50 protein-coding genes and 2 pseudogenes (2 of these 52 running past the window's edge) are annotated in these 56475 nt (G+C 70.1%); 19 read left to right on the forward strand and 33 right to left on the reverse strand.

Annotated features, from left to right (window positions below):
• Together ACSUPV_RS28220 and ACSUPV_RS28225 are read right to left on the reverse strand one after the other, a co-directional pair.
• Window positions 1-375, reverse strand: the start of a protein-coding gene (locus tag ACSUPV_RS28220; protein ID WP_436948803.1) for an MAB_1171c family putative transporter. Its footprint begins 930 nt before the window's first position; 375 of the gene's 1305 nt are visible here — the first part of the coding sequence; the start codon lies at window positions 373-375; its stop codon lies off the left edge, out of view.
• Complete coding sequence (locus tag ACSUPV_RS28225; protein ID WP_031111890.1) at window positions 372-983, reverse strand: hypothetical protein; 612 nt, start codon at window positions 981-983, stop codon at window positions 372-374. The genes ACSUPV_RS28220 and ACSUPV_RS28225 overlap by 4 nt, the downstream gene beginning before the upstream one ends.
• A gap of 232 nt (window positions 984-1215) precedes the next feature.
• Here ACSUPV_RS28225 and ACSUPV_RS28230 point away from each other — a divergent pair, with 232 nt between their 5' ends.
• The 5 genes from ACSUPV_RS28230 to ACSUPV_RS28250 are packed head-to-tail and all read left to right on the forward strand — an operon-like array spanning window position 1216 to window position 6861.
• On the forward strand, window positions 1216-2574 hold the full coding sequence (locus tag ACSUPV_RS28230; RefSeq protein WP_436948804.1) for an extracellular solute-binding protein: 1359 nt from the start codon (window positions 1216-1218) through the stop codon (window positions 2572-2574).
• The gene (locus tag ACSUPV_RS28235) at window positions 2571-3509 is read left to right on the forward strand and encodes a carbohydrate ABC transporter permease (protein ID WP_031111893.1); all 939 of its coding nucleotides are present in this window, start codon (window positions 2571-2573) and stop codon (window positions 3507-3509) included. The genes ACSUPV_RS28230 and ACSUPV_RS28235 overlap by 4 nt, the downstream gene beginning before the upstream one ends.
• Window positions 3506-4354 carry a carbohydrate ABC transporter permease gene (locus tag ACSUPV_RS28240; protein ID WP_037767841.1) on the forward strand — a complete coding sequence of 283 codons (849 nt, stop codon included), beginning with the start codon at window positions 3506-3508 and terminating at the stop codon, window positions 4352-4354. Before ACSUPV_RS28235 ends, ACSUPV_RS28240 begins: the two co-directional genes overlap by 4 nt.
• Entirely contained in the window at window positions 4351-5319 is a 969-nt protein-coding gene (locus tag ACSUPV_RS28245; protein WP_037767838.1) for an arabinan endo-1,5-alpha-L-arabinosidase, read from the forward strand. The genes ACSUPV_RS28240 and ACSUPV_RS28245 overlap by 4 nt, the downstream gene beginning before the upstream one ends.
• Window positions 5320-5340: 21 nt before the next feature.
• Window positions 5341-6861 carry an alpha-N-arabinofuranosidase gene (locus ACSUPV_RS28250; RefSeq protein WP_031111898.1) on the forward strand — a complete coding sequence of 507 codons (1521 nt, stop codon included), beginning with the start codon at window positions 5341-5343 and terminating at the stop codon, window positions 6859-6861.
• Window positions 6862-6871: 10 nt separating this feature from the next.
• Here the strand turns inward: ACSUPV_RS28250 and ACSUPV_RS28255 are convergent, their stop codons facing one another.
• Window positions 6872-7984, reverse strand: a complete 1113-nt coding sequence (locus tag ACSUPV_RS28255; protein WP_037767836.1) for a hypothetical protein — start codon at window positions 7982-7984, stop codon at window positions 6872-6874.
• A gap of 91 nt (window positions 7985-8075) precedes the next feature.
• On the reverse strand, window positions 8076-11057 hold the full coding sequence (locus ACSUPV_RS28260) for a beta-galactosidase (RefSeq protein WP_436948805.1): 2982 nt from the start codon (window positions 11055-11057) through the stop codon (window positions 8076-8078).
• Between the two features lie 283 nt (window positions 11058-11340).
• Between ACSUPV_RS28260 and ACSUPV_RS28265 the strand changes: the two genes are divergently transcribed.
• Together ACSUPV_RS28265 and ACSUPV_RS28270 are read left to right on the forward strand one after the other, a co-directional pair.
• Window positions 11341-11994 carry a DUF4360 domain-containing protein gene (locus ACSUPV_RS28265; protein ID WP_031111905.1) on the forward strand — a complete coding sequence of 218 codons (654 nt, stop codon included), beginning with the start codon at window positions 11341-11343 and terminating at the stop codon, window positions 11992-11994.
• A gap of 602 nt (window positions 11995-12596) precedes the next feature.
• Window positions 12597-12740 (forward strand): annotated as a pseudogene (locus ACSUPV_RS28270) (IS5/IS1182 family transposase); the annotation flags it as partial.
• Between the two features lie 5 nt (window positions 12741-12745).
• On the opposite strand, the gene ACSUPV_RS28275 reads toward ACSUPV_RS28270, so the two are convergent.
• On the reverse strand, window positions 12746-13033 hold the full coding sequence (locus tag ACSUPV_RS28275; protein ID WP_051649289.1) for a hypothetical protein: 288 nt from the start codon (window positions 13031-13033) through the stop codon (window positions 12746-12748).
• A gap of 268 nt (window positions 13034-13301) precedes the next feature.
• On the opposite strand from ACSUPV_RS28275, the gene ACSUPV_RS28280 reads away from it, so the two are divergent.
• Both ACSUPV_RS28280 and ACSUPV_RS28285 read left to right on the forward strand, forming a co-directional pair.
• A complete protein-coding gene (locus ACSUPV_RS28280; protein WP_436948806.1) occupies window positions 13302-13706 on the forward strand; it encodes a hypothetical protein in 405 nt (134 codons plus the stop codon).
• A 151-nt stretch (window positions 13707-13857) separates the two neighbouring features.
• Window positions 13858-14409, forward strand: a complete 552-nt coding sequence (locus ACSUPV_RS28285) for a YciI family protein (RefSeq protein WP_436948807.1) — start codon at window positions 13858-13860, stop codon at window positions 14407-14409.
• A 451-nt stretch (window positions 14410-14860) separates the two neighbouring features.
• On the opposite strand, the gene ACSUPV_RS28290 is transcribed toward ACSUPV_RS28285, so the two are convergent.
• The 4 genes from ACSUPV_RS28290 to ACSUPV_RS28305 all read right to left on the reverse strand — a co-directional run bounded on the left by ACSUPV_RS28290 (window position 14861) and on the right by ACSUPV_RS28305 (window position 18408).
• A complete protein-coding gene (locus tag ACSUPV_RS28290; protein WP_436948808.1) occupies window positions 14861-16744 on the reverse strand; it encodes a caspase, EACC1-associated type in 1884 nt (627 codons plus the stop codon).
• The gene (locus ACSUPV_RS28295) at window positions 16741-17202 is read right to left on the reverse strand and encodes an effector-associated constant component EACC1 (protein ID WP_436948809.1); all 462 of its coding nucleotides are present in this window, start codon (window positions 17200-17202) and stop codon (window positions 16741-16743) included. The genes ACSUPV_RS28290 and ACSUPV_RS28295 overlap by 4 nt, the downstream gene beginning before the upstream one ends.
• Window positions 17203-17386: 184 nt before the next feature.
• Window positions 17387-17569: a DUF397 domain-containing protein gene (locus ACSUPV_RS28300; RefSeq protein ID WP_031111916.1), complete on the reverse strand. Its 183-nt coding sequence runs from the start codon at window positions 17567-17569 to the stop codon at window positions 17387-17389.
• Entirely contained in the window at window positions 17566-18408 is an 843-nt protein-coding gene (locus tag ACSUPV_RS28305) for a helix-turn-helix domain-containing protein (RefSeq protein WP_031111918.1), read from the reverse strand. The genes ACSUPV_RS28300 and ACSUPV_RS28305 overlap by 4 nt, the downstream gene beginning before the upstream one ends.
• A gap of 130 nt (window positions 18409-18538) precedes the next feature.
• On the opposite strand from ACSUPV_RS28305, the gene ACSUPV_RS28310 reads away from it, so the two are divergent.
• From ACSUPV_RS28310 to ACSUPV_RS28320, 3 genes are all read left to right on the forward strand, one after another.
• Entirely contained in the window at window positions 18539-19018 is a 480-nt protein-coding gene (locus ACSUPV_RS28310; RefSeq protein ID WP_359794776.1) for an ATP-binding protein, read from the forward strand.
• 120 nt (window positions 19019-19138) lie between these two features.
• Window positions 19139-20134, forward strand: a complete 996-nt coding sequence (locus ACSUPV_RS28315) for an arabinan endo-1,5-alpha-L-arabinosidase (RefSeq protein ID WP_037767821.1) — start codon at window positions 19139-19141, stop codon at window positions 20132-20134.
• Entirely contained in the window at window positions 20116-21552 is a 1437-nt protein-coding gene (locus ACSUPV_RS28320) for a family 43 glycosylhydrolase (protein ID WP_031111922.1), read from the forward strand. Before ACSUPV_RS28315 ends, ACSUPV_RS28320 begins: the two co-directional genes overlap by 19 nt.
• Before the next feature lie 96 nt (window positions 21553-21648).
• Here the strand turns inward: ACSUPV_RS28320 and ACSUPV_RS28325 are convergent, their stop codons facing one another.
• The 8 genes from ACSUPV_RS28325 to ACSUPV_RS28360 form a co-directional block, all read right to left on the reverse strand.
• Complete coding sequence (locus tag ACSUPV_RS28325) at window positions 21649-23466, reverse strand: pyridoxal phosphate-dependent aminotransferase (RefSeq protein WP_436948810.1); 1818 nt, start codon at window positions 23464-23466, stop codon at window positions 21649-21651.
• A 173-nt stretch (window positions 23467-23639) separates the two neighbouring features.
• Window positions 23640-24788 carry an aldose epimerase family protein gene (locus tag ACSUPV_RS28330; protein ID WP_031111928.1) on the reverse strand — a complete coding sequence of 383 codons (1149 nt, stop codon included), beginning with the start codon at window positions 24786-24788 and terminating at the stop codon, window positions 23640-23642.
• A 73-nt stretch (window positions 24789-24861) separates the two neighbouring features.
• Window positions 24862-26106: a multiple monosaccharide ABC transporter permease gene (gene mmsB, locus ACSUPV_RS28335; protein WP_031111930.1), complete on the reverse strand. Its 1245-nt coding sequence runs from the start codon at window positions 26104-26106 to the stop codon at window positions 24862-24864.
• Window positions 26103-27653 (reverse strand): multiple monosaccharide ABC transporter ATP-binding protein, encoded by a 1551-nt coding sequence (gene mmsA, locus ACSUPV_RS28340; RefSeq protein WP_037762892.1) that lies wholly within the window; start codon window positions 27651-27653, stop codon window positions 26103-26105. Before mmsA ends, mmsB begins: the two co-directional genes overlap by 4 nt.
• Before the next feature lie 47 nt (window positions 27654-27700).
• A complete protein-coding gene (gene chvE, locus ACSUPV_RS28345) occupies window positions 27701-28813 on the reverse strand; it encodes a multiple monosaccharide ABC transporter substrate-binding protein (RefSeq protein WP_382615957.1) in 1113 nt (370 codons plus the stop codon).
• Between the two features lie 141 nt (window positions 28814-28954).
• On the reverse strand, window positions 28955-29923 hold the full coding sequence (locus ACSUPV_RS28350; RefSeq protein WP_436948811.1) for a hypothetical protein: 969 nt from the start codon (window positions 29921-29923) through the stop codon (window positions 28955-28957).
• A 129-nt stretch (window positions 29924-30052) separates the two neighbouring features.
• On the reverse strand, window positions 30053-31057 hold the full coding sequence (locus tag ACSUPV_RS28355; RefSeq protein ID WP_436948812.1) for a zinc-dependent alcohol dehydrogenase: 1005 nt from the start codon (window positions 31055-31057) through the stop codon (window positions 30053-30055).
• 61 nt (window positions 31058-31118) lie between these two features.
• Window positions 31119-32282 carry a mandelate racemase/muconate lactonizing enzyme family protein gene (locus ACSUPV_RS28360; protein ID WP_031111941.1) on the reverse strand — a complete coding sequence of 388 codons (1164 nt, stop codon included), beginning with the start codon at window positions 32280-32282 and terminating at the stop codon, window positions 31119-31121.
• 243 nt (window positions 32283-32525) lie between these two features.
• Between ACSUPV_RS28360 and ACSUPV_RS28365 the strand changes: the two genes are divergently transcribed.
• Window positions 32526-33365, forward strand: a complete 840-nt coding sequence (locus ACSUPV_RS28365) for an SCO2400 family protein (protein ID WP_436948813.1) — start codon at window positions 32526-32528, stop codon at window positions 33363-33365.
• A gap of 20 nt (window positions 33366-33385) precedes the next feature.
• On the opposite strand, the gene ACSUPV_RS28370 is transcribed toward ACSUPV_RS28365, so the two are convergent.
• The 8 genes from ACSUPV_RS28370 to ACSUPV_RS28405 form a co-directional block, all read right to left on the reverse strand.
• Entirely contained in the window at window positions 33386-33973 is a 588-nt protein-coding gene (locus tag ACSUPV_RS28370; RefSeq protein WP_436948814.1) for an O-methyltransferase, read from the reverse strand.
• A gap of 29 nt (window positions 33974-34002) precedes the next feature.
• Window positions 34003-34761 (reverse strand): sulfite exporter TauE/SafE family protein, encoded by a 759-nt coding sequence (locus ACSUPV_RS28375; protein ID WP_359788971.1) that lies wholly within the window; start codon window positions 34759-34761, stop codon window positions 34003-34005.
• A 7-nt stretch (window positions 34762-34768) separates the two neighbouring features.
• Window positions 34769-35296 (reverse strand): cupin domain-containing protein, encoded by a 528-nt coding sequence (locus tag ACSUPV_RS28380; RefSeq protein WP_031111948.1) that lies wholly within the window; start codon window positions 35294-35296, stop codon window positions 34769-34771.
• Window positions 35297-35299: 3 nt separating this feature from the next.
• Window positions 35300-37081, reverse strand: a complete 1782-nt coding sequence (locus ACSUPV_RS28385) for an FAD/NAD(P)-binding protein (protein WP_436948815.1) — start codon at window positions 37079-37081, stop codon at window positions 35300-35302.
• A gap of 13 nt (window positions 37082-37094) precedes the next feature.
• Window positions 37095-38444: a pyridoxal phosphate-dependent aminotransferase gene (locus ACSUPV_RS28390; protein ID WP_436948816.1), complete on the reverse strand. Its 1350-nt coding sequence runs from the start codon at window positions 38442-38444 to the stop codon at window positions 37095-37097.
• Entirely contained in the window at window positions 38411-39169 is a 759-nt protein-coding gene (locus tag ACSUPV_RS28395; RefSeq protein ID WP_031111952.1) for an iron-containing redox enzyme family protein, read from the reverse strand. Before ACSUPV_RS28395 ends, ACSUPV_RS28390 begins: the two co-directional genes overlap by 34 nt.
• A 447-nt stretch (window positions 39170-39616) precedes the next feature.
• On the reverse strand, window positions 39617-40504 hold the full coding sequence (locus tag ACSUPV_RS28400) for a LysR family transcriptional regulator (protein WP_031111955.1): 888 nt from the start codon (window positions 40502-40504) through the stop codon (window positions 39617-39619).
• Window positions 40505-40603: 99 nt separating this feature from the next.
• Entirely contained in the window at window positions 40604-41056 is a 453-nt protein-coding gene (locus tag ACSUPV_RS28405; RefSeq protein WP_359788964.1) for a MarR family winged helix-turn-helix transcriptional regulator, read from the reverse strand.
• Window positions 41057-41155: 99 nt separating this feature from the next.
• Between ACSUPV_RS28405 and ACSUPV_RS28410 the strand changes: the two genes are divergently transcribed.
• Together ACSUPV_RS28410 and ACSUPV_RS28415 are read left to right on the forward strand one after the other, a co-directional pair.
• Window positions 41156-42178, forward strand: a complete 1023-nt coding sequence (locus tag ACSUPV_RS28410; RefSeq protein ID WP_031111957.1) for an NADP-dependent oxidoreductase — start codon at window positions 41156-41158, stop codon at window positions 42176-42178.
• Window positions 42179-42284: 106 nt separating this feature from the next.
• Entirely contained in the window at window positions 42285-42704 is a 420-nt protein-coding gene (locus tag ACSUPV_RS28415; RefSeq protein ID WP_037762921.1) for an organic hydroperoxide resistance protein, read from the forward strand.
• A gap of 68 nt (window positions 42705-42772) precedes the next feature.
• Here the strand turns inward: ACSUPV_RS28415 and ACSUPV_RS28420 are convergent, their stop codons facing one another.
• Both ACSUPV_RS28420 and ACSUPV_RS28425 read right to left on the reverse strand, forming a co-directional pair.
• Window positions 42773-43918 (reverse strand): serine hydrolase domain-containing protein, encoded by a 1146-nt coding sequence (locus tag ACSUPV_RS28420; RefSeq protein WP_436948817.1) that lies wholly within the window; start codon window positions 43916-43918, stop codon window positions 42773-42775.
• Complete coding sequence (locus ACSUPV_RS28425; RefSeq protein WP_436948818.1) at window positions 43915-46488, reverse strand: M14 family zinc carboxypeptidase; 2574 nt, start codon at window positions 46486-46488, stop codon at window positions 43915-43917. The genes ACSUPV_RS28420 and ACSUPV_RS28425 overlap by 4 nt, the downstream gene beginning before the upstream one ends.
• Before the next feature lie 198 nt (window positions 46489-46686).
• Between ACSUPV_RS28425 and ACSUPV_RS28430 the strand changes: the two genes are divergently transcribed.
• Window positions 46687-47502: an EI24 domain-containing protein gene (locus ACSUPV_RS28430; protein WP_031111964.1), complete on the forward strand. Its 816-nt coding sequence runs from the start codon at window positions 46687-46689 to the stop codon at window positions 47500-47502.
• Here the strand turns inward: ACSUPV_RS28430 and ACSUPV_RS28435 are convergent.
• Both ACSUPV_RS28435 and ACSUPV_RS28440 read right to left on the reverse strand, forming a co-directional pair.
• Window positions 47465-48727, reverse strand: coding sequence for a pyroglutamyl peptidase (locus ACSUPV_RS28435; protein ID WP_436948819.1), 1263 nt, complete (start codon window positions 48725-48727; stop codon window positions 47465-47467). The genes ACSUPV_RS28430 and ACSUPV_RS28435 overlap by 38 nt on opposite strands.
• 98 nt (window positions 48728-48825) lie before the next feature.
• Window positions 48826-49764 carry a LysR family transcriptional regulator gene (locus tag ACSUPV_RS28440; RefSeq protein WP_359788956.1) on the reverse strand — a complete coding sequence of 313 codons (939 nt, stop codon included), beginning with the start codon at window positions 49762-49764 and terminating at the stop codon, window positions 48826-48828.
• A gap of 50 nt (window positions 49765-49814) precedes the next feature.
• On the opposite strand from ACSUPV_RS28440, the gene ACSUPV_RS28445 reads away from it, so the two are divergent.
• Entirely contained in the window at window positions 49815-50201 is a 387-nt protein-coding gene (locus tag ACSUPV_RS28445; protein ID WP_436948820.1) for a RidA family protein, read from the forward strand.
• Here ACSUPV_RS28445 and ACSUPV_RS28450 read toward each other — a convergent pair.
• Complete coding sequence (locus ACSUPV_RS28450) at window positions 50198-50788, reverse strand: TetR/AcrR family transcriptional regulator (protein ID WP_436948821.1); 591 nt, start codon at window positions 50786-50788, stop codon at window positions 50198-50200. The two genes, ACSUPV_RS28445 and ACSUPV_RS28450, sit on opposite strands and share 4 nt — an antisense overlap.
• A 64-nt stretch (window positions 50789-50852) precedes the next feature.
• Between ACSUPV_RS28450 and ACSUPV_RS28455 the strand changes: the two genes are divergently transcribed.
• A complete protein-coding gene (locus ACSUPV_RS28455) occupies window positions 50853-53330 on the forward strand; it encodes a beta-glucosidase H (RefSeq protein WP_436948822.1) in 2478 nt (825 codons plus the stop codon).
• Between the two features lie 78 nt (window positions 53331-53408).
• Here the strand turns inward: ACSUPV_RS28455 and ACSUPV_RS28460 are convergent.
• Window positions 53409-54379: pseudogene (locus tag ACSUPV_RS28460) on the reverse strand (aldose epimerase family protein).
• A 15-nt stretch (window positions 54380-54394) separates the two neighbouring features.
• Window positions 54395-55282, reverse strand: a complete 888-nt coding sequence (locus ACSUPV_RS28465; protein WP_037762940.1) for an SGNH/GDSL hydrolase family protein — start codon at window positions 55280-55282, stop codon at window positions 54395-54397.
• A 260-nt stretch (window positions 55283-55542) separates the two neighbouring features.
• Between ACSUPV_RS28465 and ACSUPV_RS28470 the strand changes: the two genes are divergently transcribed.
• On the forward strand, window positions 55543-56037 hold the full coding sequence (locus ACSUPV_RS28470) for a DUF3145 domain-containing protein (protein ID WP_031111976.1): 495 nt from the start codon (window positions 55543-55545) through the stop codon (window positions 56035-56037).
• Between the two features lie 78 nt (window positions 56038-56115).
• Here the strand turns inward: ACSUPV_RS28470 and fabF are convergent, their stop codons facing one another.
• Window positions 56116-56475, reverse strand: partial view of a beta-ketoacyl-ACP synthase II gene (gene fabF, locus ACSUPV_RS28475; RefSeq protein WP_031111977.1) — the final stretch only. The gene runs 912 nt beyond the window's last position; only the last 360 of its 1272 coding nucleotides appear in the window; its start codon lies beyond the right edge, outside the window — the gene reads right to left on this strand; its stop codon occupies window positions 56116-56118.

The following is a 56475-nucleotide window of genomic DNA, read 5'->3' on the forward strand; positions in this document are numbered from 1 at the left end:
CGCCACGACCCCGCGCATCGCGCGCCGGGTGCGGTCCGAGCGGTCGGACGGGCCGTTGCGCCAGGAGATGATCAGCAGCAGGCAGAAGGCGCAGAACGCGGTGAGCAGCGAGTAGACCCAGGGTCCGGAGAAGTTGGCCACCCCGGTGAGCCGGTTGACCCGTGCGATCGTCGACGGCGCCACGAAGACGAAGACCGCGCAGGCGAGCAGCAGCAGCCCGCCGACCGCGCGCAGCATCGGGTCCTTCCAGAGCCGGATGATGCTCGGCAGCTTGATGGCCAGGGCGGCGGCCAGGACCCCCGCGGGGATCCACCAGAAGTTCGGATAGAACTGGTTGACGAACTCGACCGGGGTCAGTGCCACCACCGTCCTCACGGTGCCGCACCTCCTCGCGGCCCCCGGTAGTACAGCGACCGCTGCACGGGGTCGAGGGGCACCTCCGGTCCGCGCCCGCCCGGCAGCAGCGCCCGACACCCTGCCGCCAGCCGATGGCCGAAGGCGTCGGCGTCGGCCTCGTCCCGTTCCCGGGAGCCGTTGCGGGCGGCCACCGCCAGGGCGACGTCGTCCCACCCCGGCCGGTCGGCGAAGGCGTGGGCCGCCGCCGCGCCCAACCCGTGGTGATGCCCGTGCCCGGCGTGCAGATGCCACAGCTCGTGCCCGAGGATGACCAACTGCTGCACGGCCTCGGCCCGTTCTTCGACGATGACGAGGTCGAAGTCCTGGAACTCCACCCACAGTCCGGTCACTTCTATCTCGTCGGGGAAGCGCTCGAAACGCAGCTCGACGGGCCGTCCACCGCGCCGCGCGCTCATCTCCTCGCACAGCGCCCGGCACAACGACCGTACGTCGGTGGGGGGCTGGGGTCTCGCCCGGACCGCCGCGGCCAGTTCGGCGGCCAGGGCGCGCATGGCGGAGCCACGGCGCGAGCGCCTGAGCGCGGCGGTGACTCGGGCGGCCATCGTCCGCGCGCCCGCGATGTCCATCGCTCCCCCTTCTCACCGCCGGCCGACGGCTTGGCAGCGCGTCCGAGACTACGCGCCCGAAAGTGTGCGCGTCATGCGATCCGATGTCCGTAGTTCAACGGGGAACGACCGAAGTCGCCCAAAAGTCCTGCCCGAACTTCGTGCACGACCCATTGACGCGCAAGCGCTTCGACTTTACGGTCCGTTCGAAGTTACGAGCGCTATTCGGTATATCGAACAGTAAGGGCAGGGCATGGGACGACCTGACCTGAATCGCAGGCAGCTTCTCGGTGGGCTCGGCGGGCTCTTCGTCGCGAGCGGCTTCGGCTTCGCCGCACTCGGCACGGGCGCCGACGCACTCGCCACCGACGCCGACACCCGCGTGCGCTACTGGAACCTCTTCAGCGGCGGCGACGGCTACAACATGATCGCGATGCTGAACTCCTTCCGTGAGGACCATCCGGCCGTCGCGGTGAAGGACTCCACCCTGCAGTGGGGCAGCCCCTTCTACACCAAGCTCGCCATGGCCGCCGCGGGCAACCGCGCACCCGACCTCGGCGTCATGCACATGGGCCGGGTCACCGGCTTCTCGCCCGGCCGCCTCCTGGACGCCTGGGACACCGACCTGCTCGCCAAGTACGGCGTACGAAAGCAGGACTTCAACCCGCAGCTGTGGAACCGCGGCGTCATCGACGGCAAGCTCTACGCCGTCCCCCTCGACATCCACGTCCAGCTCTGCTTCTACCGCAAGGACGTGCTGAAGAAGGCGGGGCTGCTCGGTGACGACAGCCGGATCGTGCCCGTGACCTCGACCGAGGAGTGGTTCGACGTCCTCAAGGAGGCCAGGAAGGCCACCAAGAAGGGACTCCAGACCATCGGCCTGTGGAACAGCGACCAGAACTTCCAGTGGTGGTTCTTCGTCGCCTTCTACACCCAGCTCGGCGGCACCTGGTTCAACGACGCCGACACCGATGTCACCTTCGACACCGGCAAGGCCACCCAGGTCCTGGAGTTCCTGCGCCGGCACATCACCGACGGGTACGCCAACCCGGCCTTCGCGGGCCCCGCCGGCGCCGAACAGTTCGTCAACGGCTCCCCCTTCGTCTGGGAGGGCAACTGGTCGGTGCCGGTCTTCGACACCGCGAAGGTCGAGTACGGCGCGACCCCGCTGCCGCCCGTCTTCGGCAGGCCCGCCACCCACGCCGAGTCGCACGCCTTCGTCCTGCCCCACCAGTCCGACCGCGGCGGCCCCGCCAACGAGGGCGCCCACCAACTCGCCGCCTACATCGTCAGACACGCTCAGCAGTGGGCGCTCGGCGGCCACATCCCCGCCTACCGGCCCGTCCTGTCCACGGCCGCGTACAAGAAGATGAGCCCCCAGAACGAGTACGTCTCGGCCATGGACCACCAGGCCACCGAGCCGAAGGTGTGGTTCGCCGGATCCACCGGCATCCTCGCCCAGCGCGTCGGCCCCATCGTCGTCTCCTCCACGATGGGCTCCGCCAGGCCGGAGACCGCCGCCCGTCGGATGAAGAGCGAGCTCATCAGGCTGCTCGCGACGAAGAACCCGATGGACGGCAGGACCGCCGCGCAGGGAGGTGCGGTCGCATGACCACCAGCGCCCAGACCGTCATCGCACCGGTGCGCGCGGGGACCGCCGCCGACAGCGTCACCGCACGCCGCAAGCAGGGCTTCCAGCACGGCGGCTGGTTCGTCGCCCCGTTCCTCGTCCTGTTCGCGCTCTTCGTGATCTGGCCGCTGCTGCGCGGCGTCTGGCTCAGCTTCACGGACGCCAACATCTCCGGCGACAGCGCGAGCTTCGTCGGCCTCGACAACTACCGCGAGGCCCTCCAGGACCCCCTGGTGTGGGACACGCTCGGCCACAGCGCGTACTTCACGCTGCTGGTCGTGCCCTGCATCACGGTCCTCGCCTTCCTCCTCGCGATGCTCGCCCACCACATCGAGCGCGGGAAGTGGCTGTGGCGGCTGTGCTTCTTCGCCCCGTTCCTGCTGCCGTCCACCGTCGCGGCCAACCTGTGGCAGTGGCTGTTCAACCCCGGCACCGGAATGATCAACTACGTCTTCGGCATCGAGACGCCGTGGCTGACGGACAAGTCCTACGCCATGCTCGCAGTGGTCATCTGCACGCTCTGGTGGACGGTCGGCTTCAGCTTCCTGCTGTACCTCGCCGCGCTCCAGGGCATCCCCGGCCACCTCTACGAGGCCGCCAAGCTCGACGGCGCGAACGCCTGGCACCGCATGGTCCACATCACCCTGCCGATGCTGCGCAACATCACCGGCCTCGTCATCGCCCTGCAGATCCTCGCCTCGCTCCAGGTCTTCGACCAGGCCGTCGTGATGATGGACTTCCTCCCCGGGCCGGAGGGATCGACCCGCACCTTCGTCCAGTACACCCTCGAAGAGGGCTTCACCAGCTACCGCGTGGGCTACGCCTCCGCGATCTCCGTCATCTTCTTCGTGATCATCGCGGCGGTCGCCCTGGCGAGGATGTGGCTGCTGCGCAACCGTGAGGAGAGCGCCCGATGAGCACGGCCGCACAACCGCGCAAGCCGTGGACCCCCAGCCAGATCGTCTTGACCCTCCTCGGCACAGCCGTCTCGGCCGCCTTCCTGGCCCCCTTCGCCTGGGCCCTGTTCACCTCCCTCAAGTCGGAGACGGAGGCGGTGCAGGTCCCGCCCCACTGGCTCCCGGAGGACTGGACGGGCCAGGCCTGGAAAGCCCTCTTCGAGACCGGCAACATCACCAACTGGTTCGTCAACTCCGTGGTCGTCTCCGTCTGCGTGACGTCCGTGGTGCTGCTGGTGAGCGCACTCGCCGGCTACGGCTTCGCCCGCACCGAGTTCCGCGGCAAGAGCGCTCTGATGGGCCTGGTCATGGCGGGCCTGATGATCTCGCCCGCCGTCCTCGGCGTGCCGCTGTTCACCACCGTGCAGCAGATGGGCATGGTCGACACCTACTGGGGCATGATCCTGCCGCAGTGCGCGCCCGCCGCGATGGTCTACATCCTCTACAAGTTCTTCCAGGGCATCCCGCGCGAGCTGGAGGAGGCGGCGTTCATCGACGGCGCCGGACGCTGGCGGGTGTTCTTCACCATCGTCCTCCCGCTCTCCCGTCCCTCCCTGGCCGCGGTCGGCATCTTCACCTTCATCGCCTCGTGGAACAACTTCCTGTGGCCGTACATGGTGACCAACAACCCCGACCTGATGACCATGCCGAACGGCATCGCGACCGTCATGAACTCCTACGGCATCCAGTGGGCCCAGCTGATGGCCGGCGGCCTGATGGCGGGCCTGCCCCTGATCATCGTGTTCGTCTTCTTCCAGCGGCAGATCGTGGCGGGCGTCGCCCACACGGGATTGGCGGGCCAGTGAGCGTACGCAGAGCGATCACCGCCGTGGGGGCGGCGCTCCTCCTCGCTCTCCTCCCCAACACAGCCCAGGCGAGCACCGGTTACCCCGACCCCCAGCCGATCACCGGCCAGCAGATCATCCACGACCCCACGGTGATCCGCCTCAAGTCCGGCGGATACGTGGCCTATTCGACGGGCGGCGTCATCGGCGCCCGCACGTCGAAGGACACAAAGCGGTGGGACGACGCGGGTAACGCCTTCGCCACGCCCCCGAGCTGGTGGTTCGAGTACAACGACACCGGCGACCCGTGGGCCCCGGACATCTCCTACCGGGCGGGCCGGTACTGGCTGTACTACGCCGTCTCCTCCTGGGGCACCAACCACTCCGCGATCGGCGTCGCCACCTCCCGCACCGGCCTGCCCGGCACCTGGACCGACCACGGCAAGGTCTTCAGCTCCGAGACCACCGACACCTGGAACGCCATCGACCCGGCGATCATCGAGGACCGAGGCCGGCTGTGGATGTCCTTCGGCTCCTACTGGACCGGCATCCGCATGATCGAGCTGAACCCGGTCACCGGCAAGGCCCTCCCCGGCGCCGACGTCCACCACCTGGCCACCCGCCCCGACGCTCCGTACGCGGTGGAGGGCCCGTACATCGTCCGGCACGGCCGCTACTACTACCTCTTCGCCTCCTACGACGCCTGCTGCTCCGGCGTGAACTCCACGTACAGGATCAAGGTCGGCAGGTCGACGAGCGTCACGGGCCCGTACGTGGACAGAACTGGCAAGTCGCTCCTGGAGGGGGGCGGTGACCTGCTGCTGGAGGGTCATGGAAGATACATCGGTACGGGAGGCCAGTCGGTCTTCCGGGACCGGGGCCAGGACTGGCTGGCGTACCACTACTACGACGCAGAGGACAACGGCACACCGAAGCTGGGCCTGAACCGGCTCGCTTGGGTGCATCACTGGCCTGTTGTCAAGTAATCCCGTTTTGGAAAGGCCCCCATGAGCAAGCCCACCGCCCGCTTCACCCTCGACCCCGCTTTCACGGTCGGCGAGGTCAACCCCCGCCTCTTCGGCAGCTTCGTGGAACACCTCGGCCGCTGCGTCTACACCGGCGTCTTCGAACCCGACCACCCCACCGCCGACGCCAAGGGCCTCCGCCAGGACGTCCTCGACCTCGTCCGCGAACTCGGCGTCACAGCCGTCCGCTACCCCGGCGGCAACTTCGTCTCCGGCTACAAGTGGGAGGACTCGGTGGGCCCGGCGGAAGACCGCCCGCGCCGCCTCGACCTCGCCTGGCACTCGACGGAGTCCAACCGCTTCGGCCTCTCCGAGTACATCGACTTCCTCCGCAAGATCGGCCCCCAGGCCGAACCGATGATGGCCGTCAACCTCGGCACACGCGGCGTCGCCGAGGCCCTGGAACTCCAGGAGTACGCCAACCACGCCGGGGGCACCGCCCTGTCCGACCTCCGTGTCGCGCACGGCGACAAGGACCCCTTCGGCATCCGCCTGTGGTGCCTCGGCAACGAGATGGACGGCCCCTGGCAGACCGGCCACAAGACCGCCGAGGAGTACGGCCGCCTCGCCGCCGAGACGGCCCGGGCCATGCGCCAGCAGGACCCCGGCGTCGAACTCGTCGCCTGCGGCTCCTCCAGCCAGTCCATGCCCACCTTCGCCGAGTGGGAGGCCACGGTCCTCAAGGAGACCTACGACCTCGTCGACTACATCTCCCTGCACGCCTACTACTGGCCCGAGGACGGCGACCTCGACTCCTTCCTCGCCTCCGCCGTCGACATGGAGTCCTTCATCGACAACGTCGTCGCGACCGCCGACCACGTCGGCGCCCGGCTCAAGTCGAAGAAGAAGATCAACCTCTCCTTCGACGAGTGGAACGTCTGGTACCTGCCCGAGTGGGAGGCCCGCGCCAAGACCTTCGAGCAGGACGACTGGCCCGAGGCGCCGCGCCTGCTGGAGGACAACTACAGCGTCACCGACGCCGTCGTCTTCGGCTCGCTCCTCATCGCCCTGCTCCGGCACGCCGACCGCGTCACCGTCGCCTGCCTCGCCCAGCTCGTCAACGTCATCGCGCCGATCATGACCGAGCCGGGCGGCCCGGCCTGGCGGCAGACCACGTTCTTCCCCTTCGCGCAGGCCTCGCGGTACGGCCGCGGCCAGGTCCTGGACGTCCGCGTGGACTCGCCGACGTACGAGACGAAGAAGTACGGCGAGACCGACCTGCTGCACGCCACCGCCGTGCGCGCCGAGGACGGCACGGTCACCGTCTTCGCCGTCAACCGCAGCCGCACCGACGCCCTCCCGCTCGAAGTCGCCCTGAGCGGCCTCGACCTGAGCCGCGTCGTCGAGCACAGCGCCCTCGCGGACGCCGACCCGGACGCCCGCAACACCCTCGACGACCCCGAGCGGGTGGCCCCGCACACCGTCGACGGCACGGCTCTCCAGGACGGCACGCTGAACGCCGTCCTGGAGCCGCTGTCCTGGAACGTGATCCGGCTGGCGTGACCGGGCCCGGTCAGCGTTCGATGCGCGGCAGGGCGGTCGGGGACGGCGAGGTCGAGGTCGTCCCCACCGCCCAGTACCCGCCCGAACCCGGCACCTTCGCCAGGGCGTTCATGACGACGGGGGTCGTGGCCAGCGGCCCCCGCTCGCTGACCCAGGCCGTGCCGTCCCAGCGCAGGTAGTGGGCCCGGGTCTGGTCCCAGAAGTCCCACCCGGCGATCCGGTCGGGCCGCCCCTGCGCGTCGCCCACGATGCCGGACAGCATGCCGACGCCGAACGGTGCCTTGACGTACTCCCAGGAGCTGCCGTCCCCGTGCAGCAGCCGGACGGCCGGAGGCTTGCCGGGCGGGCCGCCGATGCCGTAGTCGTAGCCCGTCATCCAGATGTCGTCGCGGGCGACCGGGAGCAGCCCGGTGAAGCCGGCGCGGACGCCGCCCGGCGACGGCAGCACGGTCCACGCGTCACCGTCCCAGCGGGCGACGAGCTCGCTGCCGTAGACCCAGATGTCGCCGCAGAGCGAGCGGTGGATGTGGTAGGGCGGGACGGTGGTGGTGACCGGGGGCGGCTCCAGCCAGGTCCACTTGCCCCGGTGCCCGTGCAGCAGCACCGAGCCGTCACCGGTGCGGCCGGAGACCCACACGTGGCCCCGCGGGCCGGTCGTGACGGCGGCGAGGGAGGTCCCGGCCGTCCCGCGCCCGGGGTAGTCGGTCTCCCGCCAGGTCGATCCGTCCCAGGCGAGGAGCCGGGCGGTGCCGGAGGTGTCGGCGCCGACGGCCCAGGCGGAGCCGTCGGACGTGGCGGCCACGGAACCCAGGTAGCCGTTGAAGCCGGCGCGGGTGCGCTGCCAGGCCGTGCCGTCCCACACGAGGGCCAGCGCCGCCCCCCGGACACTGCCGCTGAGGCCCTCCTCGCCCACGGCCCAGGCGAGGCCGGGGCCCGCGGCCGCCACGTCGCGCAACTGCGCCGCCGGGGTGGCCTCCGGGGCGGTGACCGCCTCCCACTCGCGTGGTGCGCCGCCGTCCCGGACGGCCGCCGCGGCCGGTCGGGCGCCCGCCGGGACGAGCCCGAGCCCGGCCCCGGCCCCGACCAGTCCGCCTAACCCAGTGATGAAACGCCGTCTTCGCACGAGGTTCCCCTCCCTGTCGAAAAGCCCTGAAGGGCCCACACGGTGAACCAGCGTCCCGGAGAAGACAAGGCACGGGTACGGCTCGATCCGGTCACACCGGCTTGACGGGCACCCCTCCGGCCGCCGCGCCCAGCACCGTCAGCCGCACGTCCCGCGGCCCCGACGGTGTGGTCCCGTCCGACAGCACCGCCAAGGCCAGTGTGTTGGCGCCACGTGTGCGCAGGATCCCGTTCGGCAGCACGAACGTGTGCTGCGGCCCTACATCGTTGATGTACTGCCCCATGTTCCAGCCGTTGAGGAAGATCTGGACGCGGTAGGCCCGCCCCGGGTCGTCGTCGAGGACGAGTCCGACGGAGGCGTCCACGCCCGGGTCGACGTCCAGCCGGAAGCGCGTGCGGTACCAGGTGACGCCCTGCCTCCGGTCGGCCCGGGGGGAGTCGGTCCCGTCCCAGTCCCCGTCGTCGTGCTCCGGCAGGTGCCAGCCCTCGCGCTCCCCGTACAGCCCACCGTTGTTCATCGGCCCGCGCACGGGGTCGGGGGTGGAGGCGCCCTGGATCCGCCACGTCACCTCGGGGGAGGCGCCCTCGAAGGTGACGGCGGTCAGTCCGCGCGCGGCCTTGTGCGTGTCGAGCGCCCTGCCGTCCATGTCGTGCTGCATCGGCCGGACGAGCACGGACAGCACATGCCGCTCCCGGCGCTCCTCCCGGCTCTCCTCCCGGAATCGCTTCCGCATGTCCTCCGGCAGCCGGAAGGTGGCCCGCGCGGTCCACGTGCCCTGCCGCGCCCGCTCCTTGTCCGGCACCGGCATGCGGTGCGTGCCCAGCGGCTCGCCGTCCAGCCAGGCCATCAGCAGGCCCTGCGTGCCCGTGCTGTAGGAGAGGGAGACGGAAGCGAGGGCGCTGTCGTCCGTCCACTCGCCGCGGTACCAGACGTCGCCGTAGTGGAAGCCGTAGTCGTCGGCGAACAGGACGGGCTGTCCGTCGGGCACCGGGGTGGTGCTGAAGGTGGTCTTCCGGTCGGCCGTCGTCCAGTCCGCGTCGTCGAAGTCCGGCTCGGCCTCCGGGTTCTCGGTCCGCCGCCGCCAGCCGTCCAGGGCGGGCAGGGCCGGCCGGGCCACGCCGGGCAGCGGCTTCAGCGCCAGCAGGCTGCCGGAGGCGCTGAAGCGGCAGGGCACCGGGCGTCCGTTCCAGGTGACGTGGGTGATCCCGCGCGGCCCCCACACCTCCAGGCCGGTCGCGCCGATGGTGTCGCCGGTGAGGTGGACGGTGGAGCCGCGCAGTTCGGCCGAGCGCAGCAGGGCCGGGCCGTAGACGAGGAGCGGGCCGGACGGCGTCTCCCAGGGCCACAGCCGCAGGGCGGTCGCGTCGTCCGCGAACAGCACCAGCATCGGCGTGTCCACGCCGTCGCCCTCGACCCGCACCCGGCTCAGCCCGCCGGCGCCGAGCGGCGCCGTGATGTTCAGCTTGCCGAGGTTGTAGGCCCAGGCGGGCTCCGCGTCCAGCCGCATGGGCGTCGGTTCGTCCGCGCACTCCAGCACGACCTGCGCCATCTCGCCCCGGCGGCCCGCGAAGACGGCGATGTCCTGCCGCCCGGCGGTCAGGCTCACCATGGGCTGCACGGTGGAGTGCACCAGCGTCCGCTTCCCGAGCTTCAGCCCGGCGGCGAGCAGCTTGGCGTCCCGCGCCGGGACGGTGACCGGCACGTCGATCCCGGCGTCCGGCAGCGTCGTGGAGACCGCCTCGCCGGAGTCGTTGCGCAGCACGTAGACGTGGGCGCCGGTGTCCGGGTTGACCAGGTGGTAGACCTTGATCCGCTCGTCGGTGGCGCGCACGGCCTTCGCCCGGTTCAGCTTGGCCAGGTCGGGCACGTGCCGCAGCAACTGCCCGATCTGGTGCATCGGGGCGAGCTTCGGGGTGGCGTTGCGGGCCTCGTCGAAGGCGGCCCCGTAGTCGTACGACGTGTAGACCGCCGGCGCGGGCAGCCAGCCCCAGGAGGTGCCGCCGAACGTCATGTAGACGTTGTGCAGCGTGATGCCGTTGGCGAGGTTGGTGAGGTAGAAGCGCCGCTCGTACGCCGCGTCCCGGGTCCGGCGCGCCTCGGCGTACCCCTTGCCGTCGAACCAGGACCCGCCCCACGGGTCGAACCAGCCGCCGCCGAACTCCGGCACGAACCCGGGGGTGCGCGGACTGGCCGTGGCCCCGCTCTTCACCCCGCCGGTCCCGAAGTGCCCCCAGTCGGGCGGCACCTCGTCCGGCTCCGGGTACCCGTCGAACCCGTACAGCCAGCGCCCCTTCTCACCGCCGGTGCCGAACGACCCGGGCGCCCAGTACCCGTTGCGTCCCTTGTCGTTGTGGAACAGCGGCACGTCGATGCCGTCGGCGCGGACCTTCTCGTACAGGTACGACATGTAGGCGCGCCCGGTCGGGTCGTCCACGTGCGCGTCGTACTCGTTCTCGATCTGGTACAGCAGGACCGTGCCCGTGCCCCGCGTGAACAGCCGCTTGGCGACGATGGCGTTGACGGCGGTCAGCCACTCGTCGACGTACCGCAGATACGTCGGGTCGGAGGTGCGGGCCCTGCCCTCGGTGGCGGTCAGCCAGCCGGGGAAGCCGCCGGCGTCGACCTCGGCGTTGATGTACGGGCCGGGCCGCAGTATGACGTACAGGCCGGTCTCGGCGGCCGTGCGCAGGAACAGGTCCAGATCGCGCACCCCGGAGAAGTCGTACCGCCCGGGGGCGGGGGAGTGGTAGTTCCACGCGACGTACACGCTCACGGCGTTGTAGCCGTGCGCCCGCATCTTCTCCAGCACGTCCCGCCACAGCGACGGGCTCGGCAGCCGGAACGGGTGCATCTCGCCCGACCAGAGCACCAGGCGTCGGCCGTCGATCACGAGGGAGTACCGGTCGAAACCGATGGTGTGCCGTCTGCCGTCCGCGCGTGGCACGGGGGGCGGCGGGCCGGTGGGTACGCTCCGTGCCGGGTTGGGGGAGGTCGGCGACCCGCTGCCGGTCAGCGCGAAGCCGAGCGCGGCCGTACCGGCGAGGGCGTGGAAGGTACGCCTGCTGAGCTCCAAGGGAGCGCCTCCTGTTGTGCTGCACGTGATCCTCATCGCGTGGAAGGCACCTTATGCGCCCGGGGGCATGGCTCGCCCGGCGGGCACGGCGGCTGTGAATCACCGCCGGTGTGAATGGCCGGAGAGCGACCTGGCCGGACCCCGTTCCGCTGCGTACGATGCGACCGCTCCCGACCTTCACAGCTCCTCCATGAAATGGTCACAGGTCGGGGGTGCGTGTGCCGTGATCTTGACATGCACATGCCCGCAACCTTTCCACCCCCCACGAACGGATGGGAGAACCATGGCCGGTGGCCTGCTCCTGAGCGGCGCGATCGCCGCGCTGCTCACCAGCGCACTTCCCGCGCAATCCCCGTCCTCCGGGTTCGTCGACCCGCCCCCGGACAAGATCGTCATCAAGGTCGCCACGGTGAACGGCTCCGGCTGCCCGCAGGGCACCACCGCGGTCGCCGTCTCCGAGGACAACACGGCGTTCACGGTCACCTACAGCGACTACCTCGCGCAGGCCGGCGGGGGCTCCGACCCGACCGCGTTCCGCAGGAACTGCCAGCTCAGCCTGATCGTCCACGTGCCCCAGGGCTTCACGTACGCCATCGCCAGCGCCGACTACCGGGGCTTCGCCTCACTCCAGCGCGGCGCGAGCGGCTCCCAGCGGGCCTCGTACTACTTCCAGGGCTCTCCGAGCACGGTGACCAGGAACCACCCCTTCAACGGCCCCTACAACGACAACTGGCAGGCCACGGACGAGACGGACTGGGCCCAGCTGGTCTACGCGCCCTGCGGAGTCCAGCGCAACTTCAACATCAACACGGAGCTGCGGGTCAACGCCGGTACGCAGGCGGCCGACAAGGTCAGCTTCATGACGATGGACTCCACGGACGGGGACATCAGCACGGTGTACCACATGGCGTGGAAGGAGTGTCCGAAGAAGTCCTGACGGTGCACAGGGGGCGGCCCACCGATGCGGTGGGCCGCCGTCAGTCCCGGGCAACGGGAAGCCGGGAAGCTCTCAGGCCATCAGCGGCTCGACGTCGACCCCGGACTCCAGGCCGCCTGCCGGGTCAGCCTCACGGCCTGCTCTACGCCACAGGTGGCGGGGTCACCGAAGACGAACTCGCCGCCCTGTCGGGGCATGAACGGATAAGGAGTCGCGGGCCCTACTTGCCTTTTGGCGGCCGCGGTGGCGGTGGTGATGGCGGTGGTGGCGGAGCGGGTGGCACAGTTGTGTGCTTCCCCTGGCGGGGACTCAGCAGGGAAGGGAACAGGAAGCCCACGACGCTTCCGGCCGCAGCGCCGACCAGAAGTGCCAGAAGGGCGTTCCAGCCGACTCCGGAGTCCAAGTACTCCAGTGGCCCCGCGACGATGGCTCCGAAGGCACCCAGGGCGAGTGTGCCGCGCCGACGACGCTGCAGGCTCGACCGATCTCGCCTCATGGCCCGCTCCTTTCTGATCCGTGGGGTCTCGTAAGTCGCTCTACCCGAGAACACGTCCGAGCCAGGATCCAGCGCGACTGGATCCGAGCGTTCCCAGCCCCGTTCCCCGCCTGCGGACCACACTGTGGCCGAGCGGTCGAAGAACTGTCGGTACTCCACCAAGCACCAGGCCGTCATCGACGGCGACACCCTCACGATCGCCGACGGCGGCTACCCGGACGGACTTGTCATCCCGCACCGCCGTAAGCGCGCAGGTCAGGCCGGATCAGGATTAGCCAGCCGCGGAGGCCTCTGATGTCCGCAATCCAGCCGGGTGCCGTCGGCATCAACTACTACGCAGTCGAGAACGACCTTGGCGGGGTCACCGTCCTCGTAAAGCCACACGGTGATGCAATCCGTCGAGACGTAGGTGTCGAACCAGACGTCGATCCCTTCGGTCTCCGGGCCGACGGTGAAGGCCTCTCCAGGATTCAGCCAGTAGTCCTCGCCGTACGGTTCGATGAAGAGACAGAGTTCGCTGGCGCCCATGTTCTTCACAGGCATCCTGCTGCGTGCCACGGGGCCCCAAGGATCGACAACCTCACGAAGGTCTACAGAGTAGCTTCGGCGTCCTGACCACCCCTGGGAGCTGTTGAGAGCTTCAACGGGGGCTTTCGGGACAAGCTGCAGGGTGGACCTCTTGAGTTTCGGTTCCATAGGTTTCCGTCCGCGTATAGAAGAGCGTTGCTTCGCGGGATGAAGGATGGCACTCTTCTCCGAGCTGAATCCCGTGAGTACCTTCAAGGTCTGAGGAGCCGGACTGAGCGAAGAGGTGGAAGGAACACCGGAAAGTGCTTCGTTCCTGTCCGCCAAGGGGGCGGTCGATGCGGTGGACGCCCTGGTGGAGGGGTTTGTCACGGAACAGCGTGCCCAGTCCATCGCTGCGGAATATCCCGAGGTGGCGGAGTCCGTCGTCGCCTGGATTCGGGAAGCGGCTTGTGCACGCCACTGGCCCAGAGTGGAGAGGCTCGCCAATCTGGCTGCCGCTCTGCAGGCTCCTGGTCTGGGTGAGACGCTTCGGGAGATCCTCGACGCGGATGTCCCGGAAATCAACAACGAAGATCTCGTGGATATCCTCGGTCAGATCCGGGCGACGGATGCAGCCGCCTCCCTCTACCGCGCGGCCGAACGGTCCGTGCAGGTCGACGCACCGCGTACTGGCTGTGCCAGAAGGTAATTGCTTCCCAGGCCTGACGTTGTCCGATGGCATGCGGCGGTCGAGTTGGGTGCTGAGGAGGAGCTCGGCTTCGACGAGGGGCGAATGCTGGAATAGCGTGGGGTTCGTGCCTCGTGGGGGTGTCTCCGGGCCGTGAGGAACAATCCTGGTCATGGAGTTCTTCTGTTACCACCGTGACCGGGCCGGCTCTCTGCCGCTGCGTGTGGAGTTGGGGGAGGCGCACTGGGCCTATATGGACCAGTACGAGGCGGAGTTGATCGCCCGTGGGCCGACCTTCGGCGCGGATGGGGAGACGCCCACCGGGAGTGTGCACATCGTCGACCTGCCGGATACCGCCGCCGCCCGTGCGTTCGCCTTCGACGAGCCCAACTACCAGGCGGGGGCGTACCGGGACGTGCTGATCCGGCGGTGGCGGAATCTGCTGGGGCGGACCATGTGGGAGTTTCCCGGTGGGCGGACTGGCGGGAATCGGTACCTCGTGCTCGGGTTCGGCTCGGGGGACGGTGTCGACCTCGATGTGCCGGGCGACTTGAGGGAAGACCTGATCGCGTACGGGCCGCTGCTGTCCGACGACGGTGCCGTGTGGGTGGGTACGGCGGCCCTGGTGCGGGCGGCGGATGCGGAGGCGGCGGGTGCGGTGCTGACCCGGGCGCGGTATGCCGAGGTAGAGGTGCACGACTGGGAGTTCGGCGGGCGGCGGTGAGGGACGGGGCGACGGGGTTCAGCCCTGCCCCGCTTATGGGTGCTGGTAGGGCCGCCCGCTTCCTGGGCAGTGTCGTGCTTCCGCGAGCCGAGTAAAGGGCGCTGCGCGTCGCCTTCGGCGATGGCCCTGTGGGCCACCCTTGACTCGGCTCACTGAAAGCGGGAGCCAGGGCCGGTTGGGCCCCCGAGTGGGCCGAGAGGCCGGTCGGGGTTTCGGGGCGCGGCCGCGCCTCGCCGGCACGCCAGGTGGCCCAGGCGGCGGGGTCGCCGAAGACGAACTCGCTGCCGTGCTTGGGCGGTCGGCCGCCCTTGGCGTCGTAGACCCGAGGCGGGGCGGCCGGCGCATCACCCGGTCCGAGCGCAGGCGCCCAAAGGATCAGTGACCTTTATGCGGGGTGCCCCAACCTCCTTGTGGAGTCGATGGTGCGGGCCGCTCTGTCGGCCGGTCGGTTTCAGGAGAGGTCGACCGCGAGGGTGTAGAAGCGGGTCGTCTGGTCCTCGCGGCTGTTGTCGTCCGACACGAGGTACAGCGCGCGGCGGCCCTCGTGCTTGCCCGCGGTGAGGCGCGGGCCGAGGGCCATCCCCTCGGCGTTGTCGAGGAGGGGGTTGCTCTGTGGACCCTTGGCCCTGGCGCCGGACGGTGGGCAGCCGCCCACGTCGACCAGTTCACGTTTGGGCGCGAAGGCGCCGGCCGGTTGGGCCGCCAGGGACGGGACCCGGGTGACGTCCGGCAGCCCCGCGAACGATGTCTCGTAGACCTGGATGCTGTTGCCCTGTCCCTTGACGAAGCCGCGCTCCAGAGCCAGGAAGCGTTCCCCGTCCCCGATCGGTACGAGGTCCGCGAGCCGCAGCCCGGAGTCCGTCTCGTAGGCGATCTCGCCGTCCAGGGAATATCGGCCGCCCGGCTGCCCGGTGTAGCGCAGGACGCGGATCAGATTGCGTCCCTGGTGCGTGCCGTCGCGGCTGAGCGGGGCCTCCAGGCCGACGTAGAGGTGACGGCCGTCCGGGGTGAGGGCCAGCGACTCGAAGATGGAGTTCGTCGTCGTCTGGCCATCCGGCGCGGTCCGGAAACGTTCCGGCACCGGGAAGTCCGCCAGTTTCTCGCCGGTCGTGAGGTCGAAGCGGCTGACGGACGGCCCGGCTTCGGAGGCCACCAGGACGGTGCTGCGGTTCTCTTCCAGGGCGATGGCCTCGCCGTCGAAGTCCTGCGGGCCGAAGGCGCGGCCCCCGCGGTCGGTGAGGCGCGTCATCGCTGCGGGCCGGGGTGTGGGCTTCCCGCCCGGTTCGCCGAGCGACAGGGTGTACAGCACGGGCTGCGCGCTGTCGCTCAGCGACAGCGCGGTCGAGGGTCCGGTCAGGGCGAGCGAGGACAGGCCGTGGATCTGCTGCCCCTGGAATCGCGCCTTGTCCAGTGCGTCGGAGAAGCCGAGCAGCGAGGCTCGCGGCGAACAGACGTCGGACGGGATCCTGCCGCTGTCCGCGGCCAGCGTCACGCCCGGTACGACGGCCGTGGCGAGGGCGGCGGCGACGTACCGCCGCCAGGGCGGGGGCGGCGGGGGAGAGGTGGAGAGCAGCGGGGCGGCGAGGTTGCGGACGAAGGGCAGCCGGCTGATCCGGCCGTTGTCCTGCTGCTGGGGTCTGGGACGCCCCCGGCGCTCCAGAGCGTCCTGGACCTGCTGGTAGATCATGTCCAGGCTCAGGTACGGCGCGGCCTTCTGCCCGTCCGCGCCCGGGATCCCCTGCCGCAGCACGCGCACGAACTCGCCCGTGAACGCCGTGCACTCCTCCTTGCGGGGCGCGAGCGCCTTGGCGTTCGCCTCGGCGGACGTCAGCAGATAACTGTCGGCCATGCCCGGTGCCGCCACCGTCCGCAGCGAGGTCACCGGGCCGGCCATGTCGCCGACAGCGCGTCCGCTGTAGCAGCAGTCCAGGATGATGACGCGGCGACGGGCCCGGCTGTGCTCCAGGATCGCCTCCCGCAACTCGCTGTACAGCACCCCCGTGTGCCGGCGGTCCTCCCGCGACCCGACCATGGCCAGCCGCAGCGCGCCGTGCCGGTCCAGGAAGCCGTGCCCGGCGTAGTAGACGATCAGCGTGTCCCTGGTCTCCGCCCCGGCCGCGTCGACGACCGGGTCGATCAGCTCGTCCGCCTTCGTCGGATCGGGCACGGTGACGCACCGTGCCGCGGGCAGGCCCCAGATGCTCCGGTCCGTCAGCGCCTCCTTCAGCCGCGTCAGGTTGTTCGCCACGGTCGGCAGCTTCGGCATGTGCCGGTAGGAGCTGACGCCGATGAGAACGGCGGCGGAGGCGTGGGGGTCGGGGAGAGAGCCGGTCACCGGCGGTCGCCTTCGGGCGGCTGGTCGTCGGGGTGACGGTCGGTGCCATCGGGGTCGTCAGGACGGTACGGCGATGTTCCGTCCAGCCTCTCCAGGGCCCGCAGGAACGCCTCCACGTCCTCCGGGTCGGCACCTGCCGACAGGGTCATGCGGGTGCCGTCGCGTTCGACGACCACGGACGACCGTGGCCGCTGGGCCCGCCGCCAGGCGAGGATCGCGATGCCCAGAGAGGCCATCTGGAACCCGGTGTCGAGGGCGAGCGCCAGGATGTCGACGAGGTCACCCATGGTGGTGTCGGAGGTTTCGTCCTCATCGTCCACGCCTTCGTCCGCGCCATGCTCTGCACACAGCGCGATGTCGGCATGGAGGCGCAGTTCGCGGTCCCTGATCAACCAGTCGTAGAGCTGCTTGAGTTCGCCGCCGTCGGGATCCTCGGGCAGCCGAAGTCTGACGTCCATGCCCTTCCTTCGCCCCCTGCCGGGTCGGGTCACGGTGGGATCGAAACGGGGTCAACCTCCTCGCGCGGTACGGAGCTTGCTCCACTCCCAAGCATACGTTCGTACGCCCCGGGGCGCCGCCACCGCGCACACGCTCGCGAACACGCGCCGACGGGTGGTGCCATCGCAGTGCTGTGGGGGGCAGTTACTTGGCGGCGTGCGTGAGGAAGGCGGACCAGGCGGTGGGGGAGAGGTGCAGTTCAGGACCCTGACGGTTCTTCGAGTCCCGGATGTGGATCGTGTCCGGGGCCGTCGCGACCTCCAGGCAGTCGCCGGAAGCGCTGCTGCTGTAACTCGACTTGTACCAGGCCAGTTCGCTGGTGTTCATAGCTCTCCTCGCATGCGCTGCAACAGGCTCACGGAGTCTTCGAGGGAGAGAGCCTGTGCACGCATCCTGGCATACCTCCTCTGAAGCACGCTGACCACTTTCCGGTCGGTGATGAGCTGGCCGCTCTCTTGCCCTTCGAGGTAGGCGAACCACTGGTTCTCCGGTGTCTCCAGCAGATGGAACGGGCCTTGGAGTCCCGTGTGGGATTCGCGTACGAGCGGCATCACTTGGATTTCGACGTTGCGTAGCTGGGAGATCTCCAGCACGTGCTCGATGAGATCCCGCGTCACTGCCCTGCCGCCTGTGCGTCGCAGGAACGCGTGCTCCTCGACGATGAAGCTGAACGCGGTGTTCGGTCGCTCCCAGAGCAACATCTGCCGCTCGGCTCGTGCTGCCCATCGTTCCTCGATCTGCTGGTCGGCGAGGGGCGGCAGGTTGTCGGCGGCCAGCGCCCGCACGTAAGCCTGCGTCTGCAACAGGCCGGGGACCATACGGCACTCGTAGGTGCACATGGTGATCGCGGTCCGCTCCAGTGCGGCCCACCGCCGAAACCAAGCCGCCAACCCCGGCTGCCGCTCCAGGCACCCCGCCGCCCTCTGCAACGCCCCCGTCCTCCCGAACACCTCCTCCGCGCGCTGCACGAACTCGGCATCCGGCATCCGCCGACCCAACTCCACCGACGCCACCGTGTGTTTGGAGAACCGCACGAGCTCCCCGAACTCCTCCCTGCTCAACCCCGCGTGCTCGCGCAAGCCCTGGACCACCGCTCCGAACGTCCGCAGACTGTCCGACGACTCCGGCTCGCCACCCGTGTTCGTCCCCACCACGCCATCGACCACCGTCGGTCACCTCCCGCAGGCAGGGTTACGGCTAGTCACCGGTACTGTCCAGTCCGTGACCGCGTACGCTGCCGCAGCGTACGCGGCGTCAGCCTGGAGAATCGCCCTTCCCGGCCGCCAGATTGGGCGCATGACGCCACAGTTTCTCTCCCAAAAACCGGTTACCGTACGTGTGTTCAGGCAGCGACTCAGTTCCACCCCGCGCGGTGCCCGCCTCGCCCGCAGCCTCACGCTGAACCAGTTGCACAGCTGGGGCATCCCCTACGGGACGGACGTCTCCGACGCGGTCGGCGCGATTGTGGCCGAATTGGCGGCCAATGCCGTGACCCACGGGCGCGTGCCGGGGCGGGACTTCGAGCTGCGGCTGGCGCTCGTCACGGGCAGCGTGCGGGTGGAGGTGACCGACACCCGGAGCGGGCCGCCGTATCCGCCCGCCAGGGGTGCCGTACGACCGCCTCGCCCCCTCGACGAGCGCGGCCGGGGCTTCGTCCTGGTCGACGCGCTCGCCGACCGCTGGGAGGTGCTCGACCGCGAGCCCCTGGGCAAGACCGTGCGTGCCGAGGTCGACGTGCCGGGGTGGTTGGCGCTGCGCGGCGAAACCGGCGCTTGACGACAGGTGCTGCGCGGACCATTGACGCGCAAGGGGTTCGATTCTACGGTCCGTTCGAACTTGCGATCGCTGTTCGAGATGTCGGACGGCGTTGTCACCCCCACCGCAAGGAGGACCCGCATGAGCCGCAGCCCCCGCACGCCCCGCCCCCTCCGCAGGCGAACCGCCCTGCTCGCCCTCCCCACCGCAGCGTTGCTCGCCCTGATCCCGAGCACGGCGTCGGCGTACCCCAACCCCGGTCGCGTCACCGGCGACGTCGTCACCCACGACCCGTCGATGATCCGCACCTCGTCCGGCCAGTACCTGCTCTACGCCACCGGCGGCGGCATCGCCAGCAAGACCAGCAGCGACCGCACCGCCTTCAGAAACGGCGCCGACGCCTTCTCCAGCAGGCCGAGCTGGTGGCGGAACTACTCGTCCGTCCCGGAGGCCTGGGCGCCGGACATCTCGTACCAGGGCGGCAAGTACCTGATGTACTACTCCGTCTCCAAGTTCGGCTCGAACACCTCCGCCATCGGACTGGCGACCTCCAGCACCGGCCAGCCGGGCAGCTGGACCGACCAGGGCACCGTCTACACCTCGAACTCCTCCAGCGACTTCAACGCCATCGACCCGAACCTCTTCGTGAACGACGACGGCAAGTGGTGGCTGTCGTTCGGCAGTTGGTGGACCGGGCTCAAGATGATCCAGATCAATCCGTCCACCGGGAAGCAGCTCGGCTCCAACACCACCCGGTACTCGCTCGCCTCCCGCCCCACCGGGACCAAGGCCGTCGAGGCGCCCTTCATCGTCAAGCGGGGCGGCTACTACTACCTCTTCGCCTCGTACGACACCTGCTGCAACGGCACCAGCTCGACGTACAAGGTGAAGGTCGGACGCGCCTCCAGCGTCACCGGGCCCTACCGCGACAAGAACGGCGTCGACCTGATGAACAACGGCGGCACGCCCGTCCTGGAGTCGCACGGCAGCGTCATCGGCCCCGGCGGCCAGTCGATCCTGAAGGACGTCGACGGCGACCTGATCGTCTACCACTACTACGACGGCAACGACAACGGCACGCCCAAGCTCGGCGTCAACCTCCTGAACTGGAGCAGCGGATGGCCCGTCGCCTACTGACCCTGCTGGCGGCCCTGCTGCTCGCCATCGGCCTCGGCCAGCCCTCCGCGAGCGCCGCCTCTTTCACCAACCCCGTCAAGTCCGTCAAGGGCGCCGACCCCTGGATCTCGTACCACGACGGCAACTACTACCTGGTGACGACGAGTTGGACCGACGTCATCACCATCCGCAAGTCCGCCACCCTGGCCGGACTCGCCACCGCGCCCAGCGTGCAGGTCTGGAAGGGCGACGCCGCCTCCCGCTGCTGCAACATCTGGGCGCCCGAGCTGCACTTCCTCAACGGCCGCTGGTACCTGTACTACGTCGCCGGGCAGAACGTGTCCGACTACAACCCGACCCAGCGCAGCCACGTGCTGGAGAGCGCCGGGTCCGACCCCATGGGGCCGTACACGTACAAGGGACAGCTCAGCAACGCGTGGATGCTGGACCCGAGCGTGATGAACGTGGGCGGCCGGCTGTACATGCTGGGCAGCGCCATCACGGGCGGCACGCAGAACCTCGTCATCGCCCCGATGTCCAACCCGTACACCGTCAGCGGCGCCTACTCGACCATCTCGACACCGACGTACGCCTGGGAACGCCAGGGCGGCACCGTCAACGAGGGCGCGGAGGTGCTCCAGCGCGGCGGCCGCACCTTCCTCATCTACTCGGCCAGCGGCTGCTGGACGCCCGACTACAAGCTGGGCCAGCTCGAACTGACCGGCTCCGACCCGCTCTCCGCCTCGTCCTGGACCAAGAAGTCCACGCCCGTCTTCCAGCGCAGCGACGCCAACGGGGTGTACGGGCCCGGCCACAACGGCTTCTTCACCTCACCCGACGGCCGTGAGAACTGGATCGTCTACCACGCCAACGACTCGGCCTCCGAGGGCTGCGACAACGGCCGCACGACCCGGGCCCAGAAGTTCACCTGGAACTCCGACGGCACACCGAACTTCGGCACACCGGTGCGGCTGGGCGCCTCCCTCGCCGGGCCCTCCGGCGAGCCGGCCTCCGCCTCGACCACCTACACCGTCACCAACCGCAACAGCGGCAAGTGCCTGGACGTGGCGGGCGGTTCGGCGGCCGACGGCGCCAACGTCGCGCAGTACACCTGCAACGGCAACGCCAACCAGCGCTGGCGCCTGGAGGACCTCGGCGACGACACCCACCGCCTGGTCAACGTCGCCACCGGCAAGGTCCTCGACACCGCCGACTGCTCCTCCGCCGACGGCGCCGACCTCCGCCAGTGGTCGTGGCTGAACAACACCTGCCAGCGGTTCCGTTTCGTGGCCACGGACGGCGGTTACGTCCGCATCACCAACCAGGCCACGGGCAAGGTCGCCGACGTCGCCAACTGCTCCACGGCCGACAGCGCCGACGTACGCCAGTGGTCATGGCTCAACAACACCTGCCAGCAGTGGAAACTGACGGCGGTCTAGCACCCCTGGGGGCGCGGGGAACTGCGTGACAAGCCACGACGAACCCCGCGCCCGCCCACTTACACGAACCGCCCACGGCGAGAAGGCACCGCGCTGTCACCCGGTCGCCGCGTTGGGCCAACTCTGCGCCGCGGGCCACCCCGTGGCCGGCGCGGGCGACAACCCGTTGGTCCCCCGAACCTGCGCGGCGGTGAGCCCGCCCCGGGCGGGCACGCCGGGCGGCGTCGGCCCGCTGAACGGCGCGGGAGCCGGCGCCGGAGCAGGGACCGGCGCCGGGGTCTGGGCCACGGGGGCCAGGGGCGGAGCGGGCGCGGCCACCGGCTGGGGCGCGGGCTGCGGCACCTGCTGCGGCATCTGCGGCTGCGGCATCTGCTGGGGCGGCTGCGGCTGCGGCATCTGCGCCGCGGCCGGCATCGGCATCCCACCGCCCGCGCCCGCCGGCACGGCGGACGCGGCGGCGGGGAGCGGCATGCCGATGCCGGCGGCCGGGGCGGGCGCCGGGGTGGGCGCCGGAGCGGGGGCCGGGGCGGTGGGCGCCGGCGCCGGGGCGAGCCCCGGGCCGCCCAGGCCCGCGGCCGCCGGCATCGGCGCCGGTGCCGGACCGCCGAGACCGGCGCTCGCGGCGGCCGGAGCCGTGGCGGACCCCGGCCCCCCGGCCACGGACCCCGCACCCACGGCCTGCGCAGCCAGCCCCCGCATCCCCGACCCGTTCGTCTCGCTCACCAGCCGGTCCACGGCCGCCGTGCCCGAGCTGTAGCTGGTCCCATTGCCCAGCTCGGGCACGGCGGCTCCCCTCCTGGACGTCCCGTAGAGCACCTGTTCCAGGCCGGACACCAGGCGACGCACGTCCACCTGGGGGCGCACCACGAGACGCAGGAAGCGGCTGGACGAGCCGATCTTGTTGCCGCACTCGCGGACCAGGATCCGGTGCTCGGTGAGCATCCGGTCCCGGACCACGGTGCCCTCGGCGCCCACGGGGAGGCGCACGAAGAGGAAGTTGCCCTGGGAGGGGTAGACCGTCAGACCGGGCAGCGCGGAGAGCTGACTCGCCATGTCGAGGCGGTCACGGCGCACCTGCTGCAGGCTCTGCGCGTACTCGGAGCCGTGCTCCTTCAGCATGAAGACGACGTGCTCGGCGAAGGAGTTGAGGTTCCACTTCGGCAGCATGGAGCGGACCCGCCCGGCGAGGGCCGGGTTGGCGACGAGGTAGCCGAAGCGGATGCCGTGCAGGCCGAAGTTCTTGCCGAGGCTGCGCAGGACGATGACGTTGGGCCGCAGCATCGCCTCCTGGACGACGGACGGTTCGGCCTCGGCGTCCGCGAACTCCAGGAACGACTCGTCGATGACGACCAGGTCCAGGTCGGCCATGGCGTCCATGAACTGCACGATGGCGTGCTTGTGCAGGAAGCCGCCGTCGGGGTTGTTCGGGTTGCAGATGACGGCGACGCGCGTGCCCCGGGCGCGGATGAACTCGGCGTACTGGGCGAGGTCCAGGGCGAAGCCGCTGGACTCCTGGAGCGGGAACATGTCGACCCGCTTGCCGGTCTCCATCGGCTGGTCGGTCCAGCGGCCGAAGGTGGGGACGGGGACGGCGAGGGACTCGCGGACGAGCAGGTGGTCGATCCAGGTGATGAGCTCGGTGGAGCCGTTGCCCATCGCCACGCACTGCGGCGGGAGCTGGAGCAGGCTGCACAGCTCGGCCGTGATGGTGTCGGCGCTGCTCGGGTAGTACGTGATGATGTCGCGGAGTTTGCCCGCCATGTCGTCGAACATGGCCGGGGTGGGGAAGTACGGGTTGCACGGGATACAGAAGTCCACGGGGCCGGCTCCCTCGCCGCCCTCACGTGTCAGAGCCGCCATCGACGGGCTGTGGGCCGCGGTGCTGCGGAACAGCGACGTGACGTTGTCGGCCATGGAACCTCCGTATGAGGCGGGCCCGTTGGGGACGGCCGGACCCGACGTTTAAGGGCGGCCCGCGCGGGGGAGCGCGGGCCGCCCTTAGATACGGAGGCAGCGGTGGCGCTGTTCAACCACTGAGGCTTCCCTCAGAAAATTGTGTGCCACCTGTGAAGACGGTCAGCGGCCGGTCAGCAGCCGAACGTGTGGACCGTCGTCGTGCGGTACGTCTGACCGGGGCGCAGCACCGTCGACGGGAACGACGGCTTGTTCGGCGAGTCCGGGAAGTGCTGCGTCTCCAGGCACAGCGCGTCGCCCTGCCGGTAGGTGCGGCCGGACGGGCCGGTGAGGGTGCCGTCGAGGAAGTTGCCGGAGTAGAACTGCAGGCCCGGCTCGTTCGTGGCGATCTTCATGGTGCGGCCGGAGGCGGGGTCGCGCAGGGTGGCGACGTGCTCGGGCCGGGCGGTGATGCCCTTGTCGAGGACCCAGTTGTGGTCGAAGCCCTTGGCGGTGACCAGCTGCGGGTGGGAGACGCGGATGTCCCGGCCGATCGGCTTGGCCTTGCGGAAGTCGAAGGGGGTGCCCGCGACCTTGGCCAGCTCGCCGGTGGGGATCAGGCCCGAGTCGGTGGGCGTGTAGCGGGAGGCCGCGATGTGCAGCTCGTGGTCCTCGATGGTGCCGCTGCCCTCACCGGCCAGGTTCCAGTAGACGTGGCTGGTGAGGTTGACGACGGTGGCCTTGTCGGTGGTGGCCTCGTAGTCGATGCGCCAGTCGCCGTGCTTGGTGAGGGTGTACGTGACCTTCGTCTTGAGCGTGCCCGGGTAGCCCATCTCCCCGTCGACGCTCGTGTAGTACAGGTACAGGCCGACATCGGAGCCCTTGGTGAACGGCTCGATGTCCCAGACGCGCTTGTCGAAGCCCTGGGCGCCGCCGTGCAGGCTCTGCTCGCCGTCGTTGACGGAGAGCTGGTAGTTCTTGCCGTCGAGCGTGAACTTGCCCTTGCCGATGCGGTTGCCGTACCGGCCGATCAGGGCGCCGAAGTACGGGCTCTTGGCGACGTAGTCCTCGATGGTGTCGAAGCCCGCGGAGACGTTGGCGTAGCGGCCGCGACGGTCGGGGATCTCCAGGGACTGGACGATGCCGCCGTAGGAGAGGACCTTCAGGCGGGTGCCGCCGTTCTCCAGCGACCAGCTGTAGATCTTGGTGCCGTCGGCGAGCTTGCCGAAGAGCGTCTTCACCGGCTTCCTGCCTCCCGTGGCGTGCGCCGTGCCGCCGAGCGTGGTGGCGGCTATGCCCGCCGCCGCGGCTCCCGCGATGACCGTGCGTCTGTTCAGTTCCATGTGCGGCTCCACCTCATTGGGAAACTGCTTCCGAAAGGACCGGGCCCCGCCTTCCGGCGGGGCCCGGTCTGTTCTACGAACCGACCTTGCGCTTGTTCCACACGTCGAACCCGACCGCCGCCAGCAGCACCATGCCCTTGATGACCTGCTGCCAGTCGGTGCCGATGCCGACGAGGTTCATACCGTTGTTCAGCACGCCCAGGACCAGGCCACCGATGATCGCGCCGAGGACGGTGCCGACACCGCCGCTCATCGACGCACCGCCGATGAACGAGGCCGCGATCGCCTCCAGCTCGAAGTTGAGGCCGGCCTTGGGAGAGGCCGCGTTGAAGCGGGCGGCGAAGACCAGACCCGCCAGGGCCGCGAGCATGCCCATGTTCAGGAAGACCAGGAAGGTGACCTTCTTGTCCTTCACACCCGACAGCTTGGCCGCCGGGAGGTTGCCGCCGATCGCGTAGATGTGGCGGCCGATGATCGCGTTGCGCATCACGTAGCCGAAGCCGACGAGCAGCACGCCCAGGATGAGCAGCACGATCGGGGCGCCCTTGTAGCTGGCCAGCAGCATCGTCAGCGTGAGGATGGCGGCGCCGATCGCGACCAGCTTCAGCAGGAACAGCTTGGCGGGCGGGACGTCCAGGTTGAACTCCTGCTGCCGCTTGCGGTCACGGACCTCCTGGAAGATCACGAAGGCGATCATCGCGAAGCCCAGCAGCAGGGTCAGGTTGTGGTAGTTGGTCTTCGGGCCGACCTCCGGCAGGAAGCCGTTGGCGACCTTCTGCAGCCCCTCAGGGAACGGGCCGAGCGTCTGGCCCTCCAGGAAGATCTCCGTCAGACCACGGAAGATCAGCATGCCCGCCAGGGTCACGATGAACGACGGTATGCCGCCGTAGGCGATGAAGAAGCCTTGGATGGCACCCGCGGCCGCGCCCACGGCCAGGCACAGCACCACGGCGAGCGGCCATGGCATGTCCTGTTTGACCATGAACACGGCGGCCATCGAGCCGACGAACGCCGTCAGCGAGCCGACCGACAGGTCGATGTGGCCCGCGATGATGACCAGCATCATGCCGATCGCGAGGATCAGGATGTAGCTGTTCTGCAGCACCAGGTTGGAGACGTTGCGCGGCAGCAGCAGGTCGCCGTCGGTCCACACGGCGAACAGGACCACGATCAGGCCCAGCGCGATCAGCATGCCGTACTGCCGCATGTTGCGGCGCATGCCGTCCATCACCAGCTGCAACAGTCCGTCGCCGGTGGCCGCCCCTCCCTTGCCGGGCGGCGCGGGGGCCGGCGTCTTGGCGGTCACGTCCGTGCTCATCGGGATACCTCTTTGTCCTTCGTCATCTGACGCATCAGCGATTCCTGGGAGGCCTCGGCCCGCGAGAACTCACCCGTCAGCCGCCCCGCGGCCATCGTGTAGATGCGGTCGCACATGCCGAGCAGCTCGGGCAGCTCGGAGGAGATGAAGACGACCGCCTTGCCCTGGGCGGCCAGCTGGTCGATGACCGTGTAGATCTCGTACTTGGCACCGACGTCGATACCGCGCGTCGGCTCGTCCAGGATCAGCACGTCCGGACCCGAGAAGATCCACTTGCTGAGGACGACCTTCTGCTGGTTGCCGCCGGACAGCTTGCCCACCGGCTCGAAGACGGTCGGCGCCTTGATGTTCATCGACTTGCGGAAGCCCTCGGCGACCTGCCGCTCCTCGTGCTCGTCGACCACACCGCGCTTGGCGACCTTGCCCAGGGCGGTCAGCGAGATGTTCCGGTTGATGGTGTCGATGAGGTTCAGGCCGTAGTGCTTGCGGTCCTCGGTCACGTACGCGATGCCGTGCTTGACCGCCTCGGGGACGGTCTTGGTGCGGATCTCCGTGCCGTCCTTGAGGACGGTGCCGCCCGCGTACCGGCCGTAGGTGCGCCCGAAGACGCTCATCGCGAGTTCGGTGCGGCCGGCGCCCATCAGTCCCGCGATGCCGACGATCTCGCCGCGCCGCACCTGGAGCGACACGTCGTCGACGACCTTGCGCTGCTGGTCGATCGGGTGGTGCACGGTCCAGTTGCGGATCTCCAGGGCGGGCGCGACGCCCTCCTCGGGCTCGTGCGGCGACCGCTCCGGGAAGCGGTTCTCCAGGTCACGGCCGACCATGCCGCTGATGATCCGGTCCTCGGTGGTCTCCGGCGCCTTCACATCGAGGGTCTCGATGGTCTGGCCGTCGCGGATGATCGTCACCGAGTCGGCGACCTTGCGGATCTCGTTGAGCTTGTGGGAGATGATGATCGAGGTGATGCCCTGCTTCTTCAGCTCCAGGATCAGGTCCAGGAGCTTGCCGCTGTCCTCGTCGTTGAGCGCCGCGGTCGGCTCGTCCAGGATGAGCAGCTTCACCTTCTTCGACAGGGCCTTGGCGATCTCCACGAGCTGCTGCTTGCCCACGCCGATGTCGGCGACGCGGGTGTCCGGGTGGTCGGAGAGACCGACCCGGCGCAGCAGTTCGCTGGCGTGACGCAGGGTCTCGGTCCAGCTGATGATCCCGCGCGTGGCGTGCTCGTTGCCGAGGAAGATGTTCTCCGCGAGGGAGAGGTAGGGCACCAGGGCCAGCTCCTGGTGGATGATCACGATGCCGCGCTCTTCGCTGGCCCTGATGTCCTTGAACTGGCAGACCTCCCCCTCGAAGAGGATGTCACCCTCGTAGGTGCCGTGCGGGTGGACGCCGGAGAGGACCTTCATGAGGGTCGACTTGCCGGCGCCGTTCTCCCCGCAGATGGCGTGGACCTCGCCCTGCTGGACGGTCAGCGTGACGTCCGACAGCGCCTTGACGCCGGGAAAGGTCTTGACGATCGAGCGCATTTCCAGGACGGGTCCCGCCATGGTCGTGCCTTCCAATCAGTGGTGAATCGTCGGTCGGTTGGCGGCGGTTACTTCAGGTCGCTTTCCTTGATGTAGCCGGAGTCGACGACCGTCTTCTGGTAGTTCGACTTGTCGACGGCGACCGGCTCCAGCAGGTACGCCGGGACGACCTTCGAGCCGTTGTCGTAGGTCTTGGTGTCGTTGACCTCGGGCTTCTTGTCGTTGAGCAGGGCGTCGACCATGTTGGAGGCCACCTTCGCGAGCTCGCGGGTGTCCTTGTAGACGGTCATCGACTGCTGGTCGGCGATGATCGACTTCACCGAGGCGACCTCGGCGTCCTGGCCGGTGACGATCGGCAGCGGCTTGCTCTTGGAGCCGTAGTCGTCGGACTTCAGCGCCGAGAGGATGCCGATGGAGATGCCGTCGTAGGGGGAGAGGACGGCGTCGACGCGCTCGCGCTTGTAGGCCGAGGTCAGGATGTCGTCCATGCGCTTCTGGGCGGTGCCGCCGTCCCAGCGCAGGGTGGTGACCTGGTTGAGCTTGGTCTGGCCGGAGCGGACGACGAGCTGCTTCTTGTCGATGTAGGGCTGCAGGACGTTCATCGCGCCCTGGAAGAAGTAGCGGGTGTTGTTGTCGTCGTTGGAGCCGGCGAACAGCTCGATGTTGAAGGGGCCCTTCTTGGAGCCGTCCTTCAGGCCGAGCTTCTCGACGATGTAGGTGCCCTGGAGCTCGCCGACCTTCTCGTTGTCGAAGGAGGCGTAGTAGTCGACGTTCGGCGTGCCGAGGATCAGGCGGTCGTAGGAGATGACCGGGATGTTGGCGTCCTTGGCCTGCTGCAGCACGTTGTTCATCGACTTGTTGTCGATGGCCGCGACGATCAGCGCCTTCACACCCTGGGTGATCAGGTTCTCGATCTGCGAGACCTGCTGGTCCGGGTCGTCCTCGCCGTAGACCAGCTGGGTCTTGTAGCCCTTGGACTCCAGGTCCTTCTTGACGTTGTTGCCGTCGGCGATCCAGCGCTCGGAGGACTTGGTCGGCATCGCGATGCCGATGGTGCCGCCCTTGGCGTCCCCCTCGCTCTCCTTGCTGCCGCCCTCGCTGTTCTGGCCGCAGGCGGACAGGGTCAGGGCGAGGGACGCGGCTCCGGCTATGGCGGCGAGAGCGGCTCTGCGGTTACGCATGATCATCATCCTTGATCTGTGTGCAGGGCTCGGTCTGGGGGCGCGAAGTCGCTCCGGGTGGTCGTGCCGGAAAGACCGAGAAGAGATGTGTGGGATTGTGCGCGGCTGTGTCTTCTTTTGTGAAGGCGAGTAGCCGGAACGTTATGACGAGATTTCGAACCGTTGCAGATCGCCCGGCAGCCGCGAACCGAGCGGCGCCATGTCGCCGTCCGCTCCGTGGCGGGCCAGAAGATCCAGGGCGAGCCGGCCGCGGCGCACGCGCTCCTTGGCGGTGGCCAGGGTCAGCTCCCGCATGTGGTGCCCGTAGGGGTAGATCCCGGGCGCCTTGGACAGGCCGAACTTCAGGTAGAGCGGTGCGCCGCGCCGGATCAGCTCGGCGACCTCGTACATCCGGACGTAGCCGCCGAGGTCGTCGGGCGCCTCGATGTACATGTCCATCGGGGCGCCGGACACCCGGCGGATCTCGGTGAGGTGATCGAGCGTCAGATCGCTCGGCACGTTGACCGAGTCGGCGCCGAGGCGCTCGTACACCGCGTACGCCGCCGGGTTGACGGGGCCGATGAGCGCGCTCACCTTGAGCGTCGTGTCGGCCGGGATGATGCCGGCCGCGCGGGCGCGGTGCAGCGTCCACAGCACGCCCTCGTCGGCGACGAGCAGGCACTTGACGCCCAACTCCGTAGCTCTGACGGCGTCTTCGATACAGCCGGCGACGGCGTCGTGGCCGCGGGCGCGCAGTCCGGCGCCCCGCGAGTCGGTGCGCGTGGACCCGCCGATGTCCCAGGTGCCGCGCGGGCCGGTGAACAGGCACAGCTCGATGTCGCGCTCGCCGGTCGCCTCGACCATCTCGGTGATCTCGGCGTCGGTCAGCATCCACACACCGCTGCCCTGGCTGATCCGGTGGATCGGCACGTCCAGCCGCGAGGCCTCCTTCAGGACCACCGCCAGTGCCTCGGGGCCCTCGCACGAGGGGATCTCGGTGCGCCAGCGGCCGCCGCCGGGGAAGGAGTGCGGCGAGGCGTCGGCGGGGTCGAGGGCGGGCGCGTTCAGGCCGAGTGTGGTGAGCGCCTGCTCACCGGGCCTGCGGGCTGCCGTGGTGGAAGCGTCGGTCACAGGAATGTCCTTCGGTTCGATATTTCGGACGAGGTTCGCGGCTCGGGGTGGGGCAAGGCCCCGGCAGGGGGCAGGGCTGGGTGTACGCCGGTACGGGAGCCGTCAGGTTGCCCCCGTACCGGCGTACGTCTAGGGGCGGAGCAGCACCTTGCCCACCTTCGGATCGCCTGCTCCCACCAGCTCGATGGCCTGCGAGAACTCGGCGAGCGGCAGCTCGTGCGTCACCAGCGGCAGCGGGTCGAGCAGACCGGCGGCGAACACCCGCACCGTGTGCGCCCAGGCGTCCGGCGGCGCACCGAAGACGGAGTGCACCTCCAGCTGCCGTACGACGAGGTCGGTCGGGTCGAGACCGTCGGCACCCGGCGCCGGGATCCCGGTCAGGACCAGCCGGCCACCGCGGCGGAGCAGGGCGGCGGAGATCCGCGCGGCATCCGCGGACCCGGCCGTCTCGATCACCACGTCGAAGTCGTCCGGGAGGTCCTGGTCCTTCGTCCGGAAGTCCGTCGCGCCGTACTGCCGCGACAGCGCCTCCCGGTCCCGGCGGGTGCCGACGACCAGCAGCTCGGCCGGCGAGTTCGCCTTGAGGAACTGCACGGCGAACATGCCGAGCGTGCCCGTGCCGACCACGGCGACCCGCTCGCCCGGCTGGGCGTTCCCCTTCAGCGCCGCCGCCGCGATACAGGCGGCGGGCTCCAGGAGGGCCGCGGCGGTGAGGTCGCAGTCGTCCGGGAGGACGTGCAGGAGACGCGCCGGGAGGGTCAGCGTGGCCGCCATCGCGCCCGGCTGGGTGAACCCGGTCTCCTCGTACCCGGCCGTGCACAGGGTCGTCTCGCCCGCGTGGCAGCGGTCGCAGACCTGGCAGTTGCGGAAGCCCTCACCGACGACCTTGCGGCCGACGAGGGACTCGGGCACACCGGCACCCACCGCCTCCACCGTCCCGGACCACTCGTGGCCCGGGGTGAGCGGATAACGCACGTACCCCTCGGGGCGGTTGCCCTGGTAGACCTCGCGGTCGCTGCCGCAGATCCCGGAGGCGTGGACGCGCACCAGGGCCTCGCCGGCCTCCGGCCGCCGTGGCTCGTGCGGGACGAGACGGTGCTCGCCCGGCGCGTCGATCACTACCGCGGTGCTCACGTCGCTCCCCCGGGTTTCGAAGGTTTCGGATGCCGGCTGAGGGTTTCCGGGTGCCGGACGGTCACTGGGAGCCCTTGGGCTTGCGCTGCTCCCAGCCTTCCGCCCACAGGTCGAAGCGGGCCTGCTGCTGCGGGAACTCCGCGGCGGCGTCGACGTCCAGCTCCACACCGAGACCCGGCGCGTCCGAGAGGTGGAAGCAGCCGTCCTCCGGGTTCACCTGCGGGGCGCCCTTGACGACCTTCTTGATCTCCGCGTCCGCGAAGTCGTTGAAGTGCTCAAGGATCTTGAAGTTCGGGGAGGTGAAGCCGACCTGGAGGGAGGCGGCGGTCAGGACCGAGCCACCCACGTTGTGCGGCGCCACCAGCATGTAGTGGGTCTCGGCGGTCGCGGCGAGCTTCCGGGTCTCCCAGATACCACCGATATGGCCGACGTCCGGCTGGATGATGTCCACGGCCTGGCTCTCGAACAGCTCGCGGAACTCGATCCGGTCGTGGATGCGCTCGCCCGTGGCGACCGGCATGTCGACCTTCGCGGCGACCTTCTCCAGCGCCTTGAGGTTCTCCGGCGGGACCGGCTCCTCCAGCCACGCCGGCTTGAACGGCGCCAGCTCCTTGGCCAGGCGCACGGCCGTGGCGGGGGAGAAGCGGCCGTGCATCTCCAGCATCAGCTCGGCCTCGGGGCCGATGGCGTCCCGGACCGCCTCGATCAGGGAGACGGCGTACAGGGTCTGCTCGTGGTCCAGCTCGAAGTGGCCGGTGCCGAAGGGGTCGATCTTGAGCGCCCGGTAACCGCGCTCCATGACCCCCTGGGCGGCCTTGTGGTAGGCCTCCGGGGTGCGCTCGGTGGTGTACCAGCCGTTCGCGTACGCCTTCACCTTGTCGGTGACCTTGCCGCCCAGCAGCTGCCAGACGGGGACGCCCAGGGCCTTGCCCTTGATGTCCCAGCAGGCCATCTCGATCACGGCGATGCCGGACATCACGATCTCGCCCGCACGGCCGTAGTCGCCGTACTTCATCCGCTTGACGAGGTCCTCGACAGCGAACGGGTCGGAGCCGAGAATGTGGTTGACCTCGGCCTCCTTCAGGTAACCGAGAAGGGCGTCGGTGTGTCCCAGCATCCGGGTCTCGCCGACTCCGGTGATCCCCTCGTCGGTGTGCACCTGGACGTACGTCAGGTTGCGCCACGGCGTCCCGACCACGTGTGTGCTGATTCCGGTGATGCGCACGGCGGTAGTCCCTCGCAGGTTCGTCGGCTCAGTTCCGTCAGTTCATTCAGTTCGACGTGTTCGATATTTCGGCACACGTTCGAAATGTTGGCGTGACAGTAAGGACGCGGCGGTGGGGGTGTCAATGGGTCGCGCGCATAACGGTTTCGACAGTTTCGAAACCACGGGCGGAGCGTGTCCCTACAGAACCTTCACAGCTGGATCTAGGAACGTGACCAACGCGGAACTTAATCTTCCCGCGTCATGGACTACTGCGACCCGTGCCGACGGCACCTGAACGGCGCCCTCGCCTGCCCGGGGTGCGGCACCTCCGCCGATGCGCTGCGCTGGCGTGAGCCGGAATACCACGCTGTGCCCCAGGGGGGCGGCGGCGTGGCGGACGAGGTCGGCGGGTTCCAGGGGTCGGACGAGCCTGCTGGGCCGCCGTCGGACGAGTACGGGCCCGACGACGACCATGACGCTGATGAGTCCGACGAGGCCGACGAGGCCGACGACGAGCAGCTCGTGGGCCGTGCCGCGCGGCGGCGTGGTCGGGGCCGCGGGCCGGTCGCGGAGGGGCCGGGCTCGGCCGGGACGAGCCGACGGGACCGGAAGGCCGCGGCGCACCGCCGGCGACGGCGCCGGACGCTCTTCATCGCGGCCGGATTCGTACTGGCGGCGGGTGGGCTGAGCCTCGCCGAACTCGGAATGGACGCGCCGAAGTCGACACCGAACCCGGCGGCGGCCGGGGGCGAGTCGGCGGACGGGGACGCGTCGGTCGAGGCGGGGGAGCCGGGCCGCTCGTCGGGCGAGGCCGCGGCGGCCGACGGGGCGTCCGCGTCACCGAGCCCGGGGGCTTCCGGCTCGCCGTCGGCTTCCGAGTCCCCGAAGGGCGACAAGTCGAAGTCCCCGACGGAAAAGGCGACTCCGAGGGATCCGGAGTCGCCCACGACGGGCACGTCCCCGAGCCGGCCGACGTCGGTCCCCACGGCCGCGCCCCCGGCACCGGCGCCGACCCCGACTTCGGGCCGCACCACACCGCCACCCGCCCCGGAACCCTCACCTTCGGAAACCTGCAACCGCTTCCTGTGGTGGTGCACGTAGCGCCTTCCGCGCGGGTGGCATCACGGAATGTCTTTCATGACCACCATTTCGCCCTTGCCGATCGGGAAGACGCAGCTGAGGTAGCCGTCCGAGGCCTCGACCAACCGCGTGAAGGTCTCCAACTGGTGAGCGTGAGAGACGGCGTTGTCGACCACCATCAGACAGCCGTTCGCGAGAATGCGCTGGAGTGAGGGCCACCAGCCGGCGTACTGTCCGCGATCGCTGTCCAGGAACACGAAGTCGTACTCGCCGGCTCCGCGCGACTCGATGAACCGGCCGGCGTCGTCCGTGATCTGCCGAATGCGGGGCTGGAGTCCGGCGCGCTGGAAGTTCCGCTCGGCCATCGCGACCTTGCCGGGCGCCTGTTCGACGGTCGTCACCGAACCGCCCTCGCCCACGGCCTCGGCCAGCCACAACGTCGAGTAGCCGTTGGAAGTTCCGACCTCCAGGACGTTCTTGCACTTGCCCGTCTTGATGAGCATCGTCAGGAACATGCCGGTGTCGTGCGTGATGTTCAGCATCTTCCGGCTTCGGTCGTCCGTTGCCGCGTCGTTCGCCGCGCCGAACTCCTCAAGCTCGCCCAGCAGTTCGATTAAATCCGCTCTCATGTCGCGTCCTCTCCTCGCTCCGAGGCGCCTCACCAGGTCATCAAGCTCTGCACGGCGACGAACACCCCGAGGAGCGACAAAGCGACACAGAGCACAGTGCGAAACCGCTCCTCGGAGACCCTCTTGCGGATCCGGCTTCCGATCGACATCCCGAGGAACGCCGGGGCCAAGGATATGGCTGACATCACGGCGAGGTTGACGCTGAGCAGGTCCTGCGTCTGCAGCGTCCACGCCAGACCGACGGTGGACAGGGTGAAGAGGATGCCCATGCTCTGCACCAGCTCGTCACGCAGGAGCCCGACGGACTGCAGGTAGAAGACCCCGGGGACGGCCGACGAGCCGGTCGCTCCGGTGAGGAACCCGTTGGTGGCTCCGGAGACGACACCCACGGGGTGGTGCCACCACTTGCCGCGGATGTTCACCCGCAGGCGGAACAGCCCGAGCACCCCGTACACCGTCAGCCCCAGGCCGAGCAGGGCCGACATCACATCCGCCCGGAAGTAGCTCAGCGTGAAGGCGCCGGACACGGTGAAGACCGTGGCGGCCAGCAGGAACGGCCACGTGACACGGACGACCTTCCGGCCGTGCCCGCCGCTCGTCGCCTGCACGACATTGGTCAGGAACGTCGGCACGAGGATCAGCGCCTTCGCCGGATGGATCCCGATCGTGGCGGTCAGGATCCCGAGGACGACGGGCGGCAGGCCGAGGCCGGTCAGACCCTTCACCAGCCCACCCCCGAAGAACGTCAGGACGATCACCGTGATGACGACCGGGTCGAATGAGATCACGTGCGGCTCACGGCTGAACGGCCGCCTGCGGATGCTCCGTTTCGATACCGCGAGACACGAAGCACCGCAGTGCCGCCACCACGTCCGCCTGCTCCTGCGGAGTCAGCACCTCGGGCTTTTCCTGCTCGAAGTGATCGGCGAGCTTGACGATGTCGGCCCGGCGATCCCCGATGTGGACCGTGCCGTCCACGACCGGTGTCCGCGTACGGTCGACGAACTGCTCCGCCAACTCCTCGGCAGCCGGGACGAAATTGATGTCGAACGTGCCGATCTGCAGGAGCACGTAGCGCGACAGCGTGCCGACAGGGGCCGCGTTGCCGAACCGGTGCCTGCTCGGGCTCGGAACCTGGAAGACCTCACCAGGCTCGACGGTGAACACCTCGTCGGTGTCGGGCAGCTCGATCACGATGCGGCCCTGCGAGCAGTACATCATGTCCGACACCGCGTTGTGGAAGTGAAAAGGGACGGCCTTGTGGTCGAGGTTGAACACACTGACGCGCAGGCCGTCCTGGTAGTAGAACTCTTTCATCTCCATGGCTTATCTCCTTGTTTCGCTGCTGACCAGTCCGGGATCGTCCACGGCGGCGGCGGAGGAGGAGGAGCCGGCTGCTCCCGCCGTCCCGGTCCAGTCGTCGGCCAGCCACTGGGCCGCCGCGACGAACGCACCGGCGTAGTTGTGTTCGTTCTGCCAGAATCTGACGGGCGCCCCGTAGGCCGACAGATGCGGCGACGGAACGCGCACCCCACCCGCCCGCTTCATCACCCGGTAGCCGCCGCGCGCGTCGAGCGCGATGCCGCCCGGGGCGTATCCGCCTTCCTCGTGCGGGACGATCTCACCTCGCCGCAGCAGGTTCTGGATGAACGGCGAGGGATGACGCTCCATGGCGAAGTCCTGCGCACTGGCACGGACCATGCAGTCCGCTCGCAAGGTCGCCGTTTCGCCGGACTCGGACCGGTACGTGACCCGCAGCGTGCCGTCCTCCTCCACCTGCGTGTGCCGGGCGTCGTCGTAGCCCAGCCTGACGGTCGTCAGCACTCCGGCGTCCATCAGGGCGAGGAGCTTCTCCGCGACGGCGGCCGGCATCGGTACCGCCGTCCGTATGAAGTGGGTGTCGAGCAGGCGGTCGTAGACTTCCTTGTCAGCGGGTTCGAGCCGGCTGTAGAAGCGCATCCGCCGCGCCTTCAGCACGACCGTGTGGACGAGGTTCCCGGTGGAGGAGTCCTTCAGATCACTCGCCAGCTTCTCCCGGGCGCTGCGCCAGCGAGGGCTCCTGACGTCCTCCCACCCCAGCGTCCCCCCGGTCGCCCGGCGCAGATCCTTGTCCAGCAGCTCCAGAACGCGCTCGATCTTCAGATGCCCTCGGTGCTCGCGCCGGATCGCGTCGAGGTTGTTCTCGGTCAGATGGTGGAGCTCGTACGGTGCGAGCGGACCCCGGACCGGAGGGAAGAAGCCCGAGCGTGATCCGGCGACCACGGACAACGGCTCGGCGTGCGCCGTCGGCCGGTACCCCGCCACGTGGCCGTCGCGGGAGTAGGCGAACTCGCCTTCGTCGCACAGGGTCAGGATGGCGTCGATACCGCTGGGACCCATCCCCTGGACGAACACACGGGGCCGCTCATCCTGTGCGCGGCGGGAGCGGATCCGGCGGGCGACGGCGGCTCTCATGACGTCCGGTGGATACGGGGAGGCGACGTGGACACCGTGCTCCGACGGTGTCCCGGCCCTCCCCGGCTGCCAGTGCCCCGTGCTCAGCAGGACCTGGTCGAGCCCGTCCACGGTGAACTCGCGGCCGGTCTCCAGATCACGGAGCAGGACGGAGAACCCGTCCGGCTTCGTGCGGCCGTCCCTGGCCTCGTGGCGCACGTACGACCGCACCTCGATGCCGTGCGCTCGGGCCTTCTCGACGGTCTCCTGAAACCGCTGCCGAAGGTAGATGCCGAACAACGCACGCGGATAGAACTCACGGTCGTCGGGCTGCCACTCGTCCAGCTCGATGCCGGGATGCGTCTCGAGGACGAGCTCCGGACACTCTGTGATGAGCCACGGTTTGCTCGCGGCCATCCAGTCGACGAAGTCGTTGCCGTGGATGCCCATGGTGCTCGCTTCGTTGTTGCACCGGTGGGCGAGCTGGACGTTGCCCTGCGCGTACGGGTATCCCGGCCCGTTCACCGGTCCCTGCTCCACCGTGACGATGGTGACGGCCGATGGCGGAAGCAGGGACAGCCGGTGCGGGTCGGTCATGCGCCGTACCAGGTGCCACAGCGCGCACGTACCGGCGAAGCCCGTACCGACGATGCAGTACTTGACGGTGTCTGCCATCGTGGCCTTCAGCTCAGGACTCCAGACGGGTGAGGGCGTGCCGGATGCGTGTGGCGGCCTCAGTCAGAAGCGAACCGGTGCGGCCGCAGTTGATCCGCACGAAGTGGTCCAGCGCCTCGCCGTGCGCGAAGTGGCTGCCGGCGATGGTGGCCACCTTCGCTTCGGCCAGCAGGAACTGCTCGGCGGTGGCGTGACCGAGCCTCTGGTAGGCGTCGGCGTGGGCTGACAGGTCGACGAAGAGGAAGTAGCCGCCCTGCGGCGGGCTGACCCGCAAGGAGGGTATGGGCTGCAGTTCTTGCAGCATCGCCTCCAGATTGGAGCGGGCGATCTTCGCCCTGAAGGTCGCCACCTCGTCCATCTCCGGCTGCAGTGCGATGTGCGTGGCGACCTGCCCATAGGTCGACGCGAACGACGTGAGGTTGACCTGGGCGCGCGCGGCGGCCTCCACGATGTCCTGGGGACCGCAGAGATAGCCGATCCGGTCGCCGTGCATGCCGTAGGTCTTGCCCGGTCCGGTCACCGACACGGTCCAGGGCCGCATGGAGCAGCGATCGCCGCCGGCGAGCGGCACGTCCAGGGCGGCGAAGGTCGTCGCCCGGTCACCGAGGACGTGTGCTTCGTAGGGTGTGTCGAACAAGACGTGGACGGGGCTCTCGCCGCGGTCCTGCCGCCGGGTGTTGTGCCGCGCGAGGACCTGGGCCAGTTCCGACAGTTCCGCCGTCGAGTAGATCTTGCCCGTCGGGTTGATGCAGTCGCCCAGGACGACGATCTTGGTTCGCTCGGAGAGCGCTCCCTCGAGAGCCCGCGCGGTGAGGCCCTCGTCTGCCGGTACCAGGACGGTCTTCGGGATGGCTTCGTGCAGCCGCACCATGTCCGAGTAGTGCGGCCAGTTGGGCACGGGGATCACGACCTCGTCGCCCGGGTCCAGCAACGCGTGGAAGGTCGCCGAGATGGAGCCCTTCACACCGCCCGGTGTGACCATGACCTCCGTGTCGGGGTCGTACTCGATGCCATGCAGGCGAGCCACCCGTGCGGCGATGGATTCGCGCAGGAACGTGAATCCCTTGACCGGTGCGAAAGCATGCACGGTTTCGGATCTCTGCTCGATGAAGTCGATGACTCCACGGTCGATCCGGGGGTCGGTCGGGGTGTCCAGCGCGCCAATGCTCAGATCGATGATCTGGTCGTCCGCGGCGACTCCGCGGTTGAGCGCGACGAGCTTTGCCGCGGTGCCGTGAGTAGCGGATTCGGGAATGCTCAGAACTGCCTTGGAGATTCCTCTGTTTCTCTGCACGACGCTTACGAGCTGCCTCTCTCTACTCGTCGAACTCAACTGGTGACGGCCTTGTACATGGCGTTCCACATCTCCAGTTGGATGTTCAGCGTCTCGCGGGCGCCGTAGGCGATCTCTGCGACGTCCGCCTCGGTGCGGCAGTTGTTCTCGACGCACCTCTTCGCGTCCGCGGCGTGGCGCTCCTCGACGCCCTCGTCACCGACGTGGACGTTGAAGTAGATCTCGACCTTGTCGACGAACTCGGACTCGGGCAGCCCGGTGTTGCTGTTGCGGAACGCCGTACGGCAGATCTGCAGCATGGTGTCGGCGTGTGACTCCAGGGCCATCGCGACGCCCAGCATCCGGTGGTAGCTGCCGCCCACCAGTTCCCGAGTGCGCTCGCGGTACTTGAACGTCTCGGCGATGACCAGGTTGCTGTGCCGCGCCTCCTTCACCCGCAGCGGCGACAGGCCGAACTCCACCTCGCCGTGCAGGTTGTGGGCGTTCTCCATCAGGATTTCGTGGCACTTCGCGGCCTCGCCGTTCCCGGTCTCCTCGTTGAGGATGAAGGAGAACAGTGTCAGCGTGTCACGGTCGTCGTTGGCCGCTGCCTGGGCACAGACGTGGGCGATTCCCTTGACCGTACCCTCGGTCCTGTGGAAGAAGTTCGCCCGGTGGAAGTCGTAGGTCTGGCTGTTCCACGACGTGTCCTGCAAGAACTTGAAGTAGTCGTTGCTGTAGACGTCATGCTGTTCCAGGCCGTCCATGAGTGAGGCGACCTGATCCTTGAGTGTGGCTTCCGTGCTCGTGCTCATCTTGCGTGCACCCCCAGTTCGCACCGAATTTGCATCATGACGCCTGGCCAGATATCAGTACTGGCCTCTCTCCCAGAGGAAAGCGGAGCCGGACTTGTGATCTCAAGTTCTCATCCGCGCCCAGAATTCGTCCAATACATAATTGTCACCGATTCCATCGCGGTGCGCGATAGATCGGGAAGCTCCCGCTCGGTGTCGACGGCCTCTTTCCGTCCGGCTGACCTGGCCTTTCCTCATGATGGTCATGGGGGGTGAGCGGCTGACCGCCGGGGAAGTTCGTCGAACTGTGCCAGGACGGGGGTGCGGACATCTGACCGGATCGGACCGGTCCGGAGTACGGGATGGACGCCCATGTTCTGAAAGTTGGGGGCAATCCAGGCATGCATTTCGGCCAAGTCGCGAAGCCTTATGCGGTCGCCCGCACGGAAAACCGGGCGGCGGTCCCTTTCACTCCGTGTCGTCGTCCTCCGGGATGCCGAGGATGGCGAGGAAGGCGGTGGCCGCGGGCGTGCGGTTGTCGCGGCTCCAGATCATGTATTCGACGCGGGTCGGCGCGTCGGTGACCTCGATGGTGATGACGCCGGTGAGCTGAGCCGCGTAGGCGGAGGGCAGCATGGCGATGCCGAGGCCCTGTCCGGCCAGTCGCGCCAGGAAGTCCGCGTTGGTCACCTCGAAGGCGACGTCGCGGTGGACGCCGGCGGCCGAGAAGGCCAGGTCGGACTGGACACGTCCGTCTGTCCTGGCCGGCAGGTCCACGAACACCTCGGAGGAGAGCCTGCGCAGATCGACCGCCGACTCCTGGGCCAGGGGGTGGTCCGGCCCGACGACGGCGACGAGCCGGTCACGGGCGAGTTCACGCGAGTTGACGCCCTCGGGGCGCACCGTGGTCGGCAGCCCGAGGAAAGCCACCCCTACGCCTCCCTCTCTGACCTGTTCGACGAGTTTGTCGCCCGCGCCCACGCTCAGGCTGATGCGCACGTTCGGATACTGCTGGTTGAAGTCACGTAAGGCGCCTGGGACGTCAACCGCGGCGACGGACGGAACGACACCCACGGCGAGCCGCCCGCGTATCTCGCCGACCGCCGCGGCGACTTCGTTGGCCGCGCGCTCGGCGGCGTCCAGGCATTGCCGGGCCGAGGGCAGGAACGCCGCACCGGCCGGAGTCAGCCGTACTCGGCGGCTGGTGCGTTCGAAGAGCCGTGCCCCCAGCTCCTTTTCGAGCCGGGCCACTTGGTGGCTGAGAGCGGACTGGACGACCAGGCAGCGTTCGGCGGCCCGGGTGAAGCTGTTTGTCTCGGCGACGGCGACCACGTAGCGCATCTGCTGAAGATCCATGGATCCATCGTGTGTCATGTCCAGAAGAGCTGAGAAGCGGTCGCACAGCAGGAATCCGTCCTTCAGGAAACCGGCGGCCGATCTTCTGCGGGGCGCGACTCACCCCAGCATCCGCCGCAACGCATCCCGCAGAGCCACCCTCTCCCCCTCGGAAAGACCGGCCAACGGCTCCCGCGCGAACCGCAGTGACTCCCGCAGGCTCCGCGCCACCCGCCGCCCCTCCTCCGTCGCCGCCGCCACCTTCACCCGCCGGTCCGCGGGATCCGGACGTCGCTCGACCAGCCCGCGCGCCTCCAGCCGGTCCACGATCCCCGTCACGTTCGACGGCTCGCACTTCAGCCGCTGCGCCAGCCTCCGCATCGGCAGCGGCTCCAGGCACAGCAGGCTCAGCAGCCGCGCCTGCGCCCCCGTGAGGGCGTGCTCCGCCGCCGCCGACTCGTAGTCCTCGTGGAACCGCGCCACGACCTCCCCGATCAGCTCCACGACCTCGAGCGTCAGCGGATCGGGGCGGCGGCTCGTCGTGCTCTGGGGGGTCGGTGTGGTGGAGGCCATGCGATCGAGGGTACCCGGTTATTTGACAACCTGAAATTTTCAGGAGCATGGTTGTTTCAGGTACTGAAACATTCGCACCCACGTGAGGACAGGCGCCCCATGACCGACACCCCCACCCTCCCCGCCGTCAGCCGCGAATGGCACCTGCTGAGCCGTCCGGTCGGCTGGCCGAAGCCCGAGGACTTCGCCCTGGTCGAGGCGGAGGTGCCGCAGCCCGGTGAGGGGCAGGTCCTCGTCCGGAACAAGTACCTCTCCGTGGACCCGTACATGCGCGGCCGGATGAGCGCCGCCAAGTCCTACGTCGCCCCGTTCGAGCTGGGCAAGGTCATGCAGGGCGGTGCCGTCGGCGAGGTCGTGGCCTCCAACGCGGAGGGGCTGGCCGTCGGGGACCACGTGCTGCACTTCTTCGGGTGGCGGGAGTACGCCGTCGTCGGCGCCAAGAACGCCGTGAAGGTGGACCCGGACGCCGCGCCGCTGTCGACGTACCTCGGTGTCCTGGGCATGACCGGCCTCACCGCCTACGCGGGACTGCTGCGCACCGCCGCCTTCAAGGAGGGCGACGCCGTCTTCGTCTCCGGCGCCGCCGGTGCCGTGGGCGGCCAGGTCGGGCAGATCGCCAGGCTGAAGGGCGCCTCGCGGGTCATCGGATCCGCCGGGTCGGAGGAGAAGGTGAAGCTCCTCGTGGAGGAGTACGGCTTCGACGCCGCCTTCAACTACAAGGACGGGCCCGTGGGCGAGCAGCTGCGCGCCGCCGCTCCCGACGGGATCGACGTCTACTTCGACAACGTCGGCGGTGACCACCTGGAGGCGGCCATCGGCTCCCTCAACCAGGGCGGCCGGATCGCCGTCTGCGGGATGATCTCCGTCTACAACAACACCGAGCCCGCCCCGGGCCCGAAGAACCTCGCCCGCCTCATCCAGACCCGCGGCCGTATCGAGGGCTTCCTGGTCGGGGACCACTACGACCTCCAGTCGCAGTTCGTGCAGGAGGTCGCCCCCTGGGTCGCCTCCGGTGAGCTGAAGTACCGGGAGACCGTCGTCGAGGGCATCGAGAACAACCTGGAGGCCTTCCTGGGCGTGCTGCGCGGCGACAACACCGGGAAGATGATCGTCAAGCTCTGAGGGCTCCCGGTGCCCTTTGCTGGACTTCCGGCATGCGGTAGTTTCTTTCCGAATCCGTCCCGGTCCGGGCGCGAGCCGCGGCGGACGACCGAAGGAACACAACCGCATGCCGATCCAGCAGTCCGACGTCCTGTACACCGCCGTCGCCACCGCCGAGAACGGGCGCGACGGGCGGGTGGCCACCGATGACGGCCGGCTCGACGTCGTCGTCAACCCGCCCCGGGCGATGGGCGGGAGCGGCGCCGGCACCAACCCCGAGCAGCTGTTCGCCGCCGGGTACAGCGCCTGCTTCCAGGGCGCCCTCGGTGTCGTCGCCCGTGAGGAGGGTGCCGACCTCACCGGTTCGACCGTGACCGCGAAGGTCGGCCTCGGGAAGAACAGGGAGGGGTTCGGGATCATCGTCGAGATCTCGGCCGACATACCGAAGGTGGACCGGGGCACCGCGCGGTCGCTGATCGAGAAGGCCCACCAGGTGTGCCCGTACTCGAAGGCGACCCGCGGGAACATCACCGTGACGCTCGTCTGACGACAGTCGTTGTCTGCGCGGAGGCCGCATCCTTGGACGTGGGATGCGGCCTCCGTCCGTGCCCGGGGTCAGCGGGCGAGCGCCGCCTTGTGGACCGCCCGCGCGAGGCGGCCGTTCTCCGGGGCCGCGCCGCCGGGGAAGGCGAACCGGCGCCGCGTGTAGCCGTACGCGAGGCCGCTCCACGGGTCCGCGAAGGCCTGCGAGCCGCTGGCGCCGCTGTGCCCGATCGCCCCGGCGCCGAGGAACGGGTGCCACGTGTCAGCCGTGGTCTGGAAGCCGAGGCCGAACGACTTGTGGGTCCGGGCCACCAGGTCGTAGCCGACCGAGTGGAACTGGCCGAACTCCGCCACGGTGTCCGGCTTCAGCAGCGGGGCCTGCTCGCCCACCTCGCTGATCGCCGCCGCGTACATCCCCGCCAGGCCCCGCGCCGACGCCACCCCGCCCACCGACGCCGGGCCCTTCGCGCGCACCAGCGGCATGTTGGGGAGCGAGGCCAGATCGGTCGGCTCGGCCGCGTGCCGGTTGAAGGCGATCGAGGCGAGGGTGTGCGGGCCCGTCGGGGCGGCGTCGAGGAGGGCCTGCTCCTCGGGGGTCGGATCCATCGGCTGGGTGGTGCGGAAGCGCGGCTCCTGCGGCGCGGGCAGCCCGAGGAAGAAGTCCAGGCCGTACGGGGCCCTGATCCGCTCCTGGTACACCTCCTGGAGCGTGCGGCCCGTGGCACGGCGTACGACCTCGTTGGACAGGGCCCCGCTGACCAGGGCGTGGTAGCCGAACGCCGTGCCGGGGCGCCAGAACGGCCGCTGGTCGGCGAGGCGTTCGGCGAGCTGGCGGTCGTCGGCCAGCTCCGCGAGCGTGAAGCCGCTGTCCGTGCCGACCACCCCGGCCCGGTGCGCGAGCAGCTCGCGCAGGGTCAGGGCGCCCTTGCCCTCGGCCGCGAACTCCGGCCAGTAGTACGTCACCTTGCGGTCCAGTTCCAGCGTGCCGTCCTGGACGAGGAGGGCGACGACCAGGGCGGCGGCGCCCTTGGTGGACGAGAACACGCCGTAGAGGGCGTCCGCGTCGGTCCCCGCCCACAGGTCGACGACCTTGCGGCCGTGCACGTAGGCGCACAGCTGGCCCTCGTAGTCGGGGCGTTCCCCGGCCACGCACGCGGCGAACTCCTCACGTACGTTCTCGAAGCCGTCCGCCACGGTGCCGTGGATCTCCTGCGTCATCCGCTCTCCTCAACTGAACCGCTGTGTGCCACTGTGAACAATGCCCGTGCCACCTGCGGGAATTCCCCCTTCGGATGGTCCCGGAAGAGGGGTTCGGTGCCGAACAGGACCGTGCGCCCGCCGCTGACCACCGCGGCCTGCCCGGCGGCCTCGGCGGGGCCGCCGGTGCCGTCCCGGAGCGGGCGCCAGTGTCCGGAAACCAGCGGGTTCCCGGCCGCGTACGACTGCTCCACGCGCACGCCGGGGCCGAGATCGGTGAACCAGAGCGGGGCGTAGACGAAGCCGTGGGACGGTGCCTCGCGGGTGAGCGCGCCCGAGTTCACCGTGCGGACCACTCCGTTGGCCGCGTCGTTGCCCTCGACCGGCTTGACGGCCAGCCGCCCCGCCGCCGCGTTCAGGTCCGCTCCCGTCGCACCCCGGCCCACCAGGCCGTGGCCGTCGAGGAAGGCGTCCAGGGCCCTGCGGGCGGAGGCCGACAGGGCGGCGCGGTTCAAGCCGGTGGAGACGAACAGCACGTCCGCGGCGGACCAGTCGAAGCCCGCGTTCAGGACCGCCGTCGAGACCGGCGTGACGTCGAAGCCCATCTCCCGCAGCGCGAACAGCTCACCCGGTGTGACGGCGGCGGCGACCCGGACGCGGCGCAGGGGAGTCGTGCCGGCCGCCCGCGTGGCCGTGAAGGCGACGTCGTGGGCGCGGGCGGCGGTGAGCGCGGCGCGGCGGGCCGACGCCGGGACGATCGCGCTGCCGTCCGCCGACTGCCGTACGGGAACACCCTGACGGAGGAGGGAGTTGAGCGCGGCGATCTCGCGCGGATCGGTCAGGCGCAGACGGAGGTCGCCGTATGCGGGCACGTGCGCCACGGGGGCCGCCTCGGTGACCGGGCGCAGGGGCGCGCCCCGCAGGCTGCCCGACGGCACCCGCTCGACCGTGGCGCCCCACAGACGGCCCAGGCTCCAGCCCGAGATGTCGTACATCTCCGAGACCCGGTCGCTGATGTCCCGGCCGTCGGCCAGCAGCACGTTCGCCATGCCGCGTTTCGGCTGGTGCAGGTCGACGACGTACGAGCCCTCGGGGTAGGTCCGTCCGGCGAGACGGAAGGGGCGGGTGGCGCGGGTGACGCGGACGTCGTTGGCGAGGAGGTGGTCGACCAGGCGGGCGGCGGCCGGCGCCGAGCGCTGGGTGCGTGAGGTGCCGGGCGGGATGACGTAGGCGCGCGGGAAGGTGGTCGTGTAGACGTCCTCCGGGCCGATGCCGGGGACGCCGGGGACGGTCTCCGGCGACACCGGGACCTGCGGGGCACCGGCCGCGCCGCGGCGGAAGACCTCGATCTGGTCGGCTACGAGACCGGCGCGGTGCTCGCGGACGTGGTCCAGGGTGGCGCGGATCGCCGCTCCCGCCACGGCCGTGTTGACCGCCGAGCGGCGGCGCAGCTCCGGGACGGGCAGGTCCTCGTACTCCTCGTTGTTCACCGCCAGCGGGATCTCCACCGTGTGGGCGGCCACCGTGCCGTGGAAGGCCGCGTACTGCGGGGTGAAGATGGGCGGCCAGTCGTCCCAGCCCTCCTCCTGGTCGCGGAACGGGATCTGGGCCGGCTCCACGCCGTCCTTCCCGGGCGTGAAGCCGAGGGCGTTGACGGCCGACTCCATGCCGAGGGCGTTGGCGTAGGAGTTCTTCAGGAAGAGGTCGTACTCGTAGTTCTCGCCGTGCGGGGGAGTGGTCGGCTCGATGAGCGTGCCGTTGACGTAGCCGTGCAGGTCCAGCAGGACGGCCGGCTGCTTGTCCAGCTGGATCCGCCGCATGGCGCGCGTCTCGGGCTGGGAGGCGGTGACGAAGTCCCGGTTGAGGTCGAAGCCGTTGGCGTTGGCGCGGGTGCCGGCGATGCGGCCGTCCGGGTTGGCCGTGATGTTGAAGTACAGGCGGCTGTGCGCGAGGAGGTCGCGGGTGCCGGCGTCCTGGGCGGTCGCGAGCTGCTCCACGATCCTCAGGGCGGCGTCCGTGCCCTCCCACTCGTTGCCGTGGATGTTGCTGTTGACGAAGACCGGCGTCTTGTAGTCCCGCCTGATCTCACGGGACCTGGCGGCCGTCGCGGGCGCGCTCTCGATCAGGTCGCGCATCCGCTCCTGGGCGCGGGCCTCGCGGGCGGTCTCCGGGGCGGTGACGGTGACCAGGTAGAGGCGGTGGCCGCCGGCCGAGCGGCCCGCCACCTCCACGCTCACCCGGTCCCCGAGGCGTTGCAGCGCGTTCAGCTTCGGGGCGATCCCGTGGTACGGGGTGAGGCCCAGCTTCAGGGACTTGTCGCCGGGGTTCACCGGGTCCGGGGAGAGGGTCTGGCGGCGGGGGTAGCCGCGGGTGTCCGCGGCGGCGGAGGTCTCTTCGGGAGCGGCCAGGGCCCGCAGGGCCGCGCTCGCGGGAGCCTGGGCCGCCCGGCCGTCCAGGGCGGCGCCCTCGCGGGTGACGGGCTTCGGGTCCGCGCCGGCGGTGCCCGGGGCGAGCAGGAGCGAACCCGCCGTGGCGAGAGTGAGGGTGACGATCAGCGCAGGTCTCGCAGGAACGGTTCTCGTGGTGCGCACGCAGTACCTCCCGAGGGGCTTCCTGAGATCGGTACGGCGAGGTGTACCGGTTCGACTCAACGGCAACAAGGGCGCGTTGGTGTCACCGGTGACCCGGATGGCTCTGCCGAGTGCGCACCGCCTGACCTGGGCGGCCTGTGACAGCGGTGTGACCGGAGCGCGTCAAGAGCGCGACACCGGCCCCGATAGGGTCGTCCCATGCGCGATCTCGGGGTGGGTTTCCGGTATCTGCTGAGAGGCCAGCGATGGGTGGCCCGGCACGGCAGGCAGTACGGCTTCGGGCTGCTCCCGGGCCTGATCACCCTCGTCCTGTACGCGGCGGCGCTCGTCGCGCTGGCCCTGTGGGGCGAGGACGCCGTGGCCTGGGCGACACCGTTCGCCGACGACTGGTCGAGCCCGTGGCTCGGGCTCTTCCGCGGCTTCCTGACGGCCGTGCTGTTCGCCCTCGCCCTGCTCCTGTCCGTCGTGACGTTCACAGCGGTGACGCTGCTGGTCGGGCAGCCCTTCTACGAGAACCTCTCCGAGAAGGTCGACCGGGACGTGTCCCCGGACGGGCACGCACCCGAGTCGGGGCTGCCGCTCTGGCGCGAGTTGTGGATCTCCGCCCGGGACAGCCTCCGGATCGTCGTGCGGGCCGCCCTGTGGGGTGTGCTGCTGTTCGCCTGCGGCTTCGTCCCGGTCGTCGGTCAGACGGTCGTCCCGGTGATCGGGTTCTTCGTCACCGGGTTCTTCCTCACCGAGGAACTGACCGCCGTCGCCCTCCAGCGCCGCGGCGTCGAACTGCGCTCCCGGCTCGGCCTGCTCCGCTCCCGCAAGACCCTGGTCTGGGGCTTCGGCACGCCGTTGGCCGTGGCCTTCCTGGTGCCGTTCGTCGCGGTGTTCCTGATGCCGGGCGCGGTCGCGGGCGCCACCCTGATGGCGCGTGAACTCCTGGGCGAGGAGACCCGGGAGGACGGCGAGGAGGGCGACCGGGCCGTCACGACTCTTCCGCAGCCACCCTCAGGATCGTCCTGACCTGGGCGATGATGTCCAGCCGGTTCCGCACGAACTCCGGGTCGGTGACCTCGGTGGTGTTCCCGGCGCCGAACTGGAGCACCGGCGTGTGCACGTGCCCGCCCGGCAGGACGTCGTGCAGGCCCAGCCGGTCCCGCAGCAGGGTCGCCCGGTAGGCGATCTCGTTGGAGAGGTAGTCCCCGCCGCCGCCCTGGCGGGCGGTGGATCCGGGAGTGGGCCCGTCGGGGCGTACGACGGGCTCGGTGCCGCCCGCCGGGATCTCGGTGACGCTCGTGTTGTCGTAGACGGGGAAACGGCCGGTGTGCGCGGCGACGATCGCCCGGTAGGGCAGCGTGGTCGTCGTCCACTGGGGCTGTGAAGCCGGGTCGGTGACCGGGATCGTCTCGGTGCGGCCGATGTTCTCGTTGTCCCCGAAGCCGCCCCGCCAGGCCCCGTTGGTCCGCTCGATGTCGAACCGGCCGACCCGGCCCTGGCTCACGGTGGCGAACAGGTCGACCTTCCCGAGGTGCGGCCGCAGGGTCCGCTCCACGCTGCCTCCTCCAGTGCCGAAAGCCTGGGAGGTGCCCCCAGTGAAGTCCCGCCAGCGCACCGGGAACACGGCCGTCTCGATCCGGGCCGGGCCGTCCGCCGTCTCGACGACCGTGCCGTCGAGGGCGAGCGCGGTGGCGCCGGACGGGTTGGAGATGCGGATGTCCCGGTCCAGGGTGAACGGGTCGAAACCGGTGAGCAGGATCCGCTTCAGGCCCTTGCCGCGCGGAAAGCCGATGGCCGTCTGGCCGCGCGAGGTGCGCTCCAGCTCGTCCAGCAGCGCCGCCCGCTGCCCGTCCGTCAGGCCGAACTTCGGCTGCCAGGTGCGTACTTCACGAGTCATGCCGAGCCGCGCCCAGTACAGCGGCCGGTCGTCGTCCCGGCTCAGGTCCCCGCCCGCCGGGCCGCGCCCCTGCGCCCGGTCCACGGCCCGCCGCCACAGCTGCGCCCCCTCGCGGGTGACGGCCCGGCAGGCCTCCCCGTAGGAGCGGGCCGTGTCGAGCGCCCGGGCCAGCCGCGGGGCCACGGCGTCGAAGCCGGAGCGGCGCAGGATCTCCTGCGGCGCGGCCCGGTCGAGCCGCTGCTCCTCGACGGTGGGGGAGGGGGCCGCCTCGGCGGCGCTCGCGGGCGGGGGGACGGCGAGGCCGGTCAGCAGCGCGAGGCCGAGGACGCCGAGGCGAACGCGTATGGAGTTCAAGGGGGTTGAGCCCTTCCGTCACGGTGGGGGTGGCGTGGTGCCGGACGGCGGAAGTATCGCGTGACGGCGGTGGTCCACGCCATGGGGCTCAGGACCCTTCAGGCGGGGATCCGCGCCGTCGCCTCCCGCAGTGCCCCGAGGAAGGCCACGGCGGCGGGCGTCAGGGACCGCCCTCGCGCCGTCGCCGCGTACACCGCCCGGGCCGGGCCGCCCTCGTCGAGCACCCGCAGCAGCCTGATGTCCGGGCGCACGGACTCGGCGGCGAGTGCCGGTACCAGCGTCACCCCGAGCCCGGCGGCGACATAGCCCTGCTTGGCGGTCCACTCGCCGACGACATGCGCGACCCGCGGACGGAAGCCCTGACGCAGGGCCGCGTCCAGCAGGGTGCCCTCGGGGCGGGCGCTGCCGGAGATCCAGTCGGCGTCGGCGAACCGGCCGAGCGGCACCGGGCCGTCCTGCCCGGCGAGGGGGTGGTCCGCCGCCACGGCGACGTACAGCGGCTCGTCGAGGAGGTGGTGCAGCACGTACGACTCCAGCGGCGCGCGGCCCGTCGTCGACACGATCGCGAGATCCAGGTGACCGGCCGTCAGCCGGTCCAGCAGAGCCGGGGTGAAGCCCTCCTCGCGGGTGACGCGGACGCGCGGGTGGCGGGCGTGGAAGCGGGCCAGGGCGTGCGGTACCAGGGCCGCGTCGGCGGTGGCGAACGCGCCGAACCTCAGCCGTCCGCCGGCCGCCTCGCGCAGGGCGCCGAGTTCCCGCCGGGCGTCGTGCAGCGCGGCGGCGACCGTCTCGGCGTACGGCACCAGGAGCCGTCCGGCCTCCGTCAGCCGGACCCCGCGCGGCAGCCGGTCGAAGAGCGGCCCGCCGCCCAACGCGGCCTCCAGCGAGGCGACTTGCCGGGACACCGCGGACTGCGTCCAGCCGAGCGCCCGCGCGGCCACCGTGAACGAGCCGTGCCGGGCGACCTCCAGGAACACCCGCAGCCAGATGGTGGAGAGCTCCGGCACCTCGTCATGCGTGATCGGCATGGGAGCCATGCTAGACATTCGCTTGTCGCATCGACGGCGGTCCGCATAGCTTCGGCGGCATGCAGATCACCCTGGACAACCCCGCCTCCGCGCCCCAGCCCCTCAGCCCGTACTACTCCCAGGTCGCCCGTCTCGAACAGGCCGACGGCAGCGCCCTGTTGTTCGTCTCCGGGCAGATCGCCGAGGGCGCCACCCTCGCCGAGCAGACGGAGGGCGTCTTCGAGACCCTCACCGCGCTGCTGGCGGCGCACGGCGCCACCCTGGCCGACGTGGTCAACATCCGCACGTACCTGACCGACATCGCGAAGCTGGAGGAATACGGCACCGTACGGCGGCGGTTCCTCACCGGCACCCCGCCGACCAGCATGACCTTCGAGGCGTCCCGCCTCTTCCGCCCGGAGGCCCTCGTCGAGGTCGAGGTCGTGGCCGCCGTCCCCGCCCGCTAGGTGTGCTGTCCCGGGTCCTCGCCCAGCAGGGTCAGGAAGTCGCGGAACGCGGACGCCATGTCCACCGACTCCGGGTCCAGCAGCCACTGGTACTGCAGGCCGTCCAGGACCGCCACCACCAGGGGTGCGGCCCGCTCGGGCGTGAGGCCGCTCGGCAGGCGGTCGCCGTACTCGGCGCGCAGCACCCCGGCCAGGCCGGCCCGCACCTGGACGTAGCGCTCCGTGAAGTACGCCCGGGCCGGATGCCCCTCCGTGACGCTCTCGCCGAGCAGCGCCGAGAACGTCTGGATGATGGCCGGCCGCATCGCGTTGTACTCGACCAGCGAGCCCAGCAGGTCCAGCCGCAGCCGCCCGGCGGGCAGGGCGTCCCAGCGGTCCCGCTCCTGGAGCACCGCGACCAGCAGCGCCTCCTTCGTCGGGAAGTGGTGCAGCAGCCCCTGCTGGGTCAGCCCGACCCGCTCGGCGACCGCGGCCAGGCTCGCTCCCCGGTAACCGCGCTCGGCGATCACCTCCAGGGCGGCCCGCACGATCTCCGCCCGCCGTTCCTCGCTCCTCGTCCTGGCCCTCATGGCGTCACCGTACGACAAGCCGCACGGAGAATTGTTACGACGAGATAACGAAACCTACCGCTTCACAGGCGAGCGGTGCACGATGGTGACATTCAGTGGCTTTCGACGTGGAGGTGCCGACGTGGCGGAGACAGCGGAGGAACGGCGGGAGGCGGTCGTCGAGGCGGCCCTCGGCAAGCTCGACCTGGACGCCAGGACACGGCTGCTGGCCGGCCAGGACATGTGGAGCCTGCCCGCGCTGCCGGAGGCGGGCCTGCCGTCGCTGGTCATGTCCGACGGCCCGATCGGCGTCCGCGGAGTGCACTGGAGCGCCGACGACCCGTCCGTCGCCCTGCCCTCACCGACCGCCCTCGCCGCCACCTGGGACCCCGCCCTCGCGCACCGGGCCGGGGTGCTGCTCGCCCAGGAGGCCCGCCGCAAGGGCGTCCACGTCCTGCTCGCCCCCACGGTCAACCTGCACCGCTCCCCGCTCGGCGGCCGCCACTTCGAGGCCTACAGCGAGGACCCGTACCTGACCGGGCGGATCGGCGCCGAGTACGTCCGCGGCGTCCAGTCCGGCGGCGTCGGCACCACCGTCAAGCACTTCGTCGCCAACGACGCCGAGACCGACCGCTTCACGGTGAACAACGTCGTGAGCGAACGCGCCCTGCGCGAGCTGTACCTGGCGCCCTTCGAGTACATCGTCGAGAACGCCCACCCGTGGGGCATCATGACCGCCTACAACACGGTCAACGGCACGACCATGACCGAACACCACTACCTGGTCAACGAAGTGCTGCGCGGCGCATGGGGCTTCGACGGCGTCAACGTCTCCGACTGGCTGGCCGCACGCTCCACCACCGGCGCCCTCGCCGGCGGCCTGGACATCGCGATGCCCGGACCGCGCACCGTGTACGGCGAGGCCCTCGCCCGGGCCGTGCGGGACGGCGAGGCCGACGAGGCCCAGGTCGACGAGGCGGTCCGCCGCGTCCTGCGCCTCGCCGCCCGCGTCGGCATCCTGGAGGGCGCCGAGCCGGTCGTCACCGACCTGCCCGAGACCGTCGACGGCACCTCGCTCGCCCGCGAGATCGCCCGCCGCTCCTTCGTCCTCGTCCGCAACGAGAACGGCGTACTGCCGCTGCGGCCCGGCCGGGTGGCGCTGATCGGCTCCGCGGCCCGCGACGCCCGCGTCCTCGGCGGCGGCTCCGCCACGGTCTTCCCGGCCCGGACCGTCTCCCCGCTCGACGGCCTCACCGCCGCCCTCCCCGAGGGCAGCCTCAGCTACGCCGTCGGAGCCGACCCGAGCACCGAACTCGCCATCGCCGACCGGGGCTTCGAGCTGCACGCCGTCTGCCGCGACGCCGCCGACCAGGTCATCGGCACCCGCAGCGCGCCCAACGGCCAGCTCCAGTGGGTGGGCTCCGACCTCCCGGACGGCGTCACCCACGACACTCTCCACACCGTCGAACTGACCGGCACCTTCACCCCGCGCGAGAGCGGCCCGCACACCTTCGGCATCAAGGGCGTGGGCGCCTTCACCCTCACCATCGGCGGCACGACGTACTACGACGACGTCCAGCGCCCCGCCAAGGACGACCCCTTCGTCAGCTTCTTCGGCGCCCCCGAGCCCCGCGCCGAGGTGGAACTCACCGCGGGCGAACCGGTCGACGTCTCCCTCGTCCATGCCGTGCACTTCCCCGACGACGCCGCCCTGAAGGTCGTCGCCTTCAGCCTCGCCCACCAGGAACCCCAGCGTGATCCCGACGAGCTGATCGCCGAGGCCGCCGCCGCTGCCCGCGCCGCCGACACGGCCGTCGTGGTGGTCGCCACCACCGAACGCGTCGAGTCGGAGGGCTTCGACCGCACCGACCTGCGCCTGCCCGGCCGCCAGGACGACCTGGTCCGGGCCGTCGCCGCCGCCAACCCGAACACCGTCGTGGTCGTCAACTCCGGCTCCCCGGTGGAACTCCCGTGGCGCGACGACGTCGCCGCCGTCCTCCTCACCTGGTTCCCCGGTCAGGAGGGCGGCGCGGCCCTGGCGGACGTGCTCACCGGCGCCCACGAGCCCGGCGGCCGGCTGCCCACCACCTGGGGTTCCCTGGCCGACGCCCCGATCACCCGGGTCGTCCCGGAGAACGGCGTACTCCCCTATGACGAGGACGTCTTCATCGGCTACCGCGCCTGGGAGAAGCACGGCCGCACCCCCGCCTACCCCTTCGGCCACGGCCTCGGCTACACCCACTGGACCTACGAGTCGGTCGAGGTGGAAGGGACCGCCGAAGGGGCCACCGTGACGGTCCGCCTCCGCAACACCGGCGACCGTCCCGGCCGCGAGGTCGTCCAGCTCTACCTCGCCCCGGGCGAGCCCGGCCCCACCCGCCCGGCACGCGGGCTGGCCGGCTTCGCGGGCGTCGAGGCCGCACCCGGCGAGAGCGTCGAGGCGACCGTCGAACTGCCGCGCCGCGCCTTCGAGATCTGGGACGAAGCGACCGGCTCGTGGTCGTTTGTGAAGGGTTCGTACGAGATCCAGGTCGGGCGCTCGATCACGGACCGCAGGATCACCGCGACGATTAACGTCTGAGGCGGGACGAGTTCCCCGCCAAGCAGCCCCGGTCCGGGACCTGACCTCCGGACCGGGGCTCGTGGTTCTCCGGCGGGACTATCGCGCGCCGAACCAGTACACCGTCTCCGAGCGGAACACCTCGCCCGGCCGCAGCACGGTCGTCGGGAACTCCGGCCGGTTCGGGGAGTCCGGGAAGTGCTGCGTCTCCAGCGCGACGCCGTCCCCGGGCGTGAAGGGCTCACCCAGGTGGTCGGCGGTGTACAGCTGGAGGCCGGGCTCGGTCGTCGCCACCGTCAGCACCCGCCCGGACGCCGGGTCGTACAGCTCGGCGACCTCCACCGGACGGTCCGTCACGCCCTTGTCGAGCACGAAGTTGTGGTCGTAACCGGACCCGACCTTGCGGGGCTCGCGGAAGTCGAAGCGCGTGCCCGTCACGTCGTCCAGGGCGCCGGTCGGGATCAGGTCCGCGTCGACCGGCGTGTACCGGGAGGCCGCCAGCCGCAGCTCATGACCGCCCGCGTCCCCGGAACCGGCCAGGTTGAAGTAGCTGTGGTTCGTCAGGTTCACCACGGTCGGCGCGTCCGTCACCGCCTCGTACGCGATCCGCAGCGCCCCGCTCTCCAGCAGCGTGTACGTCGCCGTGACCGCCAGCCGCCCCGGGAACCCCTCCTCGCCGTGCGGACTGACCCGCGTCAGCCGCACCCCGTGCTCGACCGGGGCCGCGTCCCACACCCGCCGGTCGAATCCGCGGGCTCCGCCGTGCAGCGTGTTCGGCCCGTTGTTCGGTTCGAGCGCGTACGTCCGCCCGTCCAGTGGGAACGGCCGCCGGCGATCCGGTTGGCGTACCGCCCGACCAGGGCGCCGAGGTACGGCTCCGGATGGGCGAGATAGCCGTCCAGATCCGGGAACCCCAGCACCACGTCCCCGGCCCGCCCCTCGCGGTCCGGCACCTCCACGGACTGCACGATCCCGCCGTACGTCAGCACTCGCACCCGTACGCCCGCCCGCCGAAGGGTCCAGCGGTGCACCGGAGTCCCGTCGGAAAGTGTGCCGAAGAGTTCGTTCATGTGCGGAACTCTAAGTCAGGGGTTCTTCGCCGTGACGGTGCGATACGCGATCTCCGCCAACCGGGCCTGTCCGTTCACGCTCGGGTGGAAGTAGTCCCAGCGGCTCAACTGGGCCGTGCCGAAGCGGTAGTCGTACACCGCGCCGCCGTCGTAGCGGCACCGCTCGTCCCGGGCGCAGACCTCCTTCAGGACCTTGTTGTAGTCCTCCACCCGCTTCTGCACCGTGTCCCGCCGCAGCGTCGCCGCCGTGTCCAGGGCGTTCGCGTCGCCCAGCATCGACGGGCAGATGCCCAGCTGCCACACCTGCCTGGCCATCGGGCTGGTGCGGCCCTCGGACCACAGCCGCTTCAGATCCGGCACGCTCGCCACGAACACCTGGGCCTTGGGCAGGGCCTTGCGCAGGGAGCGCAGCGCGTCCTCGAAGTCGGCGCGGAAGGCGGAGACCGGGGTCATCGCCGAGGGCGTGGGCCGGCAGGCGTCGTTCGCCCCGACCAGCACCGTCACCAGCTGCGGCTTCCGCCGCACCGCCCGGGCCATCTGCCCCGGCAGGTCGGCCATCCGCGCCCCCGACACCGCGTAGTTCCAGCTCCGCTCGGCGGCCCCGGCCCGGCCCAGCAGCCGCACCGCCAGCGAGTCGACCTCGGCGCTGCTGCCGGTCGCCCAGGACGCCTCCGGGCAGTCCGACAGCACGTCACAGGCGTCGAAGGCGCGCGTGATGGAATCGCCGACGGCGGCGACGGAACTCGGGCTGCGGTCCCACAGGGGCGTGGGGCTGGGGGACGGCTTGGCCGCGTCGGACGGGGCGGGGGAGTCGCCCCCCACGGCGTCACACCCGGCCAGACCCACCACCGCGGCCACGACCAGGGCGAGAACAACCCGTGAGCGGTGGCTTCGCTTCCGCATCCCTGGTCCATCCCCTCGCCGCACCGTGCCTGTCTCCCCAACCAATAACAACGCACGAGGGTTCCCGACCGATCAGGTGCAACGGCTCACACCCGTACAAGCGTCCCCCTGGGTGAATGGCGGGAGTTTCCCGGCACCGGGACCGACCGTACGTCACACTCCTTGCGCCCCCGCACGGTAGCCTCGCCATCAACGTGACCCGCCCGGTCACCGCCGTTCCGCCCGTTTCCAAGATGGTCACGCTCAGCCCGGAGGTTCCGGTGACGACACGTGGAGTTCTGTACGTGCACTCCGCGCCGCGCGCGCTGTGCCCGCACGTCGAGTGGGCCGTCGCCGGGGTGCTCGGCACGCGCGTCAGCCTGGACTGGATCCGGCAGCCCGCCGCGCCCGGCACCTGGCGCTCGGAGTTCTCCTGGCAGGGTCAGGCGGGCACGGCGTCCAAGCTCGCCTCCGCCCTGCGCGGCTGGCACCTCCTGCGCTTCGAGGTCACCGCGGAACCCTGCCCCACCGCCGAGGGCGAACGCTACAGCTGCACCCCCGACCTGGGCATCTTCCACGCCGTCACCGGCATCCACGGCGACATCCTCATCCCCGAGGACCGCCTGCGCGCGGCCCTGCAGCGCAGCCGGCAGGGCGAGACCGACCTGGAGGCGGAGCTCAACAAACTCCTGGGCAAGCCCTGGGACGACGAGTTGGAACCCTTCCGCTACGCAGGAGAGGGCGCCCCGGTCCGCTGGCTCCACCAGGTGGTCTGATCTCTGTTTCGCGCATACGAAAGGGCCCCCACCCGTAGGTGGGGGCCCTTTTCCGTGGAACGAGTGGGAGCGGCGTTCTCACACGGTCCGGAACGCCAGCACCACGTTGTGCCCACCGAACCCGAACGAGTCGTTCAACGCGGCGATACGCCCATCGACGGGCAGCTTCCGGGCCTCACCCCGGACGATGTCGGCGTTCGCCTCGGCCTCGGGGTCGAGGTTCTCCACGTTGATCGTCGGCGGAGCCACCCGGTGGTACAGCGCGAGCACGGTCGCCACCGTCTCGACACCACCCGCGCCACCGAGCAGATGCCCGGTCATCGACTTCGTCGCCGACACCGCGATGTGGTCGGTGTCGTCACCGAACACCTTCCGCAGCGCCTTCAGCTCGGCGATGTCACCGGCCGGCGTCGACGTCGCGTGCGCGTTGACGTGCAC

Source organism: Streptomyces sp. SudanB52_2052 (assembly GCF_964272415.1).
GTDB lineage: Bacteria > Actinomycetota > Actinomycetes > Streptomycetales > Streptomycetaceae > Streptomyces > Streptomyces olindensis.

Bases quoted from the DNA above. Each gene is read 5' to 3' on its own strand.
- ACSUPV_RS28225 (WP_031111890.1), bottom strand. From the start codon at position 983: ATGGACATCGCGGGCGCGCGGACGATGGCCGCCCGAGTCACCGCCGCG.
- ACSUPV_RS28230 (WP_436948804.1), top strand. From the start codon at position 1,216: ATGGGACGACCTGACCTGAATCGCAGGCAGCTTCTCGGTGGGCTCGGC.
- ACSUPV_RS28235 (WP_031111893.1), top strand. From the start codon at position 2,571: ATGACCACCAGCGCCCAGACCGTCATCGCACCGGTGCGCGCGGGGACC.
- ACSUPV_RS28240 (WP_037767841.1), top strand. From the start codon at position 3,506: ATGAGCACGGCCGCACAACCGCGCAAGCCGTGGACCCCCAGCCAGATC.
- ACSUPV_RS28250 (WP_031111898.1), top strand. From the start codon at position 5,341: ATGAGCAAGCCCACCGCCCGCTTCACCCTCGACCCCGCTTTCACGGTC.
- ACSUPV_RS28265 (WP_031111905.1), top strand. From the start codon at position 11,341: ATGGCCGGTGGCCTGCTCCTGAGCGGCGCGATCGCCGCGCTGCTCACC.
- ACSUPV_RS28275 (WP_051649289.1), bottom strand. From the start codon at position 13,033: ATGCCTGTGAAGAACATGGGCGCCAGCGAACTCTGTCTCTTCATCGAA.
- ACSUPV_RS28285 (WP_436948807.1), top strand. From the start codon at position 13,858: ATGGAGTTCTTCTGTTACCACCGTGACCGGGCCGGCTCTCTGCCGCTG.
- ACSUPV_RS28295 (WP_436948809.1), bottom strand. From the start codon at position 17,202: ATGGACGTCAGACTTCGGCTGCCCGAGGATCCCGACGGCGGCGAACTC.
- ACSUPV_RS28300 (WP_031111916.1), bottom strand. From the start codon at position 17,569: ATGAACACCAGCGAACTGGCCTGGTACAAGTCGAGTTACAGCAGCAGC.
- ACSUPV_RS28310 (WP_359794776.1), top strand. From the start codon at position 18,539: ATGACGCCACAGTTTCTCTCCCAAAAACCGGTTACCGTACGTGTGTTC.
- ACSUPV_RS28315 (WP_037767821.1), top strand. From the start codon at position 19,139: ATGAGCCGCAGCCCCCGCACGCCCCGCCCCCTCCGCAGGCGAACCGCC.
- ACSUPV_RS28320 (WP_031111922.1), top strand. From the start codon at position 20,116: ATGGCCCGTCGCCTACTGACCCTGCTGGCGGCCCTGCTGCTCGCCATC.
- ACSUPV_RS28325 (WP_436948810.1), bottom strand. From the start codon at position 23,466: ATGGCCGACAACGTCACGTCGCTGTTCCGCAGCACCGCGGCCCACAGC.
- ACSUPV_RS28330 (WP_031111928.1), bottom strand. From the start codon at position 24,788: ATGGAACTGAACAGACGCACGGTCATCGCGGGAGCCGCGGCGGCGGGC.
- mmsB (WP_031111930.1), bottom strand. From the start codon at position 26,106: ATGAGCACGGACGTGACCGCCAAGACGCCGGCCCCCGCGCCGCCCGGC.
- mmsA (WP_037762892.1), bottom strand. From the start codon at position 27,653: ATGGCGGGACCCGTCCTGGAAATGCGCTCGATCGTCAAGACCTTTCCC.
- chvE (WP_382615957.1), bottom strand. From the start codon at position 28,813: ATGCGTAACCGCAGAGCCGCTCTCGCCGCCATAGCCGGAGCCGCGTCC.
- ACSUPV_RS28365 (WP_436948813.1), top strand. From the start codon at position 32,526: ATGGACTACTGCGACCCGTGCCGACGGCACCTGAACGGCGCCCTCGCC.
- ACSUPV_RS28370 (WP_436948814.1), bottom strand. From the start codon at position 33,973: ATGAGAGCGGATTTAATCGAACTGCTGGGCGAGCTTGAGGAGTTCGGC.
- ACSUPV_RS28380 (WP_031111948.1), bottom strand. From the start codon at position 35,296: ATGGAGATGAAAGAGTTCTACTACCAGGACGGCCTGCGCGTCAGTGTG.
- ACSUPV_RS28385 (WP_436948815.1), bottom strand. From the start codon at position 37,081: ATGGCAGACACCGTCAAGTACTGCATCGTCGGTACGGGCTTCGCCGGT.
- ACSUPV_RS28395 (WP_031111952.1), bottom strand. From the start codon at position 39,169: ATGAGCACGAGCACGGAAGCCACACTCAAGGATCAGGTCGCCTCACTC.
- ACSUPV_RS28400 (WP_031111955.1), bottom strand. From the start codon at position 40,504: ATGGATCTTCAGCAGATGCGCTACGTGGTCGCCGTCGCCGAGACAAAC.
- ACSUPV_RS28405 (WP_359788964.1), bottom strand. From the start codon at position 41,056: ATGGCCTCCACCACACCGACCCCCCAGAGCACGACGAGCCGCCGCCCC.
- ACSUPV_RS28410 (WP_031111957.1), top strand. From the start codon at position 41,156: ATGACCGACACCCCCACCCTCCCCGCCGTCAGCCGCGAATGGCACCTG.
- ACSUPV_RS28415 (WP_037762921.1), top strand. From the start codon at position 42,285: ATGCCGATCCAGCAGTCCGACGTCCTGTACACCGCCGTCGCCACCGCC.
- ACSUPV_RS28420 (WP_436948817.1), bottom strand. From the start codon at position 43,918: ATGACGCAGGAGATCCACGGCACCGTGGCGGACGGCTTCGAGAACGTA.
- ACSUPV_RS28430 (WP_031111964.1), top strand. From the start codon at position 46,687: ATGCGCGATCTCGGGGTGGGTTTCCGGTATCTGCTGAGAGGCCAGCGA.
- ACSUPV_RS28440 (WP_359788956.1), bottom strand. From the start codon at position 49,764: ATGGCTCCCATGCCGATCACGCATGACGAGGTGCCGGAGCTCTCCACC.
- ACSUPV_RS28445 (WP_436948820.1), top strand. From the start codon at position 49,815: ATGCAGATCACCCTGGACAACCCCGCCTCCGCGCCCCAGCCCCTCAGC.
- ACSUPV_RS28455 (WP_436948822.1), top strand. From the start codon at position 50,853: ATGGTGACATTCAGTGGCTTTCGACGTGGAGGTGCCGACGTGGCGGAG.
- ACSUPV_RS28465 (WP_037762940.1), bottom strand. From the start codon at position 55,282: ATGCGGAAGCGAAGCCACCGCTCACGGGTTGTTCTCGCCCTGGTCGTG.